48 protein-coding genes and 1 pseudogene are annotated in these 57671 nt (G+C 60.4%); 22 read left to right on the forward strand and 27 right to left on the reverse strand.

The window, feature by feature from the left end:
* Nucleotides 1-555 precede the first annotated feature (555 nt).
* The 4 genes from MA04_RS18095 (at nucleotide 556) to MA04_RS18110 (ending at nucleotide 3964) form a co-directional block, all read left to right on the forward strand.
* Complete coding sequence (locus tag MA04_RS18095) at nucleotides 556-1512, forward strand: Rpn family recombination-promoting nuclease/putative transposase (RefSeq protein WP_262461998.1); 957 nt, start codon at nucleotides 556-558, stop codon at nucleotides 1510-1512.
* A gap of 281 nt (nucleotides 1513-1793) precedes the next feature.
* Nucleotides 1794-2798 (forward strand): Rpn family recombination-promoting nuclease/putative transposase, encoded by a 1005-nt coding sequence (locus MA04_RS18100; RefSeq protein ID WP_262462000.1) that lies wholly within the window; start codon nucleotides 1794-1796, stop codon nucleotides 2796-2798.
* Between the two features lie 324 nt (nucleotides 2799-3122).
* Nucleotides 3123-3287 (forward strand): hypothetical protein, encoded by a 165-nt coding sequence (locus tag MA04_RS18105; protein WP_262462002.1) that lies wholly within the window; start codon nucleotides 3123-3125, stop codon nucleotides 3285-3287.
* A gap of 128 nt (nucleotides 3288-3415) precedes the next feature.
* The gene (locus MA04_RS18110) at nucleotides 3416-3964 is read left to right on the forward strand and encodes a hypothetical protein (protein WP_262462004.1); all 549 of its coding nucleotides are present in this window, start codon (nucleotides 3416-3418) and stop codon (nucleotides 3962-3964) included.
* 448 nt (nucleotides 3965-4412) lie between these two features.
* Here MA04_RS18110 and MA04_RS18115 read toward each other — a convergent pair whose 3' ends face one another.
* From MA04_RS18115 to MA04_RS18130, 4 genes are all read right to left on the reverse strand, one after another.
* Nucleotides 4413-8066, reverse strand: a complete 3654-nt coding sequence (locus MA04_RS18115) for an Ig-like domain-containing protein (RefSeq protein ID WP_262462006.1) — start codon at nucleotides 8064-8066, stop codon at nucleotides 4413-4415.
* Nucleotides 8067-8080: 14 nt separating this feature from the next.
* Nucleotides 8081-9412 carry an outer membrane protein transport protein gene (locus tag MA04_RS18120; RefSeq protein ID WP_262462008.1) on the reverse strand — a complete coding sequence of 444 codons (1332 nt, stop codon included), beginning with the start codon at nucleotides 9410-9412 and terminating at the stop codon, nucleotides 8081-8083.
* Between the two features lie 706 nt (nucleotides 9413-10118).
* On the reverse strand, nucleotides 10119-10400 hold the full coding sequence (locus MA04_RS18125; protein ID WP_022995849.1) for an addiction module antidote protein: 282 nt from the start codon (nucleotides 10398-10400) through the stop codon (nucleotides 10119-10121).
* A gap of 137 nt (nucleotides 10401-10537) precedes the next feature.
* Nucleotides 10538-11902, reverse strand: a complete 1365-nt coding sequence (locus tag MA04_RS18130) for a Fic family protein (RefSeq protein ID WP_063141722.1) — start codon at nucleotides 11900-11902, stop codon at nucleotides 10538-10540.
* A gap of 325 nt (nucleotides 11903-12227) precedes the next feature.
* Here MA04_RS18130 and MA04_RS18135 point away from each other — a divergent pair, with 325 nt between their 5' ends.
* Nucleotides 12228-13754: a fumarate hydratase gene (locus MA04_RS18135; RefSeq protein ID WP_163126973.1), complete on the forward strand. Its 1527-nt coding sequence runs from the start codon at nucleotides 12228-12230 to the stop codon at nucleotides 13752-13754.
* A 61-nt stretch (nucleotides 13755-13815) separates the two neighbouring features.
* Nucleotides 13816-14652 (forward strand): hypothetical protein, encoded by an 837-nt coding sequence (locus MA04_RS18140; RefSeq protein ID WP_262462011.1) that lies wholly within the window; start codon nucleotides 13816-13818, stop codon nucleotides 14650-14652.
* 137 nt (nucleotides 14653-14789) lie between these two features.
* Here MA04_RS18140 and MA04_RS18145 read toward each other — a convergent pair whose 3' ends face one another.
* From MA04_RS18145 to MA04_RS18165, 5 genes are read right to left on the reverse strand one after another with little or no spacing between them, the layout of a single operon-like run.
* On the reverse strand, nucleotides 14790-17615 hold the full coding sequence (locus tag MA04_RS18145) for an FAD-binding and (Fe-S)-binding domain-containing protein (RefSeq protein ID WP_262462012.1): 2826 nt from the start codon (nucleotides 17613-17615) through the stop codon (nucleotides 14790-14792).
* On the reverse strand, nucleotides 17612-18283 hold the full coding sequence (locus MA04_RS18150) for a LutC/YkgG family protein (RefSeq protein ID WP_262462013.1): 672 nt from the start codon (nucleotides 18281-18283) through the stop codon (nucleotides 17612-17614). The genes MA04_RS18145 and MA04_RS18150 overlap by 4 nt, the downstream gene beginning before the upstream one ends.
* A complete protein-coding gene (locus MA04_RS18155) occupies nucleotides 18280-19719 on the reverse strand; it encodes a LutB/LldF family L-lactate oxidation iron-sulfur protein (protein WP_262462014.1) in 1440 nt (479 codons plus the stop codon). The genes MA04_RS18150 and MA04_RS18155 overlap by 4 nt, the downstream gene beginning before the upstream one ends.
* Nucleotides 19716-20537 carry a (Fe-S)-binding protein gene (locus MA04_RS18160; protein WP_262462016.1) on the reverse strand — a complete coding sequence of 274 codons (822 nt, stop codon included), beginning with the start codon at nucleotides 20535-20537 and terminating at the stop codon, nucleotides 19716-19718. Before MA04_RS18160 ends, MA04_RS18155 begins: the two co-directional genes overlap by 4 nt.
* Before the next feature lie 13 nt (nucleotides 20538-20550).
* A complete protein-coding gene (locus MA04_RS18165; RefSeq protein WP_262462018.1) occupies nucleotides 20551-22242 on the reverse strand; it encodes an L-lactate permease in 1692 nt (563 codons plus the stop codon).
* A gap of 346 nt (nucleotides 22243-22588) precedes the next feature.
* On the opposite strand from MA04_RS18165, the gene MA04_RS18170 reads away from it, so the two are divergent.
* From MA04_RS18170 to MA04_RS18205, 8 genes are all read left to right on the forward strand, one after another.
* Complete coding sequence (locus tag MA04_RS18170) at nucleotides 22589-23353, forward strand: GntR family transcriptional regulator (RefSeq protein WP_262462019.1); 765 nt, start codon at nucleotides 22589-22591, stop codon at nucleotides 23351-23353.
* A 678-nt stretch (nucleotides 23354-24031) separates the two neighbouring features.
* On the forward strand, nucleotides 24032-26170 hold the full coding sequence (locus MA04_RS18175; protein WP_163126981.1) for a type VI secretion system Vgr family protein: 2139 nt from the start codon (nucleotides 24032-24034) through the stop codon (nucleotides 26168-26170).
* A 3-nt stretch (nucleotides 26171-26173) separates the two neighbouring features.
* Nucleotides 26174-27532: a DUF2169 family type VI secretion system accessory protein gene (locus MA04_RS18180; protein WP_262462021.1), complete on the forward strand. Its 1359-nt coding sequence runs from the start codon at nucleotides 26174-26176 to the stop codon at nucleotides 27530-27532.
* Nucleotides 27522-28520, forward strand: coding sequence for a DUF4150 domain-containing protein (locus MA04_RS18185; protein ID WP_262462023.1), 999 nt, complete (start codon nucleotides 27522-27524; stop codon nucleotides 28518-28520). Before MA04_RS18180 ends, MA04_RS18185 begins: the two co-directional genes overlap by 11 nt.
* Nucleotides 28521-28648: 128 nt before the next feature.
* Nucleotides 28649-28999, forward strand: coding sequence for a hypothetical protein (locus MA04_RS18190; protein WP_163126984.1), 351 nt, complete (start codon nucleotides 28649-28651; stop codon nucleotides 28997-28999).
* A 39-nt stretch (nucleotides 29000-29038) separates the two neighbouring features.
* Nucleotides 29039-30253: a hypothetical protein gene (locus MA04_RS18195; protein ID WP_262462026.1), complete on the forward strand. Its 1215-nt coding sequence runs from the start codon at nucleotides 29039-29041 to the stop codon at nucleotides 30251-30253.
* A 73-nt stretch (nucleotides 30254-30326) separates the two neighbouring features.
* Nucleotides 30327-31289, forward strand: a complete 963-nt coding sequence (locus MA04_RS18200; RefSeq protein WP_163126985.1) for a beta propeller repeat protein — start codon at nucleotides 30327-30329, stop codon at nucleotides 31287-31289.
* Between the two features lie 135 nt (nucleotides 31290-31424).
* Nucleotides 31425-31904 (forward strand): hypothetical protein, encoded by a 480-nt coding sequence (locus MA04_RS18205; RefSeq protein ID WP_163126986.1) that lies wholly within the window; start codon nucleotides 31425-31427, stop codon nucleotides 31902-31904.
* 136 nt (nucleotides 31905-32040) lie between these two features.
* On the opposite strand, the gene MA04_RS18210 is transcribed toward MA04_RS18205, so the two are convergent.
* From MA04_RS18210 to MA04_RS18220, 3 genes are read right to left on the reverse strand one after another with little or no spacing between them, the layout of a single operon-like run.
* Complete coding sequence (locus MA04_RS18210) at nucleotides 32041-33354, reverse strand: sensor histidine kinase (protein WP_262462028.1); 1314 nt, start codon at nucleotides 33352-33354, stop codon at nucleotides 32041-32043.
* Entirely contained in the window at nucleotides 33347-34054 is a 708-nt protein-coding gene (locus MA04_RS18215; protein WP_449355856.1) for a response regulator transcription factor, read from the reverse strand. Before MA04_RS18215 ends, MA04_RS18210 begins: the two co-directional genes overlap by 8 nt.
* Nucleotides 34055-34074: 20 nt before the next feature.
* Nucleotides 34075-34902: a MipA/OmpV family protein gene (locus tag MA04_RS18220; RefSeq protein ID WP_262462029.1), complete on the reverse strand. Its 828-nt coding sequence runs from the start codon at nucleotides 34900-34902 to the stop codon at nucleotides 34075-34077.
* Between the two features lie 159 nt (nucleotides 34903-35061).
* Between MA04_RS18220 and MA04_RS18225 the strand changes: the two genes are divergently transcribed.
* Nucleotides 35062-37209, forward strand: a complete 2148-nt coding sequence (locus tag MA04_RS18225) for an intracellular growth attenuator family protein (RefSeq protein ID WP_262462030.1) — start codon at nucleotides 35062-35064, stop codon at nucleotides 37207-37209.
* A 243-nt stretch (nucleotides 37210-37452) separates the two neighbouring features.
* On the opposite strand, the gene MA04_RS18230 is transcribed toward MA04_RS18225, so the two are convergent.
* On the reverse strand, nucleotides 37453-38331 hold the full coding sequence (locus MA04_RS18230) for a LysR family transcriptional regulator (protein ID WP_163126990.1): 879 nt from the start codon (nucleotides 38329-38331) through the stop codon (nucleotides 37453-37455).
* A gap of 141 nt (nucleotides 38332-38472) precedes the next feature.
* Here MA04_RS18230 and MA04_RS18235 point away from each other — a divergent pair, with 141 nt between their 5' ends.
* Both MA04_RS18235 and MA04_RS18240 read left to right on the forward strand, forming a co-directional pair.
* Nucleotides 38473-38916: a VOC family protein gene (locus MA04_RS18235; protein WP_163126991.1), complete on the forward strand. Its 444-nt coding sequence runs from the start codon at nucleotides 38473-38475 to the stop codon at nucleotides 38914-38916.
* A 35-nt stretch (nucleotides 38917-38951) separates the two neighbouring features.
* On the forward strand, nucleotides 38952-39548 hold the full coding sequence (locus MA04_RS18240; RefSeq protein ID WP_262462032.1) for a glutathione S-transferase family protein: 597 nt from the start codon (nucleotides 38952-38954) through the stop codon (nucleotides 39546-39548).
* Between the two features lie 124 nt (nucleotides 39549-39672).
* On the opposite strand, the gene MA04_RS18245 is transcribed toward MA04_RS18240, so the two are convergent.
* The 7 genes from MA04_RS18245 to pqqA all read right to left on the reverse strand — a co-directional run bounded on the left by MA04_RS18245 (nucleotide 39673) and on the right by pqqA (nucleotide 47183).
* Nucleotides 39673-42165: an insulinase family protein gene (locus tag MA04_RS18245; protein WP_262462033.1), complete on the reverse strand. Its 2493-nt coding sequence runs from the start codon at nucleotides 42163-42165 to the stop codon at nucleotides 39673-39675.
* The gene (locus MA04_RS18250) at nucleotides 42162-43832 is read right to left on the reverse strand and encodes an alpha/beta hydrolase family protein (RefSeq protein WP_262462034.1); all 1671 of its coding nucleotides are present in this window, start codon (nucleotides 43830-43832) and stop codon (nucleotides 42162-42164) included. The genes MA04_RS18245 and MA04_RS18250 overlap by 4 nt, the downstream gene beginning before the upstream one ends.
* A gap of 155 nt (nucleotides 43833-43987) precedes the next feature.
* The gene (pqqE, locus tag MA04_RS18255) at nucleotides 43988-45136 is read right to left on the reverse strand and encodes a pyrroloquinoline quinone biosynthesis protein PqqE (protein ID WP_262462035.1); all 1149 of its coding nucleotides are present in this window, start codon (nucleotides 45134-45136) and stop codon (nucleotides 43988-43990) included.
* Nucleotides 45108-45386, reverse strand: coding sequence for a pyrroloquinoline quinone biosynthesis peptide chaperone PqqD (gene pqqD / locus MA04_RS18260; RefSeq protein WP_022996528.1), 279 nt, complete (start codon nucleotides 45384-45386; stop codon nucleotides 45108-45110). Before pqqD ends, pqqE begins: the two co-directional genes overlap by 29 nt.
* Nucleotides 45383-46147, reverse strand: coding sequence for a pyrroloquinoline-quinone synthase PqqC (gene pqqC / locus MA04_RS18265; RefSeq protein ID WP_262462037.1), 765 nt, complete (start codon nucleotides 46145-46147; stop codon nucleotides 45383-45385). The genes pqqD and pqqC overlap by 4 nt, the downstream gene beginning before the upstream one ends.
* Nucleotides 46144-47055: a pyrroloquinoline quinone biosynthesis protein PqqB gene (gene pqqB / locus MA04_RS18270; protein WP_262462039.1), complete on the reverse strand. Its 912-nt coding sequence runs from the start codon at nucleotides 47053-47055 to the stop codon at nucleotides 46144-46146. Before pqqB ends, pqqC begins: the two co-directional genes overlap by 4 nt.
* Before the next feature lie 56 nt (nucleotides 47056-47111).
* Nucleotides 47112-47183, reverse strand: coding sequence for a pyrroloquinoline quinone precursor peptide PqqA (gene pqqA / locus MA04_RS18275; protein WP_081586962.1), 72 nt, complete (start codon nucleotides 47181-47183; stop codon nucleotides 47112-47114).
* A 488-nt stretch (nucleotides 47184-47671) separates the two neighbouring features.
* On the opposite strand from pqqA, the gene MA04_RS18280 reads away from it, so the two are divergent.
* Nucleotides 47672-48847: a putative solute-binding protein gene (locus tag MA04_RS18280; RefSeq protein ID WP_163128157.1), complete on the forward strand. Its 1176-nt coding sequence runs from the start codon at nucleotides 47672-47674 to the stop codon at nucleotides 48845-48847.
* 130 nt (nucleotides 48848-48977) lie between these two features.
* On the opposite strand, the gene MA04_RS18285 is transcribed toward MA04_RS18280, so the two are convergent.
* Nucleotides 48978-49970 (reverse strand): putative solute-binding protein, encoded by a 993-nt coding sequence (locus MA04_RS18285; RefSeq protein WP_262462040.1) that lies wholly within the window; start codon nucleotides 49968-49970, stop codon nucleotides 48978-48980.
* A 259-nt stretch (nucleotides 49971-50229) separates the two neighbouring features.
* Between MA04_RS18285 and MA04_RS21815 the strand changes: the two are divergent.
* Nucleotides 50230-50502, forward strand: a pseudogene (locus tag MA04_RS21815) (TetR/AcrR family transcriptional regulator); the annotation flags it as partial.
* Here MA04_RS21815 and MA04_RS18295 read toward each other — a convergent pair.
* Nucleotides 50422-51345, reverse strand: a complete 924-nt coding sequence (locus tag MA04_RS18295) for a class I SAM-dependent methyltransferase (RefSeq protein WP_262462041.1) — start codon at nucleotides 51343-51345, stop codon at nucleotides 50422-50424. The pseudogene MA04_RS21815 and the gene MA04_RS18295 overlap by 81 nt on opposite strands.
* Nucleotides 51346-52144: 799 nt before the next feature.
* On the opposite strand from MA04_RS18295, the gene MA04_RS18300 reads away from it, so the two are divergent.
* The 3 genes from MA04_RS18300 to MA04_RS18310 all read left to right on the forward strand — a co-directional run bounded on the left by MA04_RS18300 (nucleotide 52145) and on the right by MA04_RS18310 (nucleotide 54725).
* Nucleotides 52145-52876 carry a transposase gene (locus tag MA04_RS18300; RefSeq protein ID WP_262462042.1) on the forward strand — a complete coding sequence of 244 codons (732 nt, stop codon included), beginning with the start codon at nucleotides 52145-52147 and terminating at the stop codon, nucleotides 52874-52876.
* A 27-nt stretch (nucleotides 52877-52903) separates the two neighbouring features.
* Nucleotides 52904-53800, forward strand: a complete 897-nt coding sequence (locus MA04_RS18305; RefSeq protein ID WP_262462043.1) for a type II secretion system protein N — start codon at nucleotides 52904-52906, stop codon at nucleotides 53798-53800.
* A 214-nt stretch (nucleotides 53801-54014) separates the two neighbouring features.
* Entirely contained in the window at nucleotides 54015-54725 is a 711-nt protein-coding gene (locus MA04_RS18310) for a DUF3239 domain-containing protein (RefSeq protein ID WP_262462044.1), read from the forward strand.
* A 119-nt stretch (nucleotides 54726-54844) separates the two neighbouring features.
* Here MA04_RS18310 and MA04_RS18315 read toward each other — a convergent pair whose 3' ends face one another.
* The 5 genes from MA04_RS18315 to MA04_RS18335 form a co-directional block, all read right to left on the reverse strand.
* Nucleotides 54845-55864 carry an Rpn family recombination-promoting nuclease/putative transposase gene (locus tag MA04_RS18315; RefSeq protein WP_262462045.1) on the reverse strand — a complete coding sequence of 340 codons (1020 nt, stop codon included), beginning with the start codon at nucleotides 55862-55864 and terminating at the stop codon, nucleotides 54845-54847.
* 206 nt (nucleotides 55865-56070) lie between these two features.
* On the reverse strand, nucleotides 56071-56346 hold the full coding sequence (locus tag MA04_RS18320; protein ID WP_262462046.1) for a type II toxin-antitoxin system RelE/ParE family toxin: 276 nt from the start codon (nucleotides 56344-56346) through the stop codon (nucleotides 56071-56073).
* A complete protein-coding gene (locus MA04_RS18325; protein ID WP_163128177.1) occupies nucleotides 56346-56615 on the reverse strand; it encodes a CopG family ribbon-helix-helix protein in 270 nt (89 codons plus the stop codon). The genes MA04_RS18320 and MA04_RS18325 overlap by 1 nt, the downstream gene beginning before the upstream one ends.
* A gap of 252 nt (nucleotides 56616-56867) precedes the next feature.
* A complete protein-coding gene (locus MA04_RS18330) occupies nucleotides 56868-57176 on the reverse strand; it encodes a type II toxin-antitoxin system RelE/ParE family toxin (RefSeq protein ID WP_063141672.1) in 309 nt (102 codons plus the stop codon).
* Nucleotides 57176-57436 (reverse strand): type II toxin-antitoxin system Phd/YefM family antitoxin, encoded by a 261-nt coding sequence (locus MA04_RS18335; protein ID WP_063141726.1) that lies wholly within the window; start codon nucleotides 57434-57436, stop codon nucleotides 57176-57178. Before MA04_RS18335 ends, MA04_RS18330 begins: the two co-directional genes overlap by 1 nt.
* Nucleotides 57437-57671 lie beyond the last annotated feature (235 nt).

The following is a 57671-nucleotide window of genomic DNA, read 5'->3' on the forward strand; positions in this document are numbered from 1 at the left end:
CGCTTCGGCGACGTGCCGGCGGAGATCGAAACCAGACTGAACGGCGTCAACCGGGAGCAGCTGGAAGACTGGATCGACCGCGTTTATGAAGTAGAGACCATGGAGGCGGTGTTCGACTAGGACCACCCTGCATTCACACCCCCTGTAGGAGCCTGCCTGCAGGCGAATTCTTTTCTCCTCCCCAAGAAAACCTTCGCCAGCAAGGCTGGCTCCCACAGCGGCTTCGTAGCCCACTCCCTCCCTGTGAGAAGCTGCCTAGGCAGCGAATCAACACGCCGGGCAGGACCTGATACGAATGGTCCTTTATAAAACAGGCTTACAAATAAGAGCGGCATTCTCTTTTATAATTTTCTTTATTCGCTTCAATGGGTTGCTCTGTTTTTCCTGCTATATCATAGTCTACTTTTTCGGGGATGGTGGCCCACTGCGGAACAAGTCAGGAATGACGTCGATACTTACAATGCTTTGGCCAAAAGCTGACGTCCTTTTCCGCTTTGACTGACAGACCTGCCCGCCGTCCGTGGTCATACTCTTCTCTGTTTTTGGGAGAGGGATATGACGGATCACGATACCAGTTACAAGTTTTTGTTCGCGCACGCCGAAATGGTGCGCGATTTATTGCTGGGGTTCATGGAAAGCGGCTGGGTGAGGAACCTGGATCTGGCCTCCCTGGAGAAGGTAAGCGATGGCTATGTTAGCGACGATCTACGTGCCCGGCATAATGATGCTCTTTGGCGGATACGTTGGAAGCGGGAATGGGTATACCTCTATTTGATGCTGGAGTTTCAGTCCAAGGTGGATCACTACATGCCGTTGCGGATCCTGACGTACACCGGGCTGTTGTATCAGGATTTGCTTCGCAGTGAGGCCCTGGAGGAAACGGGGCGCTTGCCCCCGGTACTACCCATCGTGTTGTACAACGGCCGGAAGCCCTGGCGTGCTTCCACCGATCTGAGTGATTTGATCCAGCAGGTTCCTGAGGCACTGAAGCCCTATCAGGTCCGGCAAAAGTTCTTGCTATTGGATCTGGGAATACAGGTAGGCGAGGGGGCATTGCGTGAAAGAAATCTGGTCGCCGCGGTATTCGCGATAGAAACCAGCGAGACTTGGCGGGACATGTTGCGGGCTTCCTTGTGTCTCGTAAACTGGCTGGAAGGAGCAGGGCAAGCCCACCTGCAGCAAGGTGTTTTGGAATGGTTGCGTCGGCGGGGCCCACGCCTGGACTCGCAGGTGCCCTGGCAGGAAATTCACACTTTAAGGGAGGCTCATAGCATGTTGGAAGACAGAGTGCGGGTGTGGAAAGCCCAGTTTCGTCGCGAGGGGTTGCTGGCCGGACGTGAAGAAGGCTCCACCACCGAAGCCCGAAACATCCTGCTGCGCCAGTTACGGCGCCGCTTCGGTGAAGTGCCGGCGGAGATCGAAACCAGGCTGAACGGCGCCAGCCGAGAGCAGCTGGAAGACTGGATCGAGCGCGTTTATGAGGTAGAGACGGTAGCGGCGGGTTTCGACTAGCACCACCCTGTATTCATACCCCTGTGGGAGCCTGCCTGCAGGCGAATTCTTCTCTCTTCCCCAAACCTTCGCCAGCAAGGCTAGCTCCCACAGCGGCTTCGTAGTCCCCCCTGTGGGAAGCTGCCTAGGCAGCGAATCGGTACGCCAGGAAAGACCTGATTCGAATGACGCGAACCTTTCTTACACTCACTGTCCTTTCCCACTGACAGGCCTTTCCGTTTCGGCTGACAGACCGCGCCTGTTTCTCACTGTCATAGTATTGTCCTGCCAGGGGAGGGGATATGACAGATCACGATACCAGCTACAAGTTTTTATTCGCACACGCAGAGATGGTGCGGGACCTATTGCTGGGATTCATGGAGGGGAGCTGGGTGCGGGAGCTTGATTTTGTCTCTCTTGAGAAAGTCAGTGATGGCTATGTCAGCGACGACTTGCGTGCCCGGCATAACGACGCCTTATGGCGGGTGCGCTGGAAGCGGGAGTGGCTGTATATCTATCTGATGCTGGAATTTCAATCCAAGGAAGACCGTTACATGCCCGTCCGGATTCAGACATACCTTGGACTGTTGTATCAGGATCTGATTCGGCGAGGGGAACTGGAAGTGGATGGGCGCCTGCCCGCGGTTCTGCCCATTGTGTTGTACAGCGGTCGACGGCGCTGGCGTGCCGCCACGGATCTTAATGATCTGATCCAGGAGTCACCGGAAGCATTGCACCCCTATCTGCCCAGGCAGCGTTTTTTCCTGGTTGACCAGGGGCTTTATGCAGACAAGGGTAATCTGAGAGAAAGAAACCTGGTTGCCGCGGTGTTCGCGCTTGAAAACGGGGCAACATCAAGAGACATGCTGCGCGTCATTGCGCGTTTGGTGGACTGGTTGAAGGATCCAGAGCAACAATACCTGGAGCAAGGTATTCTGGAATGGTTACGTCGCCGTGGGCCAAGCCTGGACTCCCAGGTGCCCTGGCAAGCGGTCCATAATTTAAGGGAGGCACACAGTATGCTTGAGGACAGAGTACGGGAATGGAAGGCTCAGTTTTGGCGTGAAGGCCTCGAGGCCGGCATGAAGAAAGGCCGAAGGCAAGGGCTGCAAAAAGGTCGTCAGGAAGGTCGCCAGGAAGGCTCCACCACCGAAGCCCGAAACATCCTGCTGCGCCAGCTACGGCGCCGCTTCGGCGAAGTGCCGGCGGAGATCGAAACCAGGCTGAACAGCGCCAGCCGGGAACAGCTGGAAGATTGGATCGACCGCGTTTACGAAGTGGAGACAGTGGCGGCGGTTTTCGACTAGCACCACCCTGTATTCACACCCCCTGTAGGAGCCTGCCTGCAGGCGAATTCTTTTCTCCTCCCCAAGAGAACCCTTCGCCAGCAAGGCTAGCTCCCACAGCGGCTTCGTAGCTCCTGTGGGAAGCTGCCTAGGCAGCGAATCGACGCACCCCATCAACCGACCAGACAACGCGATCCTACCTCCGATTCCTCTTCCCAACACAGACAGCCACCTTTCTCTCTGGTTTCGGTAGACGTTTCCCCAGAAGTGTTTCCTTTTCCCCCTTTTATTATTGTCCCCTTTTTATTTTCTGAATTTTTCTCTCAAAAAAAGCATCGTTTTTTCGTGAGCGACACCGTCTCTTATCCAAAAAAGGTTCCAGGTACATTTTCTGTAAGCCGCATGGTTGCTGGGTTTGTGTTTTTGAAAAAAGAAAAAGTGCTTAAGGGGACAGGTAATCTATTGTTTTGCTGTTGTGAATCTATTTATCTGGTTCGTGCCGAAGGGTGAACAACCCTCGGGGGCAGTCAGCGGCATCCCGCCGTTGGCTGAAGGGGACAGGCCAGGGAGGCAGTCGACCTGTCCAGATTGGATAAAAGAAATGAAACACGGCTAACCAATAAATGGAGGAACTAGCCATGAGTACCAAAATCTTGAAAACGAGTATGCTGGCTTTGGCTGGCGCAGTGGCTCTGGCAGCAGCAGGTAGTGCGAGTGCTATGTCACCGCCGTATGCGATGTGTACGTTTAAAGGGGAAACCCAGCTGACCTCCGGTGTGGGGGCTACCAGCTGCTGGCTAACGTTGGCTGCGAAAGTCAATTGTGATGGGGACGTTGAAATTGTCGCCGCCGGCCCTGTGGAGGGGGATGCGACGTGTACCGATATCTTCGTCGGGAATTTCCCTTGGTTTGGCACCACTGCAGGGATCATTGCTGGAGGGACGATCAATACGGATTTTGTCGCTACGGGTAACCCTTCAGTGATTCATGTCTCCGGTCTTCCTCTTGCTGGAGGTACATTGACAGGAGTGGGGCCTGCAACATCAACAATGGGGGTGGCTTGCGACGCCGGTTCAACGGTGACCGTGCCCACCGTGGTACCGGTAAATGGGATGTTTTCGGGACCGCCGACCGCTGCGTTTCAGGCGAATGGTTTGCAAAATCTCGGATGTTCTCTGGTGTTATAAGCCATTAAGAACTGTATAAAAAAATAAAGACATACAGTCATATTATGCCCCCACTATGTGGGGGCATTTTTGTGGATGGGAAAGGCGTGAGGGCTTGCCTTAAACCATATGGATGGCGAGGCTACGTAATCTGTGAGGAATCATACGGCAGTGATGGTAATCGGCAGCGCGAGCGATGGTGGAGTTTTGCCTTTTTTATTCTATTGGTTTTCCGAGTTTCACATCTGAAGGTGGTTTTGATGAGTCGGTACCGCGCGCGGTTATGGCTGACGTCATCTATGTCGATGGAGAGAATCCTACAGCGTCAGAACTGATTTCGAGTCGCCGTCTAAGAAATAGGATACCTACGATGGCGTTTTGAAGAAGGGGGGCTTTAATGCCCCCCTTCTGATTTGCCCTGACAAGTACATAAGGTATTTTGTTTGCTAAACTTTTATAAAAAATTTAGTTACTTGATTGATTCAGAGATATAGCGGATGTGGGTTCCTCCCGCCGGGACAATTAAATCTGCCGACAGCGCTGGAGCGTTTACCCTTTGTTCTATCACTAGGTCACTCAGGTTCCATTGCTCCGCTATCATTCGACCATCATCCAAAAAGGATATAGGCCCGCTTAAAGACATCTCTACAGGATAACTGTATAGGTTATGGTGTGCAGTTGATAGTAGCCTCTTTCTTTCCACTATATCAGTGACCAGATAGGGAGCGTCCATATAGAGAGGCACTGATGCATTTAACTCTGGGCCGTCGAGGCCTTCTTCAATCAAGGCTTCGATTGGAGCGCCATCTACGTACCGCATCCGCATTAGCTGATAGCCTGTATTCGCCACATTTTCACCTCGAGCCCCTCTGAGTGGCCCTTTCATAAAGGTGCGGAAGGATGTTGTGACCATGTGCCCAGGATGGATTAACACTTTGACACCATTAGCTACAGGGTCATTTGATACTTCGGCGAACAGGGCCCCGTTTAAATAAGTGAACTTATCCCTGGGACACTCGGCAGGAACGCCTTGGTAGCATGTGCGTTTTTGTTCAAAGCCGGGGAAGAACTCAAGCTCCCCGGCTACATCACAGCCTGTCTGATCTGCATAGGGCTCATAGGCCGCATAACCGCAGCCAACTAATAGGCCGGACATAGCGGCGATGTCGGCGGGATTGACTCCGGGGCCTGCTGCTCCGTTAATCGAATAGCCTTTTTCAGCCACTTCTTCAAGGCTACGGTCCCCCATGTCTCGACTCAGAATTTTAGCACTATTCGGTGGTGGCTTAACGCCGTTCGGGTCCATAGGCACGCCATTCCGGTCTACCAAATCTGCGGTGGTAGGGTCTGGCTGCCAAATGATAAGGTCGGTTTCATTCACGGTATAGCTAGGCAGTCGTAGTTGATTGTAACTGCTACTGCCCGCCACAATTCTCAACCCAGTGCTGGGAAAGGTGTAGATTGGGGGAGGGCCCATAACTTCCGGGGAGCTATCGTTGACGAGATTAGCATTGGCGTCCATTGAATCCGCTAGACGTAGTAGCTGAAGTACTGACTGACTTCCTGGGGTGCCTCGGAAATATTGTACTAAGTCAGGGCCGCCGCCTGTCAGGGATGGTGACTTTTCTTCCCAAATGAAGTGCGGGAGATATCGAATACCTAGATTTGGATTAAAAGAGTCAGGCACATCATGAATAGATATTTCCGCCAGCAACTGGGTTTGCAGTGGCAGACCCTCTTCGGAACACACCATGGTACTTATATCACACAGAGCCCCTGGATTATTCTCGGCTTCATTTTCTGAAGGGGTATCTATATCGCCATTGGAGGCCACTTCATAACGGTAGAGCACGCCCTTCTTCCAAGGAGTTGAAGGGGTGAAACGCAAGATGTCCTCGGTTAGGGAGAGAGTCCCCTCAACATCCGTTATGATCTGATCCTCCGTATCAATCTCAAACACCTTAAAAGTGCGTCCAATTTCAATGCTGGCAGCGTCTATCGTCTTACTAAATACTACGATAATTGGACGATTTGCAGGCATATCAGATACTGGAATAAAGTCGTCAAAAGGCAGTGGCTCCAGATCTCCGGGGCCGGAATGGGGCTGAATACCACCTTTACAACGTCCACTGATACCTGCTGCTAGATCCTGGTCAGCGGTCTCCATCGCACAAGGAAAGCCTGGATAGACCGCCAATAGAAATGGGGACTTTCTGTCTAGAGGTTTGTCTATATCTTCCGCGAGAACCTGCCAGGGATCATCGGGGGTGCCGCTCCGTTTTCTATATAAGTCCCTTTTCTGGGCTCGAGTTCTCAATGAAAAAACCTCATCAAAACTCCCAACCCAAGGCTCCCCCCGCAAATCCATAATCCCCGGATCAAGACTGACCTGGTAGGACAGAGAAGGCCCGGTCTCGGTGGGATGCTCCAGCGGATCAACCGGTTTGATCACGATTGCCGCGCCGTCCACGGTGACCTTGCTGTCCACTTCGGTTTGTACACCACCTTCATTCTTATAGAGGTGCACTTTGCCGGTTACGGATTGGCGGTCCAGCGGGCGGGTGAAATTCAATACGATGGGGTCGGTGGGTTTGAACATGGCGGTCTTGTCCAAACCGGTCTGCCCATCCACGCCCAAGGTCCAGCTCTGAAACTCCAACGGCGTGGTGTCCGGCACCGGCGCGGGGGCATTGAGCTGATCCTTATAGGACTCCAGCTGGAAGCTGAGCATGCCGTGGGCGAATTCCTGGCCGAGCACGTCCGGCTCCACCACGCTGACCGCGTCGATTTTCAGCACGCCTTCCTGCGGGTCCACTTCGCCCACGCCGATCAGTTCGATGTGCAGCATGTCCTGAGTGAAGCCGCCGTTGGCGCGGGCTTCATCGGTGGTGATGGCCACATCCATGAACAGCCGCACGATGCGCAGGGCGTCGGCGCGGTTGTGGGTGTCGTAGGGGTTGGGCACCAGGTAGCCGGTGGCGTCGCTGAGGAAGTGCATTTTCACTTCGCCGGATTCAAAGCCGGCGGGCACTTCGCCGCCGATCAGCACGTCCAGGCTGGTGCCGCTGAGGATGGTATCAGCGGGGATGCGCACCGGGGTGACATCCGTATAGACGGTGACGTCGCCCAGCTCCGCGCGCACGTCGCCGCTGGCCTGGGTGACGTTGTCCTGGCCGAGCAGGGTGGCGTTCACCGGCACTTCGTTCACCGGTTTGCCGGTGAGCGGGGAGGTGCGGGTGCGGTTTTCCGAGTCGGTGATGCGCTGTACCAGGATGGCCGGCTCGCCACGCGGTGATGAGTCTTGCGGGGTGACGGTGAGTTCGTGGCCACCAAATGTATTGCCGAAGGTGCTGGCCAGGCCGTCGCCCAGGGTGAGGGTGTAGGTCTCTCCCGGGGTGAGGTGCTCGGGCGCGGGGTCCAGGGTCATGTAGGGCCCTTCGGTGAGCAGGCGGGCTTCCACCAGCTCACCGCTGCCGTTCACCAGGGCCACGGTGTCCGCCGGCGTGGTCCCGTCGCCCGGGTTGAGGCCGTAGCGGGCGCTGGTGGGGTCGATGGGCTGAGTGAACTGGAAACGGAAAGTAGAAAAGTCCATCACCGGTTCTTCGACGTCACCGCTGGGGATGGCGCGGGTGAGGGTGAAGTCGTCGTCGGCCACCACCAGGGATTTCGGGCCCCGTTGCAGCGCGCGGGTGGTGAAGTGGATATCCTGGTTCGGTGCCTTGCCCACGCTCAGTTGCACGCCACGCAGGGTCACGGTGTACTCGGTGAGCGGTTGCAGTTTCTCCGTGGGTGTCAGCAGGATACTGCGGCCATCGGCTTCCACTTTGCTGTAGGTGACGGGGACGATGTCCCCATCGGCGCCCCCAAGGCGCAGTTTGATATTGTTTTCAGCGGCGGCCAGCTCGATGTCGCTAGTGAAGCGCAATACCACCGGAGCGGGGATTGCCACTTCACTTTGGCCGTCGTCCGGATAGGCGTAGAGCAGGCTTTGCCGCTGGGCGTCGTTGGCGTCATTGCCGGGCATGCTGGAGCCGTCACTGCCGCCACAGGCGGTGAGGACGGTGGCGCAGGCGGTTATGAACAAGGTCCCGTAGAGGGTCCGGTTAAAGGTTCCGCGAATCATAAGGTTCTCCCCCCTTAAAACTGCATGCTGATGGAGGCGGCGAAGACATTGACGTGACCGTCGGTCTTGACGCGGTCATTTTTGCCGGTCTGGTCGGAGATCAAACGGAAGTCCCGCTCGCCGATGGCGTGGTACTGGTAGGCCAGGTCGAAGCGCACCGGGTGGGCGAAGCCGTAGACGCGCTGGGCGGTGGCGTGGAAGCCCAGGCCGAAGATGGTGCGGCGGGCGTCCAGATAGTTGATCTCTTTGTTGACGCCGGTTTCCAGCGGCGACTCCTGATAGGCGATCCCCCCGGAGAAGCCGATACCGGGCTCGAACTCGTACTCCACGCCAATGCGGGGAATAAAGGTGTCACGGAACTGCAGATCCCCCACGTCCTTGATGTCGTCGTGGCCGGCGGTGAGTTTGTCTTCCAGCTTGGACCATTCCTGGAACTCGTGGGCCACGCCGGTGCGCCATTTACCTTTTTTGACCTGACTGCCGAACACATAGGTGTTGGGCTGGTAGGAGTCGATGGTGCTCAGGTTAATAAACAGACCGGGCTCGGGGATGGTGCCGGGAATGATGGTGTTGGCGTCGACGCTGACGCGCGCGTAGGAGTAGCCGCGGAAGGCGAAGGCGGTCTCCACGCCGTTGTACCAGCAGTCGGCGTCGGGGCAGAAGGTCTCCTTCCAGTCCAGGCTCATGCTGAGGATGGGCCGCAGTACCGGTTTGGCGGTGACGTCGAGGGTCTCGTACTGGGTGTTGCCGGAGAGGTCGGTGTGGGCGACCAGCTTGGCGTCGGAGTGCAGGGTGACGCGGGTGGCGAAGCCGATGGCGAGGCCGCGCCAGATGTTGGTGCCGATGCCGAGGGACAGGAACAGCGGCTCACGGCCGTGATTGAAGTACTGGCCGTAGGGGGCGGTTTGCGAGGTGAAGGCCATCAGTTCCTGGGAGTACTTCTCGGAGCCGAGCAAGAGGCCGAGGACCACGGACTGTCCGAGTTCGGTGATGCCGGAGAGATCGGTACGTAATCCGAGCAGGATTTGCTGGGTGGGATCGTCCTGGACCTTGTACTTGCCGTGCTGCTGGCTGTCGGCCTTGAGGTTGGGATCGGCGTGCATGAGTCCGGCGGTCATTTCGCCACGGGTGTCGCGGGCGAGAAAGGCCGGGTTGTAGTAGGTGGTGGAGACCTGGGTGTTGAACATGGAGAGGGCCTGGACGGTGGCGACGTCACTGGGCAGGACACCGTAGGTGGTGGCGATGTTACCCATGTTCGCGCAAGCGATCGCCGGGGCAAGCAACAGCGCCGCGGCCCCCAGGCGCCGTGGCCCGAAGTGGGGCTTCAGTCGAGAATGGGAGATCATTTCAGGAAATCCTCCAAAGATTATTGTGGTCGTTATTGCTCTTTTTCTTTTTTGCGCTTTTTTCGCGTTTTCCTTTTTTCTTTATAAAAAAAGAGGCCGTCTTTACGATTGGCAGCCAGAGCCTAGGAGCGGTCGGCCGGCGCCCATAACCGGCGATTGAGAATGGTCGGTCACGATTTTTCTTTTTGGTTAAAAAAGTGTTTTAAAATAAGGAGTTAGGGTTATTTTTGGGAAGGCTGGAAGGCACTGAGCGAAGCGGTGAATAGGATAAGAACAAGGGATAAGTAAACAAAGTGGTGTCGTTATTCTACCGTTTGCCTGTCTTTTTCGGACAAAGAAGCGTCGCTCTGTCCTTTAATGACGAGCGACGACGGGATTATTAATGACCGGGGGAAAGTATTTTAAAAAGGGGACAGGAAAAAGGCCGGCCACCATAGACCGCCTCTGAAAAACGTCATGCCGGACTCGATCTTGTGTCATGCCGGACTTGATCCGGCATCTCCTTCTCCGAAGCCACGTGCCCTCCAGAGGGAGATCCCGGGTCAAGCCCGGGATGACGTACGGGTCAAGCCCGGGATGACGGAGCCGCTGTGGGAAGCGAGCTCGCTCGCGAATCAGGGGGCTATTCGCTGGCAAGCCAGCTTCCCACAGCGGCTTTGTAGTCGGGTCTGAAGCTAGCTCTACCAGCGAACAGAGAGGGAAGTGATCAGCGAGGTTTTACCGTCATATCAATACCCAGTGCCCTCATCACCGCCAGCGTGGTTTTGAGCGTCGGGTTGCCTTGCTGGCTGAAGGAGCGGTAAAGCTGTTCGCGGGACAGACCGGTTTGCCGGGCGATTTCCGTCATGCCTTTGGCGCGGGCTACCACGCCCAGTGCATGGGCAATGTAGCCGGCATCGCCGGTGGCGAAGGCTTCCGCCATGAAAGTGGCGATCGCGGTTGGAGAACCGAGATCTTCCGCCGGATCGTAAGGGGTTAATGCATCCACGTTTTTCTCCATTCCCGGGCCCGCCAGCGTTTGAATACATCGGTTTGTCTGATTTCCAGAACAGATTGTGGTTTATAAATCACAGGCTGGCAACATCCTTTTGAACCCGGGGCCTCGCGGCGGCTTTTGGGAACGGGCTACTGAACGTCGCGCCAGCGTTGATAATCCTCGCGGGTGACACCGAGGCCGGCAAGGCGCTGTGGCGACAATTCCCGGATATCTTCCTCCAGGTCTTCGAAGTAGGCGTTGCGGTCGTTTTCGGGGACAGCCCGGGCGGCTTCCTTGAGACGGGTGGTTAGCGCAGCGCCGGAGAGACGTTCCAGAATGATCTGGCGTAGTACATCCCGGCGTTGTGCGCGGTAGCGTACCCGTATGGTGTCCACGCCCAGCGCTTCGGCGGTGGCGTCGTATTCCTGACAGCCGCGCAGATAGGAGGCGCGGTACAGTTCGATCAGGGGGCGGGGATCGTTCAGTTCATAGACGGCCAGCATGGCGGACGCGTAGTCGTCCTTTTCGATGGCATTGAACGACAGCGGTACCCGGTTGCGGGTAATCAGCGGAATGTTGGCGGCAAGACGCGAGGTGCGCTTGTTGACGTCGGTGAAGGCCTGCAGATAAGCCACGTGCAACAGCAGGAACAAACTCTGCTCATAGGGTTCCTGGATCGCCATGGCCTTTGCGGTGATGCCGCGCAGGCGGCGTTCCAGGGTGGTGGGGTTGTCCAGGGGGATATAACTGGACGCGCCGACTCGCACGCCATGATCCCTGATCTTGCCGGAATGGGGAGGGGGCACCAGCCCATCGGACAGAAGGTAATGTAACGTGCAGATCTCCTCGTAGCTGGGCTCCATATGGCCGGCTCGCTCCACCAGGTAACGGATCGCTTCTTTATGATTGAGGATCATCACGGCTTCCTCATCGAGCTTTCCGGTGGCGCCGGTACCTTCCAGAAGCAGGCGTTGTGTCTCGATCAGCGAGTAGGTGTTTCCCTCCAGCCGGGATGAATGGTAGGACAGGTCAATCAACAGCCGGTTATAGATGCGCCGCGCATAGGTGCCAGCGGGCTCGGGAGTGTCGGTACGCCGCCCCTTGTCGGTCAGAATGTCGATGTCGGCCTGGCTGAAGTAGCGGCTGTGGTTGGGTTTGTATTCTTCCAGCCAGTCGCCGTTATAGCTCACCGGACGGCGATCGAGCAGTGGCCGCCGCACCCGTTCAAGTGTCTGACGGGCACCGTCACTGAAAGAGAAGAACACAGGAGGCTCTGGCTCACGGATTTCCGCTGCCGTGCTTTCGGCCAGACGGTATCGAGTGCCGCGCTTTTGTCCGCTTTTGACAACAAGCCCTTGTTCGACCAGTTGGCTCAGCCAGCGCCGTGTTGAACGCTCGGCGAACCCTTCGGGCAAGTGTTCAAGAATCTCCGGCAGGCTGGCCGGCGCCGACAGCTTCCAAAGGACATCCAGTATCTGGTCTGCCTTGGTGTGATTGCGGATATATTGGGACATCGGATTTGGCCGTATAAGTATTTATACGGCCATTATGAGAGAGATACGGCCAAATTCAAGGCCAAAGTGGCGCTTTTTTGGCCGTATCTTGTTTGACGGCCGAACCCCATTCGCTGCCAAGGCAGCTTCCCACAGCGGCTTTGTAGCCCGGTCTGTAGAAGCGAGCCCTGCTGGCGAATCTTTTTGGCGCTGTGCCCCATTCGCCAGCAGGCTGGCTCCCACAGCGACCGTGTAGCCACCTCAAGCGTCATGGCCTCGTGCCGTGGAGACACGCCCGGCCATGGGCTATAATGCGCGCCCCTCGTTCCAGCCAGGAGTGCCCCCAATGACGGTGATTCGCCAGGACGATCTGATCCAAAGCGTGGCCGATGCCCTGCAGTACATCTCCTATTACCACCCGGTGGACTTCATCCGCGCGGTAAAGGAAGCCTACGAGAAGGAAGAGAGTAAGGCGGCCAAGGACGCCATGGCGCAGATTCTGGTGAACTCGCGCATGTCCGCCATGGGGCACCGCCCGATCTGCCAGGACACCGGTATCGTCACCGTGTTCGCCAAGGTCGGCATGAACGTCACCTTCGAAGCGTCCTCCGGGGAAGAGAGCATGTCTCTGGACGACATGATCAACGAAGGTGTGCGCCGGGCCTACAACCACCCGGACAACGTGCTGCGCGCCTCGGTGCTGGCCGATCCGGATGGCAAGCGCGCCAACACCAAGGACAACACCCCGGCGGTGATCAACTATTCCATCGTGCCCGGCGACACCCTGGAGATCGACGTGGCCGCCAAGGGCGGCGGTTCCGAGGCGAAGTCCAAGTTCGCCATGCTCAACCCGTCCGACTCCGTCGTCGACTGGGTGCTGGAGCAGGTGCCGAAGATGGGCGCCGGCTGGTGCCCGCCGGGCATGCTCGGCATTGGCATCGGCGGTACCGCCGAGAAGGCCATGCTGATCGCCAAGGAATCCCTGATGGATCCCATCGACATTCACGAGTTGCAGGCCCGTGGCCCGCAAACCCGGGCCGAGGAACTGCGCCTGGAGCTGTTCGAGAAGGTCAACGCGCTGGGCATCGGCGCCCAGGGCCTGGGTGGTCTGACCACGGTGTTGGACGTGAAGGTGGCGGATTATCCGACCCACGCGGCCAACAAGCCGGTGGCGATCATTCCCAACTGCGCCGCTACCCGCCATGCCCACTTTATTCTCGACGGCAGCGGCCCGGCGGATCTCAAGGCGCCGGATCTGGAAGAGTGGCCGGACATTGCCTGGGGCAACGACGAAGGCGCCAAGCGCGTCAACCTGGACACCGTGACCCCGGAAGAAGTGCGGACCTGGCAGCCCGGCGACACGCTGCTGTTGTCCGGCAAGCTGCTTACCGGCCGTGACGCCGCCCACAAGCGCATGGTGGACATGATCTCCAAGGGCGAGAAGCTGCCGGTGGACTTCACCAACCGCTTCATCTACTACGTCGGCCCGGTGGACCCGGTGGGCGACGAAGTGGTGGGCCCGGCCGGTCCGACCACCGCCACCCGCATGGACAAGTTCACTCGCACCATGCTCGAGGAAACCGGCCTGATCGGCATGGTTGGCAAGGCCGAGCGTGGCGACACCGCCATCGAAGCGATCAAGGACAACAAGGCGGTTTACCTGATGGCCGTGGGCGGCGCCGCTTATCTGGTGTCCAAGGCGATCCGCAAGTCCCGCGTGGCGGCTTTCGAGGACCTGGGCATGGAAGCGATCTACGAATTCGAGGTGGAAGACATGCCGGTGACCGTGGCGGTGGATTCCAACGGCGAATCGGTACACAAGACCGGCCCGGTGATCTGGAAAGAGAAGATCGCCGCCAAGAAGTCGGCGTAATCCTGCCTCGCTTCCGCCCCGGGGGGAACCTCTCGGGGCGGAACGCGTCAGACAGACCACTATGAATACTCTTGCGTTGTCTCGATGGGGGGCATTGGCGTTGTGCGCCCTGCTGCTGGGTGGCTGCGCCGGTCTGCGGCAAACCGCCGGCGGCTGGCTCGGTCTGGCGCCGGCGCCGGCCACGGTGGCCGGCCTGGACTATGTCACCCAGAACCGATTGGGGGTTGCGGACTCGGCCTGTGACGAGCTGGCCGCGGCCTGGCGGGGGGACCGCTGGCTGCCCAATGACCAGCGAGCACAGTTGATCGCCCGCTGCGGCGCCCGGGTGCGCCGGGTGCTGGACGTCCGCGAACAGGACCAGGAACTGGATCGATTGGTGTCCGAGGCCTGGGATGCCACCATTCAGGCGCGGCTGGAACGTGAACGGCGGGAGCGCCGCCGCGAGCAGGTGCGCCGTGCCATTGCTCAGGCGCGGGAAGAGGCCGAGGCCCGCAACGACTCCGCCGCCGAGGATGCCATGGCGCAGCTGCGCGAGCGGATGGCGGATGCGCATATCCTGCAAGTGCTCAGAGAAGTGCCGGACCAGCCCCTGGCCTATGCCATCGGGCAGCCCTCGGAACGCTCCATGAAGGAATTCCTTTCCTGTCTCGAAGTGGCTTATCCCAATGAAGGTTATGAGATGCAATGGGAGGGCGACAGCCTGTCGGTGCGCGCGCTCAACGCCACCATGCCCCGGGGCGATGTGGATATCGACACCCAGTTCGTCAGTGTCTGGAACACCTGGATGCTGCAATCCCTGAGTGTGGCCGAACTGCGGGCCACCAACGCCCAGGACCGCTTCATGCTGGCCCAGAACCTGGTGGCGGGGCAGTGTTATGACGTGGATGGGCGGTTGTAGGGAGCCGTGCGTTCTGTGGGAGCTAGCCTGCTGGCGAATTGGTTTTGTGGGGTTATTCGCTTGCAAGCAAGCTTCCCACAGCGGCTTCGTAGTCTTTTCTGTGGGAAGCTGCCTTGGCAGCGAATCGCCCGCGGAATTCAGGGCCGCGCCGTGGTCGCCCGGTCCACCAGATACACCAGCCCGTGATAATCAATGCCGCCATGATGGCTGAGACCGATCTCGCAGGTGCGGCTGGTGGAGATGCCCTCGTCACAATGCCGCACGGTGTCGCGCAGATCGCGCAGGGCGTGGGCGTTGAGTTCCGGGGTGGTGAAGCCTTTGTCCCCGGCGAAGCCGCAGCAGTGAATCCCTTCCGGTACCACCACTTCCCGGGCACAGCGACGCGCTATGTCGATCAGCCCCGCGCTTTCCCCAAGATGCTGCGTGCTGCAGGTGACGTGCACCGCCACCGACGTGTCCAGTGGTGAAAACGTGAGCCGGGAATACAGCTGCTCGCGGATGAACTTAACCGGGTCGTACAGCTTCAATCTCGGATCCAGGCCGCCTTGGACCAGCCGCAAGGTACAGGGGCTGGTGTCGCAATAAATCGGATCCTCGCCATCGCGGCTGGCTTTCAGCAGCGCCGCCGCCAATTGATCCCGTTTACGGTCCCCCTGTTCCGGATAGCCTTTGGAAGCGAAAGGCTGGCCGCAGCACAGGCTGTCCAGATCTTCCGGGAACACCACCTCGAAGCCTGCTTTTTCCAGCAGCGCCCGGGTTTTGTCGATCAGCGGCACCTGCTCCCGGTCGTTCAGCGACGGCCCCATGGCGCGGGAGACACAGGCGGCCAGATAGACCACGCGCGGACGCTGCCCGGCGGAAAGATGGTGATGGCGGGGCAGGGAGGTGGCTTGCGGCATGGCCGGCGTCCACATCGGGATGCGGTCGCCGGACAGCCGCCGCAGGCCATTGGCAAGCGTTTGCAGCCGTTCTCCGCCGAGCAGTTTTTGCGCGGTGGTGGCGCCGCGCAAAGTGATCCGGGTGGCGCCGAGCGCGCCGCTGAAATGATCGGCCAGCCGGTCGGCGGTGCCGGTGTGCCGGGCCTGTCCGGCTCTCAATTCACGCACCAGATCGCCGGTGTTGATGCCCACCGGGCAGCGCTGGGCGCACAGGCCGGTGGCCGCGCAGGAATCGATGCCGCGATACAGATAGTCGTTCCAGAGCGCGGTGGCGCCGGCTCCGTCGCGGCGTTTGGCCTGAATGTCCCGCCATACCACGATGCGCTGGCGCGGTGTCAGGGTCAGGCCGCGGGAAGGGCACACCGGTTCGCAGAAGCCGCACTCGATGCACTTGTCGACGATCTCGTTGGCGGCGGGCAGCGGCTTGAGATGTTTCAGGTGAATGCGCGGGTCCTCGGACAACACCACATCCGGGTTGAGGATACCGGCGGGGTCGAGCAGCCGTTTGATTTTCCACATCAGCTGATAGGCGTCGCGGCCCCATTCCAGTTCCACGAAGGGCGCCATGTTGCGGCCGGTACCGTGCTCGGCCTTGAGCGCGCCGCCGAAGTCTTCCGCCACCAGTTTGGCCACGTCGCCCATGAAGGCCTCATAGCGTTGTACCTGGGCCGGGTCGTCGAAGCCCTGGGTGAACACGAAATGCAGATTGCCTTCCAGGGCGTGGCCAAAGATGATCGCTTCGTCGTAGCGGTGTTTGTCGAACAGGGCGAGCAGACCGCGCACGCCGTCGGCGAGTTGTTCCACCGGGAAGGTCACGTCCTCGATGATCACCGTGGTGCCGGTGGGCCGCACCGCGCCCACCGCCGGAAAGGTGCCTTTGCGGATGGCCCAGAGTTGCTCGTTCACCGCCGCATCGGTGCTGAAATCCACCTGCTTCTCCACCGCGAAGGCGGCGAGGGCCTGACGAATACCTTGTAACTGTTCCAGCAGCAGGGTTTCGGCGGCGGCGCGGGATTCGATCAGCAAGGCGCAGGCGCCATCGGACAGGCCCGGCACCCAGCCGGGCATGCCCGGCTGGTCCTGTACCGAGCGCAGACTGCGGCGGTCGAGCAATTCCACCGCCGACACCGGTTGTTGCTTCAGCACCGGCACCGCCCGGCAGCAAGTGTCCACGTCGGGGAACACGATCAGGGCGCTGGCCCGGTGCGGGTACTCCGGCACGGTGTCGTAGGTGACCGCGCTGATGAAGCCAAGAATCCCTTCGGAGCCCACCATCAGATGGGTGAGAATATCCAGCGGATCGTCGTAATCCACCAGCGCGTTCAGGGACAGGCCGGTGGTGTTCTTGAGACGGTATTTGTGACGGATGCGGCTGCTCAAGGCGTTGTCGGCGCGGGTCTCCCGGCCCAGTGCCGCCAATTGTTCGAGCAGGGTGGCGTGACTTTGCCGGAAGCGCCTGACGCTGTCCGCGTCCTCGGTGTCGAGCACGGTGCCGTCGGCCAGCACCAGGCGCATGCCGGCCAGGGTGTGGTAGGTGTTCTGGGCGGTGCCGCAGCACATGCCGCTGGAATTGTTGGCGACGATGCCGCCGATCTTGGCGGCGTTGATGGACGCCGGATCCGGGCCGATCTTGCGGCCCAGCGGCGCCAGCCAGGCGTTGGCCTGGGCGCCGATGACGCCGGGTTGCAGGCGGATCTGTGCGCCGTCGTTGCGAATATCCCGGCCGTTCCACTGGTCGCCCAGCACGATCAGCACGGAATCACTGATGGCCTGGCCGGACAAACTGGTGCCGGCGGCGCGGAATGTCACTGGCACGGCATGCTCGCCGGCCAGTTTCAGCAGCGCCACCACTTCCGCTTCCGTTTCCACCCGGACCACCAGTTTCGGTATCAGACGGTAAAAGCTGGCGTCGGTGCCGAACGCCAGAGTGGACAACGGATCGTCGAAACGCCGTGAGGCGGGAATCAGGGTTTCCACCGCCCGTAGAAAAGGGGCGGGCAGCGGGCCATGGTCGGCAGCGGTCATGCGTCCTCCAGAATCAGTACCACCAGGTCCTTGGGGCCGTGGGCGCCGTAGGCCAGTACCTGCTCGATGTCGGCGGTCTTGGACGGGCCGGAAATCAACAGCGCGTTGGTGGGCATGCCGGCGCGCCAGTTCAAGGCGCGCTGGGCTTCATAGAGATTGTCATGGATGGTGCTGGCGCGCAGTAGCGCGAAATGCACCGGGGGCACCAGACTCATCAAGCGCGGTTCGTGGCGGTCCGGGCACAGAATCAGACTGCCGGTGGCGGCGATGGCGCCTACCGTGCCGGTGAGACTGGCCGGGGTGTCATGGAACAGCTCGTGTTTCCACTCTTCCACGGGCCGGTCGTAGGCGTGTAACGCCGGCGCATCGGAACGGTGCTGCCAGTGCTCGCTCAGCTGCCGGCCGTGGTCGGTCCGCGGCGCGATCAGCAGGCGGGTCAGTTGCTTTTTCGCGAGCAGATCGGCGAGCAGGGCTGGCCATCGGGTCTGGTCGGTGAGGTGAATTTCCGTGCGCACTGCTTCCATCAATTCCCGCAAGCGGGCCATGCGCTGCTCCGGCGGATAGCGCCAGGGTTCGGTGACCAGCGTCTCGTCGAAATCGTCCGGCAGTGCTTCGGTGCCGGCCAGGCTGTGCCGGAGTTTGTCGAGAATGCGGGCTTTGGCGCTCATCGGGACTGCTCCAGATGTTTGCGGGCCAGTTCGTGCAGGGAACGGGCGGCGGGTTTGGGGGCGCCGCGGTGCTCGGTCCAGGGGCCCAGACGCGAGGGTGTCAGCGCGCGCAAGCGGGTGGCGAAGAAGCGGAACAGCCGGTACAGCAGCGGGCGCGTGTACAGCGTGCGCCAGAGCTTCCAGACGGTACTCTCCAGTGCCGAGTATTTGCTGCCCTGGCCGCGCATCACCGCGTGCCCGGGGTCCGGACGGGACACGTTCTCTTCGCGCAAGCGCCGCAACAGCGATGGAATCGGAATCCGCACCGGGCAGACTTCGCCGCAGGCGCCGCAGAGGGAAGACGCGCTGGGATGGTCCGGCACTTTGTCCAGGCCGACCAGGTGCGGGGTGATGATGGCGCCGATGGGGCCGGGGTAGACCTCGCCATAGGTGTGGCCGCCGACGCGGGTGTACACCGGGCAGTGATTCATGCAGGCGCCGCAGCGGATGCAGTTCAGGGTCTGCCGCAGTTCACCGTCGGCGAAGGCCTGGCTGCGACCGTTGTCGAGCAGCACCAGATGCACTTCTTCCGGCCCGTCGCGCTCGCCGGCCTGGCGCGGACGGGAGATCATGTTGATGTAGGTGGTGATCGGCTGCCCCAGGGCGGAGCGGGTCAGCAACGAGAGCAGCGGCACTACATCACGCAGATGCGCCACCACTTTTTCGATGCCGGTGACGGCGATGTGCACCTTGGGCACGGTGGTGCTCATGCGGCCGTTGCCTTCATTTTCCACCAGCACCAGGGTGCCGGTTTCGGCCACCGCGAAATTGACGCCGGAGACACCGATGTCGGCGTCAAAGAATTTTTGCCGCAGTATCCGGCGGCCAGTCTGAATCAATTCGTTGACGTCGCGGGTGTAGGGTTCGCCCAGTTCCCGTTCGAACAGCCGGGCCACCTGATCGGCGTTCTTGTGGATCGCCGGCATGATGATGTGCGAGGGCTTCTCGTGGTCGAGCTGAATGATGTACTCGCCCATGTCCGATTCCAGACACTCGATACCGTGGTCAGCGAGGACATGGTTCATGTCCATCTCCTCGCTGACCATGGACTTGCCCTTGATCACCTGCCTGGCCTGGCGGCGCTCGGCGATGTCGAGGACGATGCGATTGGCCTGCTCGGTGGTTTCCGCCCAGTGCACCTGGATGCCGTTGGCGGTGAGATTGCTTTCCAGTTGCTCCAACAGATCCGGCAGCCGGGACAGCGCGCGGGCGCGGATGTGATTGCCCAGGGTGCGCAACCGTTCGCGCTCGTCGGCGTCGCTGAAGGCGGCGGCGCGCTTCTCCATCAGCGAGTCCATGGCACCGCGAAAATTGCGTCTGAGTTGGGCGTCCCCCAGCGCATCACGGGCGCGGCTGTTGAATTCATCCCGTAGCGGGATGCGCGCGGGCTGGCTCATGGCTGGCCTCCGGTGCGTTGCCAAAGAAAGCTGGCCAGATGCTGACCTTGCAGGGGCGCCCGCTGTTTTTTCAGGGCGCCGTTGATGTTCATCAGGCAGCCGGCGTCCGCGCTCACCACGCGGGTGGCGCCGCTGTCGCGCAGGGAACGGGTCTTGTCCGCCACCATGGCGCCGGAAATATCCGGCATGCGCACACAGAAAGTGCCGCCGAAACCGCAGCACTCGCTTTCATGATCATGGTCCACTCGGCGTACCCCGGACAACTGATCGAGCAGAGCGCGGCCGTGATGGTGAGTGTGCATTTCCCGGCGGGCGCTGCAGGAGGTGTGCAGGGCCACCTCGGTGGGCGGGCCCTGATCGTGCAACTCAACCCGGCAAACATGCAGCAGGAACTCCGCCAGTTCATAGGTGCGTTCCGCCACGGCCCTGGCCCGTGCCAGGGTATCGGGCTCGCCGGCGAACAGCTCCTGGTAATGATGGCGGAACATGCCGGCACAGGAACCGGAAGGCACCACCACCGGCCAGTCCTGGTCGAACAGCGCCAGCTGCGCGCGCGCCACTTCGCGCGCCTGATCGGTGTAGCCGCTGGTGTAGGCCGGCTGGCCGCAGCAGCTTTGCGCCTGGGGAAAAACCACCTGAATCCCCTCCCGTTCCAGTAACCGTATGGCATCCATGCCGGCCTCCGGGAAAAACAGATCCACCACGCAGGTACCGAACAGATAAATCCGCTCGGGTTTGTGCTCGGGATAAGTCCGGGGCGCCGCGTCCGGCTCGGCAGTGCGGGTGGCCTGGGGAACGAAGGTGCGGGGAGCGTTCATGGCGGTGATTCCTTCATTGAACCAGCGGGTCGGTGACACCGAGGAGGTAGAGCGCCACCAGGGCGATCAGTCCTGTCATCATCACATAATAAAACGTCGGCCAGATGGTTTTGCGCAAAGTCGCCCCTTCCTGACCGAGCAGGCCGACGGTGGCGGAGGCGGCCACCACATTGTGGATCGCCACCATGTTACCGGCGGCGGCGCCGACCGCCTGGGCCGCCACCATCATGGCACCGGACAGCCCCAGGCTGTGGGCAACGCCATACTGAAACTGGCTGAACATCATGTTGCTGACCGTGTTGGAACCGGCCAAAAAAGCCCCCAGCGCGCCCACGGCGGGCGCGAACAGGGGGTAAATGCCGCCGACGCTATCCGCTACGTAGCGGGCCATGGCAATCGGCATGCTAGGCAGATCCGAGGCATTGACGCCGGAGTTGATCAGAATCCGCACCATCGGCACGGTGAACAACAACACGAACCCGGCGCTGAGCAGAACGCCGGAGGATTCCTTCACCGCCGCGCCCAGGGCGGCGGGTTTCATGCGGTGCAGGAAAAAGGTGATGGCCACCACCGTGACCAGGATGCCGCCGGGCAGATACAGCGGCTGGACGTTGGCGCTGATGCCGGTTTCCCCGAGCAGGTCGCTGCAGCCGATGGCCACGCTCTTCAACGCCGCGCCGATTTCCGGGAACACCCGGCTGATCACCAGCAATACCCCGACCAGCACGTAGGGCAGCCAGGCGCGCAGGGTGCCCATGGGGCGGCCGGTCAAATCCGCCACCTTGATTTCCAGGCTGCCCAGCCACTGCCGTGGCCAGTGCTCGCGGTCGGCGAAATCCCACTGCTGTTTGGGGACCAGGAAGTTCAAACGAATGGCGGTGGTGACGATGGCCAGGCCGATCAGGCCGCCGAGCAGGGACGGGAACTCCGGGCCGAGCAGCAGGCCGGTGGCCAGATAGGGCAGAGTGAAGGCAAGGCCGGCGAACAACGCGAACGGCAGCACTTCGAAGCCGGCTTTCCAGCTTTTGTCCTTGCCGAAAAAGCGGGTCAGCATCAACACCATGATCATCGGCATGATGGTACCCACCAGGGCGTGGGTGATGGCCACGCTACTGGTGATCTGCTGCAGAAACTGCTCCCAGCTGGAACCGCGCTCGGTCAGCTCGAGGCTCAGGGCGGCGCTGTCCAGACCGCTGGTGACGCCGACCACAATGGGCGTGCCGACGGCGCCGAAGGAAACCGGGGTGCTTTGCACCAGCATGCCCATCAGTACCGCCGCCAGGGCCGGGAAACCGATCGCCACCAGCAAGGGCGCGGCGATGGCGGCGGTGGTGCCGAATCCGGAGGCGCCCTCGATGAAACTGCCGAACAACCAGGCGATGACGATGGCCTGAATGCGACGGTCCGGGCTGAGTGTGGTGAAGCCCTTATGAATCACGGCAATGGCGCCGGAATGCTTGAGTGTGTTGAGCAGCAGCAGCGCACCGAAGATGATCCACAACAACCCCAGAGTGATCACCAGCCCTTGAAGCGTGGAGGCGAGCAGGCGGTTGAAACTCATGTCCCAGACCAACAGGGCCACCATGGCGGAGAACAGGTACACCACCGGCATGGCGCGACGGGCAGGCCAGCGCAGGCCAATCAGCAGTAGTGCGGCAAGAACGATGGGAGAGAAGGCGAAAAGAGCAAGCAGGCCAGGTTGCATGGCGCGAAAGTCTCCTTGGTATTGTTGTTTGCATCGTCGAAAGGGTTTGTGTAAATTGGTCTTACCAATTATCCAAATTGAAAAACTAGCCTAAAAGCTGATCCTTGGTGCGTCAAGCCAGGGATCGGTACGACCTTTGTCCAGGGAGCCTCTGAAAACGTCATGCCGGACTTGATCCGGCATCTCCTTCTACGAAGCTATGTGCCCTGCGGAGGGAGATCCCGGGTCAAGCCCGGGATGACGGGGCGTTTTTCAGAGGGTTCCGGGTGATCGGGGGGCCGGCTGGCGTGAAGATTTGGATAATCGCAGGATAATTTAATTGGTAAGGCCAATTCTCGAGGTGAGTATGAATACGGGACAAGTCCGTCATCGGCGACTTTCCGATGAGATCGTGGAGAAGTTGGAAACGATGATTCTGGAGGGCAGTTTCAAGGCCGGAGAGCGTTTGCCGGCGGAACGCGCCCTGGCGGAGCAGTTCGGTGTGTCGCGGCCCTCCCTGCGTGAAGCGATTCAGCAGCTGGTGGTGCGGGGCCTGCTGACCAGCCGCCAGGGCGGCGGCACTTTCGTGGCCCAGCAGTTGGGTTCCACTTTCAGTGATCCGTTGCTGCATCTGCTGGAAAAGCACAGCGCCGCCCAGCAGGATCTGCTGGAATTTCGTCACACCCTGGAAGGGGCCTGCGCCTATTACGCCGCGCAGCGGGCCACGGAACTGGATCGCCAGCGTCTGCGCGATGCGTTCGAGACCCTGCATCGCTGCTATAGCGACGCCAAGGTGGCTCGCGCCGAGGAAGGCGCCGCCGATGCCGCCTTCCATCTGGCCATTGCCGAAGCCAGCCACAACGCCGTGCTGCTGCATACCATTCGCGGTCTGTTCGAGCTGCTCAAGCACAATGTGGTCACCAACATCGGCGGCATGTACGAACAGCGGGACGAAACCCGCGACATGTTGCTGGCCCAGCACCGTCAGCTTCTCGACGCCATCCTTGAACAGCGCGCGGAGGACGCCCGCGCGGTGGCGCAGAATCACATCAGCTACGTGCGCGAAGTGCTCGATGAAGCGCGCCAGCAGGCGCAACGAGTGGAGCGGGCCGAGCGCCGCGGGCGGCGTTGAGGGCCCGGTATACCCGCCGTGGGAAGCTTGCTTGCAAGCAAGCTCCCACAGCGGCTTCGTAGGGCAAACTGTGGGAGCCAGCCTGCTGGCGAATGTGGCCTCTGATGTGGGGTGTTCGCTTGCAGGCAAGCTTCCCACAGCGGCTTCGTAGGGCAAACTGTGGGAGCCAGCCTGCTGGCGAATGCGGCCTCTGATGTGGGGTATTCGCTGCAGGCAAGCTTCCAGCAGCGGCTTCGTGGTCTGGTCCGTGGGAACCCGCTTTGGTGAACGTGATCGCCATCACAAAAACAGGACGGCGAATTTCGCTTGTGCGACGAAGAATGGTCGCTTGACGTCTGTCGGGATTATGAAAATGTTTTATGCCGTACCGGCAAACTTCCTCATTCAGCGCCGAAGAACCGGCGTTAGCGCTTTGATACGATTCACTTTCCTTACTGTCATCGAGCTGTCTTCAACGGGTGGGATCATGACGCTTTATGGTCAGTTATAACCCCTTTATAAAGGCCTGTTCGTTGTGGTTATTTGGTTGACAAACTTGGTGGTATAAAAGAAAAAGACGAGCTGAGATATTCCTATTACGGATATGGGAATGACATCATCAACAGGGAGCGTTCCATCTGTGATCTTTCCGCGCACTTCTTCTGATTCCCCTCTTTCCCAACACCGTAGAGCGGCGCCATGAGCATGCTTGTGCAAGCTTTTCGTTCCTTGATCAACGAGCAGCACAATCGCTTGCTGCGACTGAAGTTTCCCCATAACGATGGGCCGGATGCGGTACTGCTGCCGGAGCAACTGGATGCGACGGAAGGCCTGTGCCGGGATTTCAGCTACACGGTGACGCTGATATCCGATGATGCCCATCTGCATGCCAAAAGTTTCATTGGCCGCATGGTGACCCTGGAACTGGTGCGCAAGGACGGTTCGCTTCGTTATTTCAACGGTTATGTTTTCGAGTTTGCCCGACGCGGCACCGACGGCGGCTACGCTACCTATGAAATGCAGCTGGGGCCGTGGCTCAGTTTCCTGAAGTTGCGTAAGGATAATTACCTGTTCCAGAACCAGACCGTGGCGGATCAGACCGCGGAGGTCTTCGCGGATTATCCATTGCGGGACTATCGTACTCATTTTATCAAGCCGGAGGACGATGCCACGCTCACCTTCGCCATGCAGTGGGATGAATCCGACTACAACTATCTGCATCGACGCTGGGAGGAGCGAGGCTGGTATTACTGGTACGAGCATCGGGCCGACGGCCACACCCTGGTGCTCAGTGATGACTCCGCCACCTCGGACCCCGTCGATGGCTCGCAGCGGGTGCGCTATCACAAGGAAGGAGGCAGCCGGGTCAGCGACGCCATCAGTGAGTGGTTCGCCCATCGCCGTCTGGCGTCCACCGCTTACAGCGCCGCCAGTTTCAACTTCAAGAATCCGCAACCGCAGATGGCCAGCGCCGCCACCGTCAATGATCAGGGCATGGTGCCGGACCTGGAGGTTTACGAATACGCCGGGGCCTATGGTTTCAAGGCCCGGGAAAGCGGAGAAATGCAGAGCCGTCGCCGCATGGAGGAAATCGAGGCCCACGCCAAGGTGTTCCAGGGCGAGGGCGATTGCAGCCGGTTGCAGCCGGGCCGCTGGTTCGGACTGGTGGATCATTTCGACCATGATGTGGAAGAGGAAAGCGACCACCAGTTCCTGGTGGTGGAGACGCATCATCAGGCGCGCAACAACTACCTCGGCAAGGAGTCGGTTTCCCAATACGAAAACCGCTTCCAGTGTCTGCGCAAGAAAGTGCCCTGGCGGCCCGGGCGCGGCTTCAACAGTCAGCAGCCCAAGCTGTACGGGCTGATGACCGCCACCGTGGTGGGCCCCAGCGGCGAGGAAATTTATTGCGACGAGTATGGGCGGGTGCGGCTGCAGTTTCACTTCGACCGCGAAGGCCAGAATAACGAGGCCAGTTCCTGTTGGGTCAGGGTGGCATCGAACTGGGCCGGCGAGCGCTTCGGTTTCATGGCGGTGCCGCGCATTGGTCAGGAAGTTCTGGTCCAGTTTCTGGACGGTGACCCGGACAAGCCGATCATCACCGGCCGGGTCTATAACCAGGCCAATATGCCGCCCTGGGATCTGCCCGCCAACAAAACCCAGACCGGGATTCTGACCCGTTCCAGCCAGGGCGGCGGCTATGACAACGCCAATGCCATCCGCTTCGAGGACAAGAAGGGCGAGGAGCAGCTCTGGATCCACGCGGAAAAGAATCAGGATATTGAAGTCGAGAACGACGAGACCCACTGGGTCGGTCAGGATCGCAGCAAAACCATCGACCGCGATGAAACCAGCCACATCAAGCGCGACCGCACCGAAACCGTGGATCGTGATGAAACCATCACCGTGCACAACAACCGCACCGAACGGGTGGACCAGAACGAGACCATTTCCATTGGCGCCAATCGCACCGAGGACGTGGGCGACAATGAGAATGTGGTGATCGGCGGTAATCAGACCGAACTGATCAAACAGGCCAAGGCGGAAACCGTGGCCCTGGCCAAGGCGCTGACCATCGGCGGGGCTTATCAGGTTTCCGTGGGCGCGGCCATGAACACCACGGTGGGGCTGTCCCAGTCGGAGCAGGTGGGCATCAATAAATCGGTTCTGGTGGGCAAGCGTTTCACCATCAATGCGCGGGATGAGCTGTCCATCACCGTTGGCAAATCCTCGCTGGTGATGAAGTCCGATGGCACCGTGCGCATCAACGGCGTGCAGTTTGAGTTTGGCGCCAGCGGGCCGGTTCACATCATCGGCAAGGACGTGGATATCAACTGACCGATGGAATTCCGCAACCTCACGCCTTTCGATGCGCTTTGCTACGGTGGTCTGGATCCGGCCGGCGCCGAGCATCGCATCATCGCGATGAAGGTGGGCTACCGTCTTGTTCCCGATGACAACGAAGCCGGCGTGTTCCATGCCCGGGTGATGGACGATGAGCCGCTGCCTTTGTGTATGGAAGACCGTTACTACGGGGAGCCGGGGCACTCCAGTGCTTTCGAGGAAAGCGACCTGGCGCCGTACAAACCCAAGTGCGATGTCTTGCTCAGAGGGCAGGCTCATGCTCCCGGGGGCAAGCCGTCCCGATCATGGCGGGTGCGCTTCAAGTTGAGTCTGCCGGTGGCTCCCGCGAATATACAGACACCACCGCCGCGGCCGCTCAATCCCCGTATGCCGTTGTCGGAAAAACAGCGGGATCAGTGGAAGCTTGAGCTTCAGCAGGCGGAGCGGACTCGATTGCAGGCGCCCACCACCCGCGTGCTGATGGACAAGGTGCTCCAAGTCACCGGGGAGCGTCATTTCAAACGCCGCTGGGGCCGCTGGTGGTTGTCCCGCCCGGCCCGCGCCCGGACGGTGCCGTTGCGCTGGGAATATGCCTTTGGCGGGCGTAGTGAAGTCGCCAATCCCGACCGTGCCGGCAATCCATCCGCGCCTTCTCACTGGCTCAATGAAGTCTGTTTCAGCAACCCCTTGGGGTGTGGCTGGATCGAGCGCCGTCATCGCCGCCTGGCGAACAAGGCCGGTCAATCGCTGACCCGGCTGCCGGCGCCGCGAATTGAAGATCCACAACAGCCATGCAGTGAGCTGGTTCAGGGCCGTCATCCGGAAGGTGAACAGGACGCCAGGGCAATGGCGAGTCTGGCCGCCGGGTACGGCGCCACGCCGGCGGGGTTTGGTATCGTCGGTCGTGCCTGGGCGCCAAGACTGGCTCATGCCGGGAGTTACGACGATGAGTGGTTGAAACGGCGTTGGCCCGGTTTGCCGGAGGATTTCGATTTCGCCTATTGGAATGGCGCGCCAGCGGATCAGCAGATCGAGTATCCGCTGCCGGGGACGCGCATCGAACTGTGGCATCTGACCGACCCGTCGCAAACGCCGCGCGGCTATTTGCGAACCGAGCTGCCGCAACACAAGCCCTTTGTTTTGTTGCGCATGGAGAATGGCGCCATGGTGCCGATGCCGCTGCTGACCGACACCCTGATCGTCGATACCGAAACCATGGAACTGCATGTGACCCACCGGATTTCGATTCCCCAGGGGACGCCGGTACGCGTGATCGAAGCCCGGTTTGAGACCGATCCGGAAGCGCCGCTGGTGAAGGCCGGGATCGAGGTGGAGGAAACCACGGATGGCGGATGATTACATCGCCCGCAAGCAAGGTGGCTGGAAGGTGGTGAGCCTGGCCCCGGATGTCTGCAAGACGCCCATGGGCAGCAGCACGCCGCCGGTGCCGTACCCGGTCACCGCCGAGCTGGCACAGAGCGGCAAGACCGCGGCCACGGTGCGTGCCAACGGCCATGAATTGGTGCTGTTCGACGCCAGCCTGGTATCGAAAACCCTGGGCGATGCCGCCGGCAGTGCCAAGGGGGTGAAGAGTGGTACGGTGGGGGCGGCGAGCTGGCCCAAGGGGCGCAGCAGCAGTGTCTTTGTGCAAGGCAAACCGATCGTTCGCCATGACGACGAATTCTGGATGAACGGCAGCCATGGTGGCAACTGGACCATTGCCGAGCTATTGAAGGTGCTGTGTCCCAAGGATAAGGACGTGGTGGACGATCTGGCCAAGACCGATGTCTACATTGCCGATGATATCTACTATGACGACCTTATCTACGACGGTAGCGAATGGATTGTTGACCGCTTTCCTGGCGGCGGCTCCTGGGGGGGCGATTCTCTATTGATGCTGGCGACCGGGTCCGCGCAGGCCGCCGCGACCACCGCCTATCACGAGTTGATACATAAACATCAGGACCCGTCCATGAGCTGGCAGGCGATGGAGGAAGATGCCTACTACAGAACCGAGGCGTGGGCCATTGAACGAGGGATGCCAGCCCCGAACATCGACGGGTTCGAGTTCCGGACCACCAACGCGGATGGCGCGCTCGTGCCTAACAGTGATGACATCGAGCGATTCGTACAAGAGACTTATCCTATTCCGGCGGATCCAAACGCGGCTTTTCCGGTGGGAGTGAACGCTTCCGGTGATGTGCAATTGAGCGATGGCACGACGCGGGCACCAGAGAAAGGAGACCGCATAGCGGGACAGGAGGAGACGGCCCGTAAAAGAAAAGTACCCCGCTCGGTGTGGAAGTGCCCGGGTGAAGGCGACACCCCGCCTGAGGAGGAATGAATATGCTCAGGGCCATGGAGCGTTGCTCGTTTTTATTGGGTCTCTTGTGCCTGACCGCCCTGACTCAGGCCTGCGTTGGAAACAACAACGGAAATAACAGCGGGCAGCTCCCGCCGATGGATACCACCATGACCAGTATTGAAGTGAATACCGCCGATGGCGCCCACCCGCTCACCATGGCGGATCTGGAAGCGCTCAAAGCGAACCTGATTGAAGTCCTGTCCGAAAAAAAGCCGGAGCAGGACTACGGCTTCCTTATCGGCGAGCTGCGTGATCATTCCGCGCCCATGATTAGCGAAGACGGTGTGGCCAGGATAGGTGGCTGGCGCCTCACGGAGATTTCCGGGAGGCCGGTGTTCGAACGGCAACAGATGCCGCGGGCGCCGCTGATGCGTTTTTTCCATGCGCCGATTGCCTTGGACAAAGACGGTCGCTGGCGGGTCGCGGACGTCATCATCGTCAAGGTGCGGGGCCGATAAGCACCGGGACCGGAGCGGCTATGGGAAAGGATGCCGGAGATGGATGACGTAATCGTTTTGGATCCGATAACAATCTACGCGGGGCGGGAACTGCCGAACGGAGATTGGCTGCATGTGAACCCCAGAACCGAAGGGGTTCTCATGGAAGTGTTCCCGGCGGATGAAACCATTGAAACGCCGTTGTCCCGGGAGCTGCTCAGCTATGATGACTATGCGGCCTATCGGGAGGCGCACCCGGAACTGGATCTGCCGGAGTTCGAACCGCCGGACGAGGAAGAAGAGGAAGCGCCCATTGGCCGGCAGAATCGCTCCATTCAGAGCCACGGCGGTGGCAACACCATAGGGCGAGTGGTCGGCGAAACCGGCGCCACCCCGGGGCCGGCCAGTGAGGCCAATCCTCCGGTGGAGCCGGAAACCGGGGAGGAAGAAGGGTTCTGGTCCCGGAACGGTGAAGGTATTCTGGACGGCACCCAGTTAGCCCTGGATGGCGTGGGCTTGATTCCCGTGGTCGGAGAGGTGGCCGACGGTATCAATGCCCTGGTCAGTCTGGCGCGCGGCGATTATGCCGGTGCCGCCCTGTCCGCCGCCGCCATGATTCCCTTCGCCGGCTGGGGCGCCACCGCCGCCAAGGGCGTGCGTAAAGGAGCTCAGGCACTGGAGGGAACGGCCAAGGCGGGTAAGGAAGTGGCGGAGGAGGCCGCTGAGCAGACCGCCAAGAAAGCCGACGATGCGCCGGCTAGCGGTGGTGGTAAAGATGGGAAAGGCGATGGCGGTAAAACCAAGGGGCGGGGGAAATGTGTTCTCAGGCCTTACCGGCCCGACACCTGTAAAGCAGAAAAGAAGATCGGGCATCATGTCGTTCCTGATCGGGCGTTCAGACTCGGAGGTCGTAAGGGCCCGGGAAGACGTCAGATTCCCGGTGGCTTATCCGAGTCGGAGGGCCTTGTGATCTGCCTGACGAGAAGCCAGCATACCCGAGTGCACCGACTATACGATCAAAAGTATGAGCCTGGAATCGGCGCACTTGGTTCCCCTCCGGGAACGGCCAGCCTGCTTGCTTTAGAGATGGCGGGAGCTAAAGCTGCTGCTTCGGTTACTGGTTGCAAGACATCCAGCCTTGCGGCTCAGTTACGCGCTTACCATCAGGCGAAAGGAATGGGGCCGGACTTCAAAGTCAGGGCTAATAAGAGTGGCAAGCTGACGCGTGAACTGTCGTTTGGCGACTTGGGTAGTGAAGGCCCCGGGGAATTCTAGAAAAGGCAATACTATGTCAGACACTAAAGGCTCACCGATTACATTCGTAAATGGCTGCGCAATAAATCGGGATATGTACTACATCGCTTCTTCCCCGGACGTTTGGACCGAGTCGGAAGATGCGCCTTATTCCGTGATGTTTATTTACCAGGATCAGACGGAAGAGAAATGGTTCTATCATGAGCTGCCGAACTGGGAGGTGGTCTCAACGTGTTTCCCGGAGCCGATGGTCAACGAAACGCGAAAAGCCTATGCGCTCAACATAGACGGCGAGGTCGAATGCTACAGCCGGGATGGCACCATCGTTGAAGTGATAGACGATGCGGGCGATAAGGAAGGCGGCCCGAATCATGGTCCGGTGAACAGAATTCGCAAGCTGGGAAAACACCTGTACGTTTGCGGCCATGGTGGCCAGGTCTACAGGAGGATGGATGCGGGTTGGGAGCATTGTGATGCCGGTTTGCTGCAGGCTCCCACTTCCGTTCAGCCCTCTTCGGGGACAACGGAAGAAGAGCGACAGCGAATGATCCAGAGCATGATCGATGCGATGGATAATGAGATTGCGCTTTACGACGTCAACGGTCCGGATGAGGATGACCTTTATGTCGTCGGCAGCGATGGCTTTATAGCTCACTACGATGGCAGGGAGTGGAGCCGGCTGGATCGCGTTACCGGCTCTCATCTGAATTGTATTCATGTCGTATCGCCTTCGGAACTATGGATCGCAGGGAGTGCGGGGACGATCTTGCGAGGTAACGCGCGGGAGGGATTCAAAGTCATTGCTCGCAAGACCTCGGAGTGGGACTTTTTATCCATAACGTCCTATGAGGGTGCGGTTTATCTTTCCGCTGACGACGGTATTTATTCCATGCGGAACCTGAACCCGGAGCGTCTGGATATCAGTGACCAACTGAACCTGAGAGACGTCTCCGATATTGAAGCCAGGGATGGTGTTCTTTGGGCTCTTTCGCCGAAAAAGCTGCTTCGCTTCGACGGCAACGAATGGGAGTGCTTTGAACATCCGAATAATCGATAAGTTCGGTTTTGATAAAGCACATCAACTTGGAAATGGTCATGGCTGAATTCGAGGAAGAAAGTTGAATTTGCTACTGGACCTGATTATTCATACCCCTTGGCCGGTTGACTTTTAATCCTGCGTGGTCCGATTTTTATGAGTGTGAATATCAAAAGGGCTATTGATTTTATAGGGCATGCCTCGAGCTATCCGGAACTCGATGATTTCCTGATCGGATCAGGGGTCGAACAAAGGCTGACGGCCGAGGATCTGCCCTCCGCGGAGCTGTTGGCCGACAACGGTACGGTCGTTTTGCAGTTCACCTCTTCCTATGCCGAAACTTATGGCAAGCCACGTAGTGACGGTCTGCTGTTTCTGGAGGATGTCACCGCACAGAATCCGAAGTACGAGGACGATATCGGGCCTTTTACCAGTAATTTGCCGCTGGGCTTAAGAATGGATATGACGGGGAGTGACATTGTGTCGCTGCTGGGAGAGCCGGGCTATAGCGGGGAGTTCTTCGGTGGCCACTTTTTGACCTACGATGGCCTTATCCCGAACATCACCGTTAATATCAAGCTGGATATCAAAAGCAGGGAGATCATCTTCGTCAGGTTCATGCCTGTTGAAGTCTGATAATCCCCGCCTCTGTTCCTCTCTTGAGCGCTAATCGCTATGAACTCAGGGTGGGCTGCAGTGCTACTGTAGGAGCCAGCCCTGCCGGCAAATGGGTTGCCCGGATGATGGAACGATTCGCCAGCAGGGCTGGCTCCTACAGCTGGGGTGTAGCGACACTGTTACTCAGATCGAGAGTGGCCCGGGTGCCTCCTCCCGGCATCGAATCGAAACTCAGTCTCCAACCAAAATGTTCGCAGATCCGCTGGCTCAGAAATAAGCCGAGCCCCGGGCCTGTTCCCGGGGCGGGCTGGGCGCGCAGACTCTGGGTGTAGTCCCGGGCAACCTGTTCCGGGTCGAAGCCCACGCCGGTATCGGTGACCCGCAGAAGCACGCCTTCCTCGGTATTGACATCGATTCCGATGAACCCTTGGTGAGTGTTCTCGGCGGCATTGCGGAGCAGGTTGCTAACAGCGATACGAAGCATGGCGGCGGGCGCGTTCAAGACGATGGCGGGCAGGGAGGCGAGCTCGAAAGCCACCGGCTTGTTCGATACCAGATGTTGATGATCGCGGACCAGCGCGGGCAGAAGTTCACGCAGGTCGCACCACTCCCGGGTGCCGTTATCCGCAGGTTGCTCCCGTGACAGGAACAACAGAGCCGCCATGATCTCATGCAGATTGTCCACGGTTTCGCGGATGCGGTGAAGCGGACGGCGGGCGGTGGACGGCAACTCTGGCAGGGTATCGAGCACATCCACCGCACTGGCGATCACGGCGATGGGGGTACGGAATTCGTGACTGGCCTGGTCGATCAATTGCCGCTCCCGTTCAATGAAACTGTCGACGCGATCGAGGTAGCCGTTGGCCGCCACGGCGATGTGATGAATCTCGATCTCCTTGTAGTCGACCGGCAGACGGGCGCCGGCCTCTCGTGGATCCAGGGACGCCATGCGTTTGGCGATGTCCTTGACCGGCGCGGAGAGGCGTCGGGCCAGTGAGCGTACCAGCAGAATCGCCAACATCAGGCTGATGGCGGCGATCACCGCGCCGAGCAGGGCACCCTGATTTTGTTGTGTTTCCAGTTCCGTGATATCCAGCGCCAGCACCACTCGCTCGGTGTCATTGGGGTGGACCAGAGCCACATAGGTACGCCCTTGCCACTCAATTTGTCGGCTCTGGAATCCCAGGGGCAAATCACGAAAGGGCGGAGGGACGGATTCTTCCCCTTGCCTGGCGGGAACGTACCAGCCACGCAAAGGGCCGACCTGCGGCAACTTCCTGGTTTTCAGAGGTTTGTCGGCGTCCAGATCCGCCAGGGTGGATTCCAGAATAATGCGCCAGTACTGGCTTTCCAGCAGGGACTGGGACAGGTAGCTATGGAAGGCGATGACGGCGGTCAAAAGGATGATCACCAGCAGGAAGCTGCTGTTGATCCGCCGGCGAAGACTGGTATGCCGGCAGCTATTCATGGTCTAGCTGGCACAACCGGTAACCCACCCGGGGCGCCGTGTGAATCAGCTTTCTGCTGAATGGACGATCCACCACCTTGCGCAGGTGGTACATGTGCGAGCGCAGAATATCCTGATCCGGCGGGCCGTCGCCCCAGAGAGTGGACTCCAGTTTTTCCCGGGGCACGACTTTGGGGGATGCCCGCATCAAAACTTCCAGCAGCCGCCGACCGGCCGGCGGCAGGGAAAGCATGCGACCGCCGCGTTTGATTTCCAGTGTCTGAGGGTCAAACCGCAAGTCACCCACGCAGAGGTCGGCGGAGCCGGCATCCCAGCCCCGGCTGACCAGGACGCGCAGGCGGATTTCCAGTTCCGCCAGAGCGAAAGGTTTGATCAGATAGTCGTCGGCGCCGGCCTCGAAGCCGGCGATTTTGTCCGGCAGTTGGTCCTTGGCCGTGAGCATCAGCACCGGCGTGGCGAGGCCGGCTTCGTCGCGCAGGCGTTTCAGGAAATCGAGCCCGCTCAGGCGTGGCAACATCCAATCCAGGACGATGACATCGTAGTGGTTGTGGGTGGCCAGATGCAGTCCGGACAGACCGTCTGGTGCCGCATCCGGATAATGACCACGGGCTTCCAGGTAATCGAACAGGTTGCCCGCCAGGGCACTGTTGTCCTCGATGATCAAAACTTGCAGGTGGTTACAGCCCGCCAACTGGATCATGGTGCCCCTCCCGTGAAGCCTTAAAAGCGGTAGCCAATGAACAGAGCCGCCCGTGGCTGGGTGGCGGAACCGTGGTCCTCCACCAGAGGACTTTCGGCGGCGTCGCCGAGCAAGCGCGCCACGCCCACCTGTGCGCGCACCAGCCAATGCCGGCTCGGGGAATAGTTCAGTCCCAGGCTCAGTCCTACATCTTTCATGCCAGCTTCGGCTTCATGCGCAGGCAGCCCGGTTGTCATCGCCTGATCCGGTGTGACTCCGAAATAGGTGTCGGTGAAATCGGCGTCGGCCCAAGTGGCGCTGGCCTCCAGTTCCAGTTGTAGACGCGGATTGAGGGTGAAAGTTCGGCCCGCTTCCAGATCAATTTGCAGGCCGTCGTGGCTGCTGGAGAGGTCCTGATAGACGGCCAGTTGCGCTTTCCAGGGGCCTCGCCCGACATTCAGGGCAAGCCCTCCGTCGACGCCGGCATCGATATCCTCCAGGCCCTCAAGGATCGAATTGTCGTCGCTGTCGCGGCCGGAATGATAACGGGCCACCGCATCCAGTCCCCACACGCCATTGCCCCATAATCGCGCACCGGCGGTGGTGCCACGCAGATACAAGCGCTCCCCGTACTCGGCGAAGATCAGCGGTACCGCGCGTGTCTCGAGGTCGTCGGAGCCCGGGTAATCGGGACGGTAAAGCGCGCCGGCGCCAAGGATAAGGCGCCAGTCCGATTTACCGTGGGGCTCTTTGTCGGAAGGCGTGGGGGAAGCGAATACGGTGGGTGGGAGGGCCAATACCAGAATCAGACGGATGGCTCGCGCGTCCCGCCAGCCAGGGCGGGGGGCAAATGTAGACGATGGGAACATGTTCTCCTCCGATCGGCCGGTGGGGCCAGGAGATTCACCCTAGCGTCGCCGGTGTGGAGGAAATGTCGTTGGCTCGTGGGGAAAGCGCCGGGCGGCGATTTTTCGTACCGGCGTGGATGCGGTAGCATAAGCGCCACTTTTATCAAGGAGGATAAGACCTTGGAGTTATTGGGACTGCTCAAACTGCTGTTCATTCTGGTGGTGCTGGGGCTCACTGTCAGCAGCCTGATCGGCTATTCATCCCGTCGCCGCCGGAGTGCCAAGGCGTTGGCCGAAGTGCGCGAGCAGGGCGGCGCGATTCGCCGGTTGAGCGAAACGGAGCGGCAGGCCTTGCCGCCGGTCTACGATCCGGCCAAACCGAAGCGTCCGCTGGCACTGGAAAGCGATGAAGTATTCCTGCTGGAAGGCGCCTATTCCCGTCATGGTCTCGAATCCAACGGAACCAGTACCTGGCATGACATCATTGATGGCGTGGAGGTGTTCCTGCCTTATGACGCCGACCTGTTCCTGGCCGAGCATAACCGCGCCGAAGTGGTGTTCGCCGGCAAGATGGCGGTGGTGGTCGGGTTGAATCAGGAGTTCGATTTGCTCAGCGCGGTGGAGCGGGATCAGCGCCGCAACACCGCGGATCAACAATGGCGGGACGGTGCTCGCGGCGCTTTACAGGATGTGTTCGTCGGCAACGACGAAGACCGCGATGACGATCCGGATCGGAACAAGGAAAAGGACGAAGAGGAAGCCGCGCGTAAACGCCGGGTGGACATTTACGCCCAGCGGGACGAGACCGTGGCGGAGATCGAAGCCCGTCGCGGCCGCGGCGTGGGGCTCTTGCCGGGGCTGTTGCTTACTTTGGCGTTCATCGGCCTGGGGATCGCCACGGCCCGGACCGGCGTGTTGGCAGTGTCCCTGTGGAGTGGCGCCGCTGTGCTGTTGACGGTCTGGGCGTTGTGGCTGTTCTGGCGCCGCTGGCGCCCCGGTCCGCCGCAGAAGGTGAATACGGTTACCGGTACCCTGAATCTGACGCCACTGTTGTTCGACGAAGCCAACAGCCGTGTGACCGTGGCCGCCTCCCTGGGCGACAAGCTGGTCTTCAGCCTGCCGGAACACTGGCGCCCCCATGTGAGCTATGAGGACGGCCAACGCCTGGAGATGGACCTGCGCGTGGACGATTACTCGGTGGTCAGCTATAACCGCCAACTGTCCCTGGACGAGGAAATCCGACGCTTTCCGCTGGCCTACTGGGGGCGCCACTTTACCATGGCGCTGGTGGCGGGTGTGGCGCTGGTGGCGGCGCTGATGTTGTCACGGGGGCCTTGGGCCGATCTGATGCTGACCTGGAATGCGGTGTCCGGAGCGAGTTATGTGGAGGTACGGGAGGCGTCGGATCTGCTGGCGGCGCCGCCGGGTCCCGGCACCATGGTGGACCTGTCCGGATCGGGACGGTGCCAGGTACGCGCATCGATGGGGGATTGGCAGTACCCCAGAGTGCACTGTGACTGGATCCGCTGGGGGGGCGATACCTCCGCGCTGCCCCGGGTGGAGGTCGATGAGCTCACCGACGCGCTGTTCGCCGACGAGGTGGTGAAAACGCGCCGGGATCCCTATGTGGAAATGATGGTGAAGCTGTACGGCCGGGATCCGGGTCAGGCGCCGTTGGTGGTCAGCAATTCCAGGGAATTGATTGAACTGGTGGACAGCGCTTGCGGATCGCGGCAACAGCAAGCCTGCGCTTATCTTCGCGATACCCTCGTTGAACACCTCCGTGTCGCCTTGCCGGAACGGCCCACGGATTGGGAAACGTTGCGCGAAGAGGTGGTCGGCTATGACGGTGAGAAACCGCTGCAAGCGGTAATAGGGCGCTCTCAGCTTAGCCTGGTGAAGCGCCGTTTGCGCGCGGTGGGGCAGGAACGAGCGGAACAGGCGGTACCGGATCTTGGCCGCGAGATCCATGAGAGCGAAAAAGGTGGTGTGCTGGTGCACATGATCGGCGACCCCGGGCTGACGCCGGCATCAATGACCGATATTCAGTTGTGGCGGCGTTTCGTCGAACTGACCACGCCGGGCAGTGCGGCGCCATTCTCGGCGAAGGGGATGGTGGTCCATCGCGGCGAGGACGATTCGGGCGCGCCGATACTGGTGGTGGATGTCACCCGCCAACTGGACTGGCCCTGGCGTTCGCTGCTGCTCTCATTCTGGATACTGCTGTGCGCCGTGCTGTTGCCGGTTCACGTCTGGCTGGCGGTACAGCAGTACCGCGCCCGGCGGCGCCGCGAAGCGGATCTGGCCCGGCTTCATGGCTGGGCGTGAGCGTCCCACAGCCGCTTCGTAGTTGAGTCTGTAGGAGCTTTTTCCGGGCGGCGGGCCGCTGCAAGCGAATTGCACCACGTCTAAAGAATTCGCTTGCAGGCAAGCTCCCACAGGGGCTTCGTAGCATGGTCTGTGGGAGCTAGCCTGCTGGCGAATTAGCACCCGACGCGGGATATTCGCTTGCAGTGGCCCGCCGCCCGGAAAAAGCTCCTACAGCGGGTTCGTCGTGTCTGGGGTGAATGATCACGCCGCCAGCCGGGGGGGGATGCGCGGCGCCAGCCAGTCGATCACATAGCGTACCCGGCGTGACAGCAGTTGCGAGTGCGGGTAGGTCAACAGCACGGGGCTGGGATCCGGCTCGAAGGCTTCCAATACTCTTACCAAAGTGCCGTCCGCCAGGGCATCTCGTACCTGATAGTGATAGAAACGCCCGAAGCCGAGGCCGGCGATGCAGGCTTGCCGGGCGCTTTCGATCTGGTTGGTGACCAGGGTGGGATCAATCCGTACCGTCTTGTCGTGAAAGCCCCAAAGCGGCCCCTGCGGTGCGAACAGCACACAGGGGCGATGTTCCAGTTCTTGCGGCGTCAATGGTTCACCCTGGTTTTCCAGATAGTCCGGACTGGCGCACACCACCGTCGACATATGCCCAAGGGGACGGACGACCAGTGACGAATCCCGTGGGTGCCCGATTCGTATCGCCAGATCCAGGCCCGCTTCGACCAGGTTCACCACCTTGTCGTCCAGCACAAGATTAATACGCATGGCGGGGTGATCGCTGAGAAAGCGGTTCACCAGCGGCGCCACATGATAGCGGCCAAAGGTTTCCGGAGCGGTGATTCCCACGGTGCCGGAAGGCCCCTTCTGGCGCTCCTGCAATGCGCTTTCCGCCTCGCTCACTTCGGCCAGAATGCGCCGGCAGCGCGCCAGATAATCCCGGCCTTCCTCGGTGAGGGACAGTTGGCGGGTGGTGCGATTGAGGAGGCGGACGTTAAGGGAACGCTCCAACGCCGCCAGGCTGCGCACCACCGAAGCCGGGGATTGTCCTTGGGCGTCCGCCGCCGCGCTGAGACTGCCGCTGTCGACGATACGCACGAAGGTGGCCATCGCTTTCAATTTATCCATGCTTTGCCCTCCGGGCTCCTGGGCCGAGCTGACTTGTGCGCCGCGCGTAATAGTGTTCTGCGTTCGGGGCCATTTTTCACCTATCCAAACTAGGTCAGCATCGGTGGCCAATCAATAGGCCGAAAGTGGAGGTTTTGGGCTATGCAGGTGGACGATCCGACGACGTTGCAAGACTGTCCGGTGACGGCGACCGGCTATGACCACGTGGGCATCCGGGTAACCGACCGGCGCCGGTCGCTGCGTTTCTATGAACGCCTGGGATTCCGGCAAACCCACCACTTTCCCGGCGCCGAAGCCAATGAAATGGTCACCGAGGCCGGGGTGCGGATCAACCTGATTTTCAATGGCGCCCATCGGCCAGGCGGTCGCAATGTGTTGCTGGATGAACCGGTGAAACTGCCCGGTATGACGCACCCGGCGTTCCTGGTGGAGGATCTGGCCGCGCTGCAATCCTGGCTGGAGCAGGAAAGTATCGTGATTACCGAAGGCCCCAAACGGATCGGTCCGCGTCGGGTGGCGCTGTTTATTCGTGATCCCGACGGCAATGTTCTTGAATTCAATCAACTGATTCCCGAACAGGACTGATTCTTGAACAGGACCGACTCTTGAGTAGGAGAGCAATGATGAAACTGTATGACCTGGAGCCTTCGGGCAATTGCTATAAGGTGCGTTTGTTTGCCGCGCTGGCGGGGCTGCCACTGGAGATCGAAGCGGTGGATTTTCTCGCCGGCGAACATAAAGGGGAACGTCTTGCCGTGCTGAATCCCTGGGGAGAATTACCGATCCTTGAGGACGGCAAACTGGTGTTGCGGGATTCCCAGGCGATATTGGTGTATCTGGCCGGGCGCTATGGTGGCGAGGCGTGGTGGCCGGGGGAGGCGCACCTTCAGGGAGAGGTGATGCAATGGCTGTCGGTAGCCGCCAATGAAATTCAGCACGGTCCCAACGCCGCGCGTCTGGTCGATAAGTTCGGTTACGCCCTGGACAAGGCGCTGGCGCTGGAACGCAGTGAACGGATTTTAAGGTTGCTGGATGATCATTTGGCGACGCATCAATGGCTCGCCGCTGGCCGGCCCACCATCGCCGAATGCGCGGTGTTTCCCTATCTGGCGGTGGCTTGGGAAGGTGGCGTGGATCCGCGTCCCTATCAGCATGTGAACGCCTGGATGGAACGGATCAAGGCGCTGCCCGGGTTTCAGCCCATGCCCGGAATTTAGTCAGAGGTCGCTACAGGGCCGCTGTGGGAGCTTGCCTGCAAGCGAATCTTTCCCCGAAACACAATTCGCTTGCAAGCAAGCTTCCCACAGTGGCTTCGTAGACCGGTATTCGTGTTGGCGCAAATCACCCGGCGGTGGAATAGAGGGTAAATGGCCGGGCCATGGCGCACCGTTCCAGTACCTCGTCCCGCCAGTTCTTTGCTGTCAGACGGTCCAGCAGAGGAAGCTCCGCGTCGACTTCTCCGGGGCGCTGATAAAACGCCTGATTCCAGCGTTGTTCAAAAGTGTACCCGGAGGCGCTGTGTTCCCGGTCCACTTCCGCCCGCAGTGATCGTATCGTGCCTTGCCAGTCGTCCAGGGGCATCGCCGCCAAAAGCGTGCCGGCGTCTTCAAGAAAGCCGGCCAGGGCCGCCTGCAGTACCCTCTGTCCGTGATCCGGTGACTGCACCAGCAGAAGCAGGCCGCAGCGGCCGTCCGCTTCCTCCTGATAACGGCAGTCCACCCAATAGCCCAGCTGTTGCCGCAGTCGCAATTGCTGATAAAAGGGGGCGGCCAGATGGCGTTGCAGTAATCGCCAGCACAGACGATCCAGTGCGTGGCGATGCGGAGCCGGCAGATAAAGCAGACGAGCGTGATCGGGGTAGGCGCAGGGAACCGCCTGTTCCCCGGTGAGAATCGCCGTGGCGCTGGTGGTGTCCGTGGCGGCATCGGGAAAAAAGCGGGCGGTTATGGGGGACAGCCCCGTGGCCAGCTGTGTCTCCGGCCAGGTTTGTGGGTAAGCGCAGTACCACGACGCGGGAGAGGAAAGAGGCCCCTGGTTTTCCCGCGTTACGCCAGCAAGGCGATCCCGCAAGACCTGAAGCAGGCGGTGCGCTGGCGCTGCCGCGTCCTGTTGTCGGAGCCAGATTCGATGGCGGTGCTCCGTCAGACGTTCCCAGCCGGCTTCCATCGGCGCGAACAGGGTTGTCAGTGTTGTCCGGATAGCGGTGTCATCGGCGGCAAGGTCCAGTATCAGCTTGGCGCCGCTTTGATGGACACGTGCTCTGGGGCTGGTGAAAGAGGCGTGCTCCAGCAACAGGCGCCAACTCAGGCTCAGCCGTTCCACCGCGGTTGCCTGATCACCGGGCCAGCGCCAACCGAGCCTGAGAGTGTCCACGGTTTCAACCGGGACATGGATGAGCGTCTTCAAGGAAGGCGGGGCCGCGGTGGCCGCTGCCGGTAGTGCCAGCGATGTCTGGAACAGATCGATTGCCGCCGGCCGTTGCCGTGGAATGGCGCGGTAGGGCGTGCCGGTCCAGGGCGTGAAGCGAGTGAAGTCCCGGCCGTTGTCGTGGTCGATGACCATGGCGCCGGTGTCGCTCAGCCCCCGCAGAGCGTTATGCCAGGTGTGGTCATCGGGCGGGGCTGGGGGCGCAAGCAGGGTATCGGCGTCCGCTTCCGGCTCTCCGGCAACGCGGCGTGCCAGATAGCACAGGCGCGCCAGCTCGGCGTCCGGTGGTGCGGGAAAACCTTCCGGGTCCGGGGTAGCCAGCCGCGCCGTTGTCGGCCATCGGGAGGGGACGTAAGCCGCCATCCGTGACAGCCAACGCTCCAGCATGGCGGCGGCCTCCTGGCCGCGCCCGGGGGCGTCCAGCTCAATCAGGCACTCTCCTTGGTTCAACCCTTGGTTCAGCCCCTGGTTCCGCCGGCGGCGCTGCCCGGTCACGGTGATCGTTGACGCCATGCCGGTGGCGCGCAGGCCGCCCAGTGCGCCGTGACGGCCGGGTTCCCGCAACCAGTGGCGCAACCAGGGCCAGACCCGTTCGTCCTCGGGCAAGGGAAACAGCAGTGTGCAACTGGTATCGGACTGCGGGGCCTGCCAGAGCCAGTCTTGTTGCCGGATGTCGCTGGGGAAAGCCGTGGCAAGGGGGGGCCGGGTCGGGATCGGGCCGCTGGGTAGCAGCGAGAGCGTTTCCGCCAGCACGCTATCCACGTTGTCCGGTAGCGCGCCTTGCAGAACCAGAGTCATGTTGTCGGCGCGGAACCAGCAAGCGTGAAAGGCCCGGACCTCCCCGGTCAGGGAGGCCAGGGGGGCGCTCAGGCTGTGGGCGTTGCCGGCGGTGAAGCGGGCCAGCGGATGCGATGGCCGCGCCAGCCGCGCCAACAGCGTCTGACGATGCAGCCGTGGATCCGCCAGCCGGGTTCGGAACTCGGCGTCCAGGATCTGTCGTTCCCGTGTCACTGATTCCGCTGTCAGCAAAGGCCGCCTCAGCATGTCGATCAGATGGGCCAGGCAGGGTGCCAGCCCTTCCGCATCCACGGTGAAAAAGAACGCCATGGTGTCGTCCTGGGTGCTGGCGTTGTAGCGGCCATTCCAGCCCTGGATGCGGCGGGCGAAGTGATGGTCATCGGGATAGCGCTCACTGCCGGTGAACAGGACATGTTCGAGCAGATGCGCCAGTCCGGGGCGGGTTTCGGGTTCATCGTGACTGCCCACGCCGACTTGCAGCAACGCCGTCACCCGTGAGCCCGGTGCTGGCAATAACAGAGTGCGCGGGCCACTTTCGTGCTGATAAAGGCGTGCCCGGGCATCAGAGCGTGGCAACCGTCGCGGGTCGTGGACTGTGAATGCGGTCATTGGCCTGACTCCCGGCCGACGGGGTCATGGCGCCGGTAGAAGGCCAGTTCCCGCTCCAGTACCAGTGCCCGGTTGCGTGGCGAGCGAAAGCCATGTTGTTCATCGGCGAAGCGCACGCATTCCACCGGTACGCCGTTGGCGTGCAACGCCGCCACCATGGCTTCGGTTTGTTCGGGTAGCACGACGGCGTCGCGCAGGCCCTGGAAAAACAGGGTTGGAGTGCGCAGGCGCGTGGCGTTGGCCAGCGGTGAGCGAGCCTGATAACGGCCCGCGTCCCGCTCGGGATCTCCGATCAACCAGTCGATGTAGTCCGCTTCGAACTTGTGTGTTTGCCGGCGCAACCGCAGCGGATCGCTGACGCCGTACAAGCTGGCGGCGGCGCGGAATGTCATCGGCGCGCGCGCCAGAGTGTTGAGCACGGTGAAGCCGCCGGCGCTTTGTCCCCGCAAAAACAGCCGGCGCGGATCCGCCCGCCGTTCCCTTATCAGTGCCTCCACCGCGTACAGCACATCGTCCACATCGCTGACGCCCCACTGTCCGGCCAGGGACTGACGATACTCACGGCCGAAGCCGACGCTGCCACGGTAATTCAGGTCCAGCACGGCGAAGCCGCGCTGAGTCCAGAACTGTATCGCCGGATTGAACAGCGGAAAACTGGCCGAAGTCGGGCCACCATGAACCGTCACCAACAACGGCGGCGGCGTACTGTCGCCGGGGCAGGGCGGGTAATAAAAGCCCTGGCAGCGGGTGTCGCCGGCGCTGGCGAACATCAGCGTTTGCGGTTCCGATACCGTGGCCGCCTCCATGGGCAGGGGCGCGGCATCGAGTATGGAGACATCGCCGTCTTCCTCTGCGTGCAGATGCAATAACGTGGTGCCCCGGTGTGGCCCGGCGGCGAGACAGAACATGCCCAGGGGGCCGGCGCTGATGGCAAGAAAATGCTGATAGTCCGAAGGCATCGCCGCCGGCGGGACGGTGTCTCCCGCAACGCTCAAATGGCCCCGGCCATCCCACCACCAGGCCACCACCGGGCTGCCGTCCGGCAGGGTATCGTAATGGCGGGAACCGAGCAGCCAGGGGCTGGGGGTGTGATCCGCTTCCCTGCCGGGCAGACATTGCCACTGTCCGTGCTCGAATCGCCATGGGCGCCAGTGTCCGCTGCCGTCGAACAGGCAGAGCAAACGCCCTTGCCGGTCGAAGCGGGGTTGTTGCGCCGAATGCTCCGGTTTGTCGAGGCCGGGCAGGGTCGTGCCGGGCAAGCCGTGGTCAGTCAGTTTCACGTGGCGCAGGCGGCTGGCCGTCCAGGGCTGATGGGGGCGATCCCATTCCACCCAGGCCAACTGTTGGCCGTCGTCACTGATGGCGGGTGACGCATAGAAATCGGCACCCTCGCTCAGCACCCGCAGGGTGCCGTCGCGCCCCACCGCCACCAGCCGGTGCCGTGTTTGCTGGTTCTCCGGCCGCTCTTCCACGGCGATGATCCGGTCGCGTTGACGGTCGTAGGCCAGTCCGCCGTAACGGCGATCCGGGTGATCGGTGAGCGGATGACATTGCCGTTCGGAAAACCCCTGCCAATAAAGCTGCTGGTCGGATTCGTTGACGAAGGCCAGGCCGTCCTGGCCCAGACACAGAGCACTGCCTCCATACTCGTAGACCCGCGAGCGCACGCTGAACCCGTCCTGCGTCAGGGTGCGGCGGCCCGCGGCCGTCGCGGGGATCGCTACGGGTCCAGATCACCCGTTGCGCGTTGCTGTGCAATTCGCCGAACTCCACCGTGGCCGCCACCGCCTGGCGGGCGCTTAGTGGCGATGGCGGGGTCGGATCAGCCCCGGTAGATGAGCCGGGCATTGCGTTCATTGCGGTAGGTCAGTGGCGGCACCTGATCCAGAGGCGTGCCGGCCTGTTCCCGCGCCGCCACGATGGTGTGGTGATGCGGCGACTTGGCGCACACCGGATCAGCGTTGGCGGCATCGCCGGTGAGCATGTAGGCCTGGCAGCGGCAGCCGCCGAAGTCCTCGTGCTTCTCGTCGCAGGAGCGGCAGGGTTCGGGCATCCAGGCGTCGCCGCGGAAATGATTGAAACCCGGAGAATGATGCCAGATGGTCTCAATGGTGTGGTCCCTGACGTTGGGGAAGTCGATCGGCAATTGCCGGGCACTGTGGCAGGGCAGCGCGGTGCCGTCCGGGGTGATGGTCAGGAACATACTGCCCCAGCCGTTCATGCAGGGTTTCGGGCGCTCTTCATAGTAGTCCGGTACCACGAAGATCAACTGGCAGGGATTGGCGGCGTCTTCCAGGCGGCGCCGATAGTCCGCCACCACGTGTTCCGCCTGTTGCAACTGCGCCCGCGAGGGCATCAGGCCTTGCCGGTTCAAGTGGGCCCAGCCGTAATACTGGCAGGTGGCCAGTTCCACATAGTCGGCCTCCAGGTCCAGGCACAGCTGAATGATGTCGCCGATGCGGTCGATGTTGTGCCGGTGAATGACGATATTGAGCACCATGGGAAAATCGTGCGCCTTCACCGCTCGGGCCATTTCCAACTTATGCTGGAACGCTTTGCGGGAGCCCGCCATCAACTGATTGCCGGCCGCTTCGGCGTCCTGGAAGCTGATCTGAATGTGGTCCAGGCCGGCGTCCGCCAGGGCGCGGACCTTGTCCCGGTTCAGCCCCATGCCGGAGGTGATCAGGTTACTGTAATAACCCAGTTCGCGGGCGCCGGAAACCAGCTCGATCAGATCCGGCCGGGTCAGCGGTTCGCCGCCGGACAAGCCCAACTGGGCCGCGCCCATGGCCCGTGCCTGGGCGAACACGTCCAGCCATTGCCCGGTGTCCAGCTCCTGGCCCTGGTCGGCAAAATCCACCGGGTTGGAGCAATAGGGGCATTGCAGCGGGCAGCGGTAGGTCAACTCCGCCAACAGCCATAACGGCGGTCCCGGGCGGATCTCAGCGTTCGGTGAGCCAGTGGTTGCCATGGGCGGCCTCGAGAAAATCCAGCACGTCCGCTTCCAGATCCGGTACCTCCGGGAAGCGCTGATGCAGAGTGGCGACAATGTCCGCGACGCTGCGCTCGCCGTTCACCAGAGTGAGGATCTGGGCGGCACTGTCATTCAGTTTCACCATGCCTTCCGGATACAGCAGCACATGGGCCTGCTGCGCCGGTTCCCATTGCAGACGGAAGCCCCGGCGCAACAGCGGAATGGCGTCGTGATGTGGTGCGCTCATTGCTGCAACCCCCGGTGCCAGACGCCTTTATCGGTGACGGTATGGTAGGGCGGCCGTTCCAGTTCGTAGGCCATGCTCATGGCGTCGAGCATGGTCCACAGAATATCCAGCTTGAACTGCAGAATATCCAACGCCCGCTGCTGGGCCTCGTGGGTAGTGAAATGATCCAGCGTAATGCGCAGACCATGTTCCACGTCCCGCCGTGCCTCGCCCATGCGGTTGCGGAAGTAGTGATATCCATCCTCGCCGATCCACGGATAATGCCGGGGCCAGCTGTCCAGCCGCGACTGGTGAATCCGCGGCGCGAACAGTTCGGTCAGGGACGAACAGGCCGCCTCCTGCCAACTGGCGGCGCGGGCGAACTGCACGTAGGCGTCCACCGCGAAGCGCACCCCGGGCAGCACATGTTCCTGGGAGCGTATTTCTCCGGCGCTCAGGCCCACCGCCTCGCCCAGGCGGATCCAGGCTTCGATGCCGCCTTCGCCGCCGGCGGCGCCATCGTGGTCATGAATACGCTGCACCCATTCGCGGCGGACATCCCGGTCCCGGCAGTTGGCGAGGATGGCGGCGTCCTTCACCGGAATATTCACCTGATAGTAATAGCGGTTCGCCACCCAGCCCTGGATTTGCCGGCGGCTGGCGCGGCCCTCATACATGGCCACGTGATAAGGATGGTGGATGTGGTAATAACGGCCCTTGTCGCGCAGCGCCTGTTCGAACTCGGCGCGGCTCAGGGGCAGGGCGGAAGCCAGCTCGCTCATAATCGGATCGCCATTCCATCGCAGGCCACCTCGACCCCCTGGCGTTCCACCCGGGCGCGCTCCTCGGAGCCGTGATCGAGGATCGGATTGGTGTTATTGATATGGATGAGTATCCGGCGTTGGGGTTCCGGCAGACTGGCCAGCAGCTCCAGCATACCGCCCGGGCCGCTCTGCGGCAGATGGCCCATTTCGCTGGCCGGTTTGGTGCCGACGCCGGCGTGGCGCATTTCGTCTTCGCGCCAGAAAGTGCCGTCCACCAACAGGCAATCGGCACTGGCCATCAGGGCGTGCAAGTCGGCGTCCACCTGGCCAAGCCCGGGTGCGTAGAACAGGCGCTTGCCGTCGGCGTCCTCCACCAGCAGACCGATGTTGTCGCCGGGATGGGGATCATTACGGTGCGGGGAATAGGGCGGTGCCGCGCTGCGCAGCGGGATCGGCGTGAGGCTCAGACCCGGACAGCACGGGATGCGGAACTCACCGGCCAACGGAATCGGGTTCCAGCGTAGTCCGCCGTTCCAGTGATCCAGAATGCGGAACAGTGGAAAGCCAGAGCACAGATCCTGATGGACCATCTCGGTACACCAGACCTCATGGGGGCAGCCCTCGCGTAACATCAGCAGGCCGGTGGTGTGATCGATCTGGCTGTCCATCAGCACGATGGCGCCGATGGCGGTACCGCGTTTGCCGTCCGTCCGGCGCAGTTCCGGCGTGCTTTCCAATTGGGCGCGAATGTCCGGCGAGGTATTACACAGAATCCAGTGCTCGCCGTCGTCGGACAGCGCGATGGAGGACTGGGTGCGGGGCACCGCGTCGATGGTGCCCTGGCGCAGCCCGGCGCAATTGGCGCACTGGCAATTCCATTGGGGAAAGCCGCCGCCGGCCGCCGAGCCGAGAATTCGGATATGCATGGGCGTGAGACCCGGAACCCGCGGATCCCACTAAGGTGGGCCCGCGGGAACCGGCATCAGCGATTGGAAATGTACATGGTGACTTCAAAGCCGATGCGCATGTCCACATAGCTGGGTTTGGTCCACATAGCGAGCTCCTCGATTGTTATTCGTGTCAGAGATTGGCCGTGATCGGCCGATTCATTTGAGCACTGCCGAGGGAGTCGGATCACTACTACTTTAGTACTGAATGTGCCGGTCCATAGGGTCCGACTCGGCGGTGATCACATTTACAGGAGCCAGCCCTGCCTGGCTAATCCCGGGCTCCGGTGTTGGTACATTCGCTTGCAGGCAAGCTCCCACAGCGGCTTCGTAGCGCAAACTGTGGGAGCCAGCTTGCTGGCGAATGCGGCTTCCGGTGTTGGGCCATTCGCTTGCAAGCGGAGCGCCACCCGGCAAGCTCCCACAGCGGCTTCGTAGCACAAACTGTGGGAGCCAGCCTGCTGGCGAATTTGCAGGCAAGCTACGCTTCCGCTTGGCATTAAGGCCCCGCGCCATGTCGCTTTGGTCAGGCGTTCGCCAGGCGGCTTGCCCATAATGCAAAGCCCAGGTATCGGACTCGCTGACCGGAGGTTTCATGCGTATTTTACGGCTGCTTTGTTTTTCTCTGGTTTTATCCGTTTCACTCCCGGCCGGTGCCGACAAGGCGCTGGATCTGACCCCGGCGCAGCAGGCCGAGCTCAAACGCTTCGCCCCCGGAGTAACGTTGACCCCGGAACTGGCGGACAAGCTGCGCGCCATCGCCTTTGACCAGAACCGCTCCCTGGATGAGCGTATTCAAGCAATGCAAAAAGTGGCCGGCTATACGCCGGGAGAACCGGTTAAGCGGCGTATCTGCATCTGGGACATCGCCGGCCGCGCCGGCCCCATCTTCAAGGCTGCCGAGGATCAGCGAATCCGGGTTCTTAAGTACGGCGTGGATCTGGAAATGGTGCCTTACACCAGCGAAAGCGTGGTGGTGGAGGACCTGAAAGCGGGGATTTGCGACGCCGCCCTGATCAGTGGCCTGCGCGCCCGTTTGTTCAATCAATACACCGGCACCATCGATGCCATCGGCGCACTGCCTTCCGACGATCACATGAAGCTGTTGTTGCGCGCCATGGCCAGCCCGAAAGTGGCGCCGCGGATGGTGGCCAACAGCTATGTGGTGCTGGGTATTGCCCCGGCCGGGCCGGCTTATATCTTCGTCAACGACCGTGCCATCAACACCCTGGCCAATGCCGCTGGCAAACGGGTGGCAGTACTGGATTACGATCCGGTTCAAGCGGAAATGGTGGCGCAGATCGGTGCCACGCCGGTGAATTCCGACATCGTTTCCGCGCCGAACAAATTCAACAATGGTGTGGTGGATGTGCTGGCGGCGCCGATCGTGGCCTATGAAGTGCTGGAGCTGTACAAGGGTATGCGCCCCAATGGCGGCATTATCAATTACCCGTTGGCGCAGATCACCATGCAACTGATCGGACGTGCCGATAAATTCCCCAATGAAGTGGCGCAACTGGTGCGCGAGGAATTCTTCAACGGTTACGACCGGATTATGGCGCGCCTGGCGCAAGAGCAGGCCAAGGTGCCGGATCACTGGTGGATTGACATTCCGGATCAGGATAAACGCGAGTACGAGATGATGATGCAGGATGCCCGTTTGACCCTGCGCGGGAAGGGGTATTACAGCGCGGATATGTTGACTCTGGAACGCAAGGTGCGCTGCAAGCTGGACCCCAACCGGGGGGAATGCGTCAATCCGGTGGAATAGAGCAGTTGCCCCGATTTCCAACTACTGTAGGAGCCAGCCCTGCTGGCGAATGCTTTTTCTTCCACCGCCAGGGTGATTCGCCTGCAAGGCAGGCTCCTACAGAAGAGAATTAATGCTTCAGCCGACAACCTCAGGTGCACTCGGCCCGGGAGGCGTCCAGCTTGCAGCGGATCTTGCGCATGATGGTCAGCATGTCCGGATCGTAATAGCCTTGATCGCGGAGCTGATCGCGAGCTTCCTGCATCATCAATTCGTACTCCGCTTTGTCCTCATCGGGGATCTTCACCCACCATTTTGAATCCACCGCCTTTGATTCCTGTTCCACCTGCTGCCGGAAGCGGTCGAAGTTTTCATAAAAATAGCTACGTGATTTCTGGAACATCTCTTTGGGAAAACGATCGGTCTTGGCGACAACCTGCAGGGTCAGTTGCACCAGCGGGTAGTCGATGATGCCGCCATCGGGGGAGAGTCCTTTATACAATTCCAGGGCCTGATAGACCGCCAGGGGCGCGAAGATCACATCCACCGAGCCGTTATTGAATTTAGTGGAGAAATTGGTGACATCGGAATCCACTGGTGTGGCGCCCACCTGCGACACCAGGCCGGCCTGGGTTTCATCGTATTCCAGCACCGCCACTTTCTTGCCGGCGGCCTTATCCAGCGTATTGATCTTGCGATCATTGACGAAGATATAAGCGGGGCCCGCCGGAGCGAAACCGGCGACGGAGTAGTTGCCGCCTTCCAGCTTGTCCGCCATCTTCGGGCTGGCCAGAACCTGGGAGATGATGCGCAAGTGATCCATGCTGGGCACCGCGCCGATGGCGTCGATGGTGCCGGCGAACTTATTGAATCCGCGGGCGCGGATCCCGGTCACCAGAGCGGCATCACAGACACCGGCCTTCAGATCCTCGGTGGCGATCAGCTCACTGGTGTAGGGTAGCAGTTCCACATCCAGGCCCCAGGACAACGCGGTGGTCTTCCAGTCGCGGGCGCTGTTCATGATCGGCCCGGCGTTACCGACGATGTCGAACACGCACACTTTGCGCTTGATTGGCTCCGCCAGGGTGGGCAGGGAGAGGGCGATGAGCAGGGGGGTAAGCAAGTACAACGTGGTTCTTTTCATTGGGGGCTCCGTGATCCGAAAGAAAATCGGGTCTGTTTTCGCTGTCGAGAGGCTGGCTTCGCTAGGAGTGTGTGGAAACGCGTCCACGAGGGCTTTGAAAAACAGGTCATACCGGACGCTCGGGGGCACCGTGACGATACGCATTTGAATGTATCAGCGGGTATGGGAGCGATCAATTTACCGCACTGGCCGTATCGCCATGGAAGGCAGCAGAAACAGCCAATTGCTTTGTTGGCGGGCAGGGTAGACGCGGGCCGCGGGTCTGACTCACGGTGGCTTCTATCGGCATTTTTCCTCAAGGGATGCGCTTGTCAGTGCGGCTTTCAGGCATGCTGTCGACGACATGCTTTCCAGTGTGGAAAGCGCCGCGGAATCGGCGGATGTCCGGGATCAACTTGAGGTGCGGACGGTTGACCCCATCGAAACGCTCCTTGCGCTAATGAGTAACGATTCACTGACGGATAAAACGCAGTGTCATCCGGTCGCTTTCACCGATGGCGGTGTATTTCTTCCGGCACGCTATCTGTTTTGACGGGTCAGCCAGCTGTTTGCAGGTACGCAGGGATGGCGGCAGCGACCAGACCTCGTCCTCATGCTCGCGGCTGTCACGGGGATTGTGATTGAGGGGGCTGGATGCCTTCAGAATGAACCCGGCCGATTCCACTTTTTTGACCAGCCATTGCTCGCGAACATAACCGGTACGCTGCTCCGCTTCCGGTGTCGCATCCGGCTTAGCACGATGCTGAACAATGGCGAGAACACCACCGGGGCGCAGGGCCCGCCGCGAGGCGCTTAGAACCTCGTCGACAATGCCGCCGAGGATGAAGTTATGAAAGTGACGGGACAGGATGACCATGTCCGCCGAACCCGAGGGGGCGAGATCGGGATGAGCGGGAGGGTCGAAAGGGACAATCTTCACCTGGTCATACACTTGTGGATGGGCGGCCAGCTTTTCTCGGTATTCCCGGGCCATCGCCGCACGCCAGTCCGGTTTGGCATCATCGGGAAAGTTGGCGGCGATCAGTTTGCCCCGATCGCGCAAGCTGGGGGCCAGAATCTCGGTATACCAACCACCGCCGGGCCAGACTTCCACTACCGTCATATCCGGCTGAAAGCCCCAAAAAGTCAAAGTCTCGCCCGGCTTTCTTGCGTCGTCGCGGGCCCGGTTGGCGACGCTGCGGTGATTGCCTTCCAGGGCCTGCTGAACACCATCCGGCTGAGCGGATGTCGATCCTTCCCGCTGGCCGCCGGACAGGGCCATGGCCGGCAACATGACCAGGAACAAGCACAGCAAAAGTGGGGCCGGGAAATCCGGTCTTCGGGTTTGATTGGGGCCGTCATGGATCTGGTCGGTTCGCGTGAAAATAGTGCTCATGGTTATCTTCCCGTGGCTGCTGGCATCTCGGTGCGGTACATGATGTGATTGATGACGAGGACACATACGAGTCAGTTGGCTACTTCCGTGTATTTCAACATTCACCGATCTCCTGAAAATGATCCACCATCTGAAACAGGCGCGTACGAGCACGGTGTAACAGGACCCGAACATTGGATGTGCTGATCTCGAGAATGTTACAGATGGTTATGCTTTTCCATATCGGCCCTTTGAGGTCATTGCCAAACGGGTATTGTTACTACGTCATCCGCTCGTACCGATTTCCCTTCTTTCCGCGCCAGGGAGCGTCCCTAAAATTTCGTTACCGCTATTCAGGGGGGCTCGGGCGATCTTGTAAGGCGCTCCGGTTTACCTCTCACAAAAAGAGAACAGATGGACGCTTAGCGGCATTTTCCTGCTGACCAACAGGACTAAGCGAAGACGCGCTTATTGCGATTTATTTGGTTCCTGTGTATGGACGCAAAAAACCGCCTCGCAAGACCTGAAAGGCGCGCAAAATAGGGTATACAAAGGCGGTTTCAATATACACCGATTTGTAATCAAGTGAGCGTTTGCTAATCCCGGAAAAGGCTTTAAATGGGGTGCTTAAAAAGGGGACAGGAAATACAAAATCATTGTCTTATTAAAAGTGCACGACTGTAAATATTAAAGGGTTCCTAAAGAGCTCTAAAAGCGTTAGGGTTTTAGTTTCATAACCGTACCAGGAAGTAATGTTATGTAAGCCCGGCGCAGTCTGGGCCGGGGAAGCTCAGCGAAATCAATAACAAGGAGAAGCGCTATGAGCAGCAAGGAACGCGTTTTGCTGCAAGGTGTCCCTCACTATGTAGTGCATAAAACCCGAGACGGCAGCCCGATCTTTCGTACCACGGTGGACTTCAACTACTGCGAGCGGCAGCTGTTGGAGTTGCGCAGGGAGTATGAAGTCGAGATCCACGCCTGGTGCCTGCTGCCCGGCGAAGTCCATTTGTTGATCACCCCCACCGGGCGGGCCACGGAAGTATCCCGCTTCATGAAAGGCTTGTCCTGCCGCACCGCGCTGTTCTTCAAGAAGATCCATGGGGAAGAGTCGCCCTGGGAAAGCCGCTTCCTGTCCACGCCGGTACAACCCAGCCAGTGGGTGCTGACCATCATGAGAATGATCGAGCTGTTGCCGGTGACACGGGGGCTGGTGCAGAAGATCAATCAATACGCCCACAGCAGCCTGCGCATGCGTTGCGAGAAGACTCAGACCAGCTGGCTGGACGATCCGGAAGAGTATCTGCGTCTGGGAACGAACCGGGACGAGCGTCGCTTTGCTTACCGGGAATACCTGCGCATGGGCAACAACCCGAAGGAAGTGGACTTCATCGTCAACGCCGTTACTCGCGGGCTGGTCACCGGTTCGGACCGCTTTATTCGTGAAGTGGCGGAAAAGTACGGTGAGCGCGTGTATGGCCGGCCCCGGGGGAGGCCCAGGAAGAGGCCAAGTCAGGACGGTGACAGCCCACCCGGCGACGACAGTGAAGAATAGCCGCCGGCGTGCTGATCACGAGGTCCTATGACAATGAATCGTCCTACTCTGATCGCCGTGCTGGGCCGGGCCGCACGCTACTTGGTATCGCTGGCGCTGCTTGGCGTGCTGGTGTACCTGGTGGTGTGGACCGCGGGGTTGCTGATCCACGGCCCTAAACCGCCGGAACGGATGTCGGCGGATGGTCTCCCTGTAACCGCGTCCGCGCACGATCTGGCGCTGACAAAGGCGGGGATCGCGGGCTGGAATCTGTTCGGCGAGTACCTGTCCGAGAGCGGCACGGCCGAAGCGCATTCCGATGCACCAGAGACGCGGATGAAACTCACCTTGCTCGGCGTTTTCCATAACCGGGTGGACGAGCACGGCTGGGCGATCATCCAGCCGGAAGGTGGCGAAGCGGGGCTGTATCACGTGGGCGATGAGCTGGTCCGTGGCGCCACACTGAATGCATTACGGGTCGATCATGTGCTGCTCAAGCGGGGAGGGCGCCTGGAGAAGCTGCCTCTACTGGCCTGGGAGGCGATGCCAGGGATCGTGGCCTCGGCGGAGCCCGCGCCGGACGACAAGAAAGACGGCGATTCAGAAGTGGAAAAGCTGCTGAGTGACCGGGAAAAGGCCATGGAGACCCTGGGGGTGGAGCCGGTGAGCCCGGAGACGGCCAATGGCTACCGGGTGATCGACGAAGAGGGTGACCTGGTCAAGAAGTTCGGCTTCCAAAAAGGCGACGTTATCTTTTCCGCCAATGGCTATCCGCTCGGTACCAAGGAAGACGACCTGCTGGCCCGCCGCTCCGTGGTGGATAGCGGCATCGGCGAGATCATCGTCAGGCGGGGAAGCAAGGAGTTTCTGATCGAGTACCGGACCGGCAAGAGCGATATTCGAGGCATGGCGGCCCTGACCGCGAAAACCCCCGAGGGCGGCTAGCTCCTGCAGATCACTCTACGAAGCCGCGGTGGGAGCTTTGTCCGGGCGGCGGGCCGCTGCAAGCGAATGTCCCAGCACCACAGGCCGCATTCGCCAGCAGGCTGGCTCCTACGGATCACGAGGTTCATAGGCATGCCGCTTTCAAGGTGTGGGACGGTAGAGGGGTGTGCTAAGGTTTTCCCGTTCGAATCATCCCTTGTGCAAGGAGAGCGGAATGAATGATGACAGCCGGGTCGGACAGGCCGGTGAGTCCTGGAATGATACGTTTGCCACACGGGCCATGAACATGCCGCCGGATCCCGTTCATATGAAGACCTATGACGAATACCCGAGCAAGTTCAGCCCCCTGTTTTTCGTGGTGATCGCCCTTACCGTGCTCTCCGCTGTCGGCAGTTTCGCCTCCTATAAGAATGGCAATATCACCTGGTGGCTGGTCCTGTTGGTGGTAACGTTACTGCTGCTCTTCGCTCTGCGCCGCTTTCCCAAGCCGGACGACCTGAAAGACATCGCTTATGAAAACGGCCTGCTGATCCCCGCCATCGTGATCGAGACCCAGCCACTGACCTTGCTGGCCCTGGCTGATATGCGTGGCCAGGAGGATGTGGATCTGGTGTGGGGTTGTCTGAAGCTGCCCGTCAAGCAGCTGCCCCATCACACCATCGCCATTGATGAGAAAGTGCCCTGTGTATCGATGTTTGGAATGCCGGGGAACGGCTACTGGAGCATTTTCCAACCTCGCCCGGTGGCCTGGGGTTACGACGATCCGGCCTTGGTGAAAAAGGTAACCGAGAGCCTCACGGTGGATGACGTGGATGATGTGGATGAATGGGCGGTGCTGCAGGAACTCAAAGATGCCATGAAAGGGGCACCGAACAACAAGGTGATCTACTTCGACGCGGCGCTACAGCAAACGGACAAGCCGTAGGAGCAAAGGGAGTCTGGCATTTCTGGTGCCCGCGGAGCTGGGAAGTCGCTGTGGCAAACTTGCTCGCAAGCGAATCCTGGCTCGTGAGCCGCGATACCGCACCCGGCCCCCCAACCTGATCAGCGAAAGACGTCTTCCAGCTCTTCCACCTCGTAAGGCCGGTCGATCCAGTCCTCCAACTGCTCCCGGCTGGCGCCGTTCAGTTTGACATCGATGTGTTCAGGGACTGTACCGAAACGGCGTACCAACTGACGCCGCAGAATATTTCGGGCCTCGGCGGTGGAACCTTCCTCCCGGCCTTCCTCTCGGCCTTCCTCTCGGCCTTCCTCCAGACCTATTTCCCGACCTTCCTCTCGGCCTTTGGTGAGCCCCTCCCGGCGGAATTGGGCTTTCCACTCTTGTATGCGCTCTTCCAGCATGGTGTTCGCCTCCTGTAAATTTCGAACTTCCCGCCAGCTGATTTCCGGAGCCAGACTGGGGCCCCGACGATGTAGCCATTCCAGAATAGCTTGTCTGAGTTCACTCTGCTCAGGCCCCTTGAGCCATTCTAGCAAATGGGAGAAGGCCCGAGACAGGTCTTCCGGGGCCTGGCTTTGCTCCAGCCGGAATATAGCGGCGACCAGATTACGCTGCCCAGGCAGGGCGCCCTCGTGAAGCAGAGCGCCCTCATCCAAAAGTAGAAACTGTAGCCGGGGCAAATAAGGGAGCACGGCGTGGGGAGGGGGCTGAATCAAATTGTCCAGGGCCACCGGAGCGCGCCAGCGTCCCTTTCCGTTGTACAGCACTATGGGCAGTACCGGTGGTAACCGGCGGTCCTGGCTCAATTCCTTACGCCGGATCAGGTCCTGATACAGCAGACCAATGTAAGTGAGGATACGCACCGGCATGAAGCGCTCCACCGTGGACTGAAACTCCAGCATCAGATAGAGATAAATCCATTCGCGTTTCCAACGTACCCGCCAGAGCGCATCATTGTGGCGGCTATGCAGATCGCCGGTAGCGTAGCCATCACTGACCTTTTCCAGTGAATCCAGATCCAGCTCCCGGACCCAATCACCCTCCATGAACCCCAACAGCAAATCCCGCATCAGAGCGCGATGCGAAAACAGAAATTTATAAGCGGTGTCGTGCTCCCCCATGAATCCTCCCCAAATCAGCAGGGGAGTAATATGACGCGCACACCGTGATCAGTCTGTCAGCCCTGACGGAAAGAACCGTCAGCCTAAAGTGACGGGTAGTGTAGGAAGGCTCCCTTTGGAGGCCGCGAAGCCGCTGTGGGAAGCTTGCTCGCAAGCGAATCCCGGCTCGTATGAGCCGCGCTTTCTGCATCCGGGCAACCAGGAGTTCAGCGGCCTTCCCGGGTGTGCCAGAGTCGTAGCATGTATATAACGGATTCCTGAATCTCGTAGCGCATCTCGTAATCCCCGACCAGCAATCGTCTGACTTCATGGGGCTCGAAATCAAAAAGCCGCTCGCCGAGGCGTGGGTCGGTTAGCAGAATGGTGGGTGCTTCAGTCAACGCCTGCACAGCTCGCGCGGCTGCCCGCTTGTTCGCGGACGCCAGAAATTCGTATAAGCGAGCCAGATCGGAAAGTGCCTTGCTGGTCCACTTGAGTTCCATCAGCGCGGTACTGGCAGGGGCTCATCGGTGCCAAGGCTGTCCGCCCAAGCCTGCACGGCCTGATGATCGATGACGCGACCGGCGTCCACGTCGGCCAGAGCTTCGCGGGTGAGCCGCTCGCGCTCGTCTTCCTGATCAAGCCAGGCCGCCAACGCCTGTTTCATGATCCAACCACGGGAGCGCTCCAGCCGCTGGGCCATCTGGTCGACTCTCTCGGCCAGAGGAAGGGGGATATGGGCCGTCAATACCTTGGTTTCTGTCCGGGCCATGATGGGCTCCTGGGATAGATGTGAATCAAGCTCAATCATAGTGATTGAAAACGAATCACTCAAATGAATTATCTGTCTGGATAGCAGAATCAGTATGGCGGGAAGAAAAGTCCCGGTCTGTCAGCCCTGGCGGAAAGAACTGTCAGCCGAAAGTGACGGGTAGTGTAGGAAGGCTCCCTTAGGAGGCCGCGAAGCCGCTGTGGGAGGCTTGCCAGCAAGCGAATCGAGGCTACACCGAAAAGGCGTCTTCGCTCAAAGAGGACGGTCGGCCAGATGGTTGAGAGGGACCATGCGTTTGTGCAGCACACCGAATATCACCAAACGGCTTCTGTACACGATGTAATAAATCACATGACTGACATGGGGGAAGCTGAATACGCCGGCCCCGAGTTCGGGCCTGGGTTTGCCGAGGGACGGCGTTTCACATAACAACCGCAGGGTTTGCCGAAGATCCGAAAGATACTTACGGGATTGCTTGGGGCCCCACTGCCGCAGAGTGAAACGGCGAATCTGGATCAAGTCCTTCCGGGCCTCCAGGGTCAGGCGATACGGTGCCGCCATCAGTCGTGTTGACCTGATTCCAGCTCATCGAAGAACGCATCCCCGTCAACCAGGTTGCCGGCAGTGATATCCGCTTTTGCCTGAGCGGCCCTGGCTTGCAACAGCTGTAATTTCGCTACTTCGAGCCCTTCATATTCATCAACGGAAATGACCACCGCCACGGGCTTGCCGTTCTTGCTGATCTGAACCGGTGCGCGCTGTGCCCGTAGCAGCATATCGCCAAAGTGAGTCTTGGCCTCATTAGCGGAAAGGGTATCCATGATCGCTTCCATAAAATCGTTCGATTCGGTCAATATAGTCGAATCGCTCTATTTTGGCCAAGGTCATTTTGACAGTAAAGGAGTGCCCCCTGGGAAAGCGGGTTTTGAGCCCTCCATGCAGGCAATCCAGTTGCCGTTTTCCGAAGCTAGTATGGAGGGAAGAAAAGTCCCGGTCTGTCAGCCCTGGCGGAAAGACCTGTCAGCCGGAAGTGATGGGTAGTGTAGGAAGGCTTCC

This window comes from Alloalcanivorax balearicus MACL04 (assembly GCF_025532145.1).
Lineage (GTDB): Bacteria > Pseudomonadota > Gammaproteobacteria > Pseudomonadales > Alcanivoracaceae > Alloalcanivorax > Alloalcanivorax balearicus.

Coding starts and splice junctions, on each gene's coding strand:
- MA04_RS18095 (WP_262461998.1), top strand. CDS start 556: ATGACGGATCACGATACCAGTTACAAGTTTTTGTTCGCGCACGCCGAA.
- MA04_RS18100 (WP_262462000.1), top strand. CDS start 1,794: ATGACAGATCACGATACCAGCTACAAGTTTTTATTCGCACACGCAGAG.
- MA04_RS18110 (WP_262462004.1), top strand. CDS start 3,416: ATGAGTACCAAAATCTTGAAAACGAGTATGCTGGCTTTGGCTGGCGCA.
- MA04_RS18115 (WP_262462006.1), bottom strand. CDS start 8,066: ATGATTCGCGGAACCTTTAACCGGACCCTCTACGGGACCTTGTTCATA.
- MA04_RS18120 (WP_262462008.1), bottom strand. CDS start 9,412: ATGATCTCCCATTCTCGACTGAAGCCCCACTTCGGGCCACGGCGCCTG.
- MA04_RS18130 (WP_063141722.1), bottom strand. CDS start 11,902: ATGTCCCAATATATCCGCAATCACACCAAGGCAGACCAGATACTGGAT.
- MA04_RS18135 (WP_163126973.1), top strand. CDS start 12,228: ATGACGGTGATTCGCCAGGACGATCTGATCCAAAGCGTGGCCGATGCC.
- MA04_RS18140 (WP_262462011.1), top strand. CDS start 13,816: ATGAATACTCTTGCGTTGTCTCGATGGGGGGCATTGGCGTTGTGCGCC.
- MA04_RS18145 (WP_262462012.1), bottom strand. CDS start 17,615: ATGACCGCTGCCGACCATGGCCCGCTGCCCGCCCCTTTTCTACGGGCG.
- MA04_RS18150 (WP_262462013.1), bottom strand. CDS start 18,283: ATGAGCGCCAAAGCCCGCATTCTCGACAAACTCCGGCACAGCCTGGCC.
- MA04_RS18155 (WP_262462014.1), bottom strand. CDS start 19,719: ATGAGCCAGCCCGCGCGCATCCCGCTACGGGATGAATTCAACAGCCGC.
- MA04_RS18160 (WP_262462016.1), bottom strand. CDS start 20,537: ATGAACGCTCCCCGCACCTTCGTTCCCCAGGCCACCCGCACTGCCGAG.
- MA04_RS18165 (WP_262462018.1), bottom strand. CDS start 22,242: ATGCAACCTGGCCTGCTTGCTCTTTTCGCCTTCTCTCCCATCGTTCTT.
- MA04_RS18170 (WP_262462019.1), top strand. CDS start 22,589: ATGAATACGGGACAAGTCCGTCATCGGCGACTTTCCGATGAGATCGTG.
- MA04_RS18175 (WP_163126981.1), top strand. CDS start 24,032: ATGAGCATGCTTGTGCAAGCTTTTCGTTCCTTGATCAACGAGCAGCAC.
- MA04_RS18180 (WP_262462021.1), top strand. CDS start 26,174: ATGGAATTCCGCAACCTCACGCCTTTCGATGCGCTTTGCTACGGTGGT.
- MA04_RS18185 (WP_262462023.1), top strand. CDS start 27,522: ATGGCGGATGATTACATCGCCCGCAAGCAAGGTGGCTGGAAGGTGGTG.
- MA04_RS18190 (WP_163126984.1), top strand. CDS start 28,649: ATGACCAGTATTGAAGTGAATACCGCCGATGGCGCCCACCCGCTCACC.
- MA04_RS18195 (WP_262462026.1), top strand. CDS start 29,039: ATGGATGACGTAATCGTTTTGGATCCGATAACAATCTACGCGGGGCGG.
- MA04_RS18200 (WP_163126985.1), top strand. CDS start 30,327: ATGTACTACATCGCTTCTTCCCCGGACGTTTGGACCGAGTCGGAAGAT.
- MA04_RS18205 (WP_163126986.1), top strand. CDS start 31,425: ATGAGTGTGAATATCAAAAGGGCTATTGATTTTATAGGGCATGCCTCG.
- MA04_RS18210 (WP_262462028.1), bottom strand. CDS start 33,354: ATGAATAGCTGCCGGCATACCAGTCTTCGCCGGCGGATCAACAGCAGC.
- MA04_RS18215 (WP_449355856.1), bottom strand. CDS start 34,054: ATGATCCAGTTGGCGGGCTGTAACCACCTGCAAGTTTTGATCATCGAG.
- MA04_RS18220 (WP_262462029.1), bottom strand. CDS start 34,902: ATGTTCCCATCGTCTACATTTGCCCCCCGCCCTGGCTGGCGGGACGCG.
- MA04_RS18230 (WP_163126990.1), bottom strand. CDS start 38,331: ATGGATAAATTGAAAGCGATGGCCACCTTCGTGCGTATCGTCGACAGC.
- MA04_RS18235 (WP_163126991.1), top strand. CDS start 38,473: ATGCAGGTGGACGATCCGACGACGTTGCAAGACTGTCCGGTGACGGCG.
- MA04_RS18240 (WP_262462032.1), top strand. CDS start 38,952: ATGATGAAACTGTATGACCTGGAGCCTTCGGGCAATTGCTATAAGGTG.
- MA04_RS18245 (WP_262462033.1), bottom strand. CDS start 42,165: ATGACCGCATTCACAGTCCACGACCCGCGACGGTTGCCACGCTCTGAT.
- pqqE (WP_262462035.1), bottom strand. CDS start 45,136: ATGGCAACCACTGGCTCACCGAACGCTGAGATCCGCCCGGGACCGCCG.
- pqqD (WP_022996528.1), bottom strand. CDS start 45,386: ATGAGCGCACCACATCACGACGCCATTCCGCTGTTGCGCCGGGGCTTC.
- pqqC (WP_262462037.1), bottom strand. CDS start 46,147: ATGAGCGAGCTGGCTTCCGCCCTGCCCCTGAGCCGCGCCGAGTTCGAA.
- pqqB (WP_262462039.1), bottom strand. CDS start 47,055: ATGCATATCCGAATTCTCGGCTCGGCGGCCGGCGGCGGCTTTCCCCAA.
- MA04_RS18280 (WP_163128157.1), top strand. CDS start 47,672: ATGCGTATTTTACGGCTGCTTTGTTTTTCTCTGGTTTTATCCGTTTCA.
- MA04_RS18285 (WP_262462040.1), bottom strand. CDS start 49,970: ATGAAAAGAACCACGTTGTACTTGCTTACCCCCCTGCTCATCGCCCTC.
- MA04_RS18295 (WP_262462041.1), bottom strand. CDS start 51,345: ATGAGCACTATTTTCACGCGAACCGACCAGATCCATGACGGCCCCAAT.
- MA04_RS18300 (WP_262462042.1), top strand. CDS start 52,145: ATGAGCAGCAAGGAACGCGTTTTGCTGCAAGGTGTCCCTCACTATGTA.
- MA04_RS18305 (WP_262462043.1), top strand. CDS start 52,904: ATGACAATGAATCGTCCTACTCTGATCGCCGTGCTGGGCCGGGCCGCA.
- MA04_RS18310 (WP_262462044.1), top strand. CDS start 54,015: ATGAATGATGACAGCCGGGTCGGACAGGCCGGTGAGTCCTGGAATGAT.
- MA04_RS18315 (WP_262462045.1), bottom strand. CDS start 55,864: ATGGGGGAGCACGACACCGCTTATAAATTTCTGTTTTCGCATCGCGCT.
- MA04_RS18320 (WP_262462046.1), bottom strand. CDS start 56,346: ATGGAACTCAAGTGGACCAGCAAGGCACTTTCCGATCTGGCTCGCTTA.
- MA04_RS18325 (WP_163128177.1), bottom strand. CDS start 56,615: ATGGCCCGGACAGAAACCAAGGTATTGACGGCCCATATCCCCCTTCCT.
- MA04_RS18330 (WP_063141672.1), bottom strand. CDS start 57,176: ATGGCGGCACCGTATCGCCTGACCCTGGAGGCCCGGAAGGACTTGATC.
- MA04_RS18335 (WP_063141726.1), bottom strand. CDS start 57,436: ATGGATACCCTTTCCGCTAATGAGGCCAAGACTCACTTTGGCGATATG.